This window comes from Sphingomonas sp. 179-A 2A2 NHS, from assembly GCF_045371305.1.
In the GTDB taxonomy this organism is placed as follows: Bacteria; Pseudomonadota; Alphaproteobacteria; order Sphingomonadales; family Sphingomonadaceae; genus Sphingomonas.
The window spans coordinates 54,400-110,491 of the sequence record NZ_JBIQDE010000005.1 but is presented as its reverse complement, the minus strand read 5'-3'; the positions used below and the strand labels follow the sequence as shown (position 1 = coordinate 110,491).

Below are 56,092 nucleotides of genomic sequence, written 5' to 3'. Positions count from 1 at the left end.
TCTGCGCGTCGACCTTCGGGACTATGCCGCGGAATGGAAATGGGACGGGATCCGCGTCCAGATCGTCCACGTCGCGGGGGAGACGCGGCTCTATAGCCGCACGGGCGACGATGTGACGCGCGCCTTCCCCGATGTCGCCGCCGCCTTTGCCGAGCCGGGGGTGGTGGACGGTGAATTGCTGGTGAAGGGCGAGGCGCAGGGCGGCGCGCTCGAGGAGGGCGGCGGCGCGGCGAGCTTCAACGCGCTGCAGCAGCGGCTGGGGCGCAAGGTGGTCTCGGCCAAGATGCTGGCGGAGGCGCCGGCGTTCGTCAGGCTCTACGACATCTTGTTCGATGGTGCGGAGGACCTGCGCGAGCTGCCGTGGCATGAACGGCGCGCGCGGCTGGAAGCGTTCGTCCCGCGGCTCGATCCCGAGCGGTTCGACATTTCCGCGCTGATCGAAGCCGCGGATTTCACCGAGCTGGAAGGCATCCGGGCCGGCGCGCGCGACGCGGCGATCGAGGGCGTGATGCTGAAGCGGCGCGATTCGCCGTACGTCACCGGGCGACGCGTTGGCCTGTGGTACAAATGGAAGCGCGACCCGCTGACCGCCGACTGCGTCATGATGTACGCCCAGCGCGGCAACGGGCGGCGATCGTCCTTCTACAGCGATTATACCTTCGGGTGCTGGACGGAAGGCGGCGAGCTGCTGCCGGTGGGCAAGGCCTATTCCGGGATCACCGACGAGGAGCTGAAGCAGCTCGACAAGTTCGTGCGCAACAACACGGTCAATCGCTTCGGCCCGGTGCGCGAAGTGGAGAAGACGCTGGTGCTGGAGGTGGCGTTCGATTCGATCCACGCCTCCAAGCGGCACAAGTCGGGCGTCGCGATGCGCTTTCCCCGCATCGCGCGGATCAGGACGGACAAGCCGGCGGCGGAGGCGGACACATTGGCGGCGTTGCAGCGGCTGGTGACGTGATGGGCGCCGCCAGCGCGCCGTCAGGCGAGGCCGACGCGCAGGTGCGCTTCGGGCAGTGGCGTGCCCAGGTCGCTACCTGCCCGCGATCCCGCGACGGGCGCGCCGGCGGCTGTCGGTAGTGCAAGGAGGCTCAGCGCATAGCCGATGACGGCGCTGCCGCCGTAGCCGACGAGGGGCGTCGGATAGTTGCCGAACGCGGACGCCACGATCGTCGCGAACCAGACGGCGCCGAACACCGCATAGGTCGGCCGTTTGGCGGGATCTTGGCGCCAGCCGATGATCGCCGGGATCAGGAGAAGCGCCAGCCCGCCCCACACGGCGATGCCGGCGGCGGGGTGAACGTCGAACGACGAATAGAGGATCTGATCGACATAGGGGACGGCCATCAGCGTATCGGCCTGCGCCAGCGTTGCCACGAAGCCGGCGACGCTCGCCGCCAGCGCGACGAGGACGTGGCGATCACGGCTGGTGATCGCAAGCGCGGCGAGGCTGAGCGCAAGGATGCCGGCCATGGCACGGTCGGGCTGGAGGGCGATGGCCGCAGCGGCAGCGACGATGCCGATCGTCGCCAGCGTCGTGCGGGCCCGCGAGAAGGCGACGAGCATCAGCGGCACCAGGATCGAGGTGGGCTGGATCGCCAGACCGCCCACGCTGACCCAGCGGGACGCGCCATCGACCCGGGCGCCGATCAGCGCCGTCGCCAGTAGCGCCGCCGCCATCGCCGCGATCACGGCCCCGGTCGCTGCCCGCCCCGCCGCCACGGCGCGCCCGAACAGCAGCAGCATCGTCAGGCCGATCACCAGCGCCCCGCCGTTGATGCCGAGGTACCGCGCCGGCGCAGCGGCGATGGCCATATAGGCAAGGCCGAGCAGGACGGCGCCGATCGCGCACGCAATGCCGACCGTGCGGGGGCGACGGATCATCTCGTACATGGTCATGCTGTTCGATCCTTTGCTGAACGCAGCGTCGCCGATGAGCGCGCCGAAGGGGTGAACAACATGCGCGGCGATGGCCCGCGGCATGAGCCCGCACAGGCTGTCGAGCGTGAACAGGAGCGCCCTGGTATCGTCCGGGATGCTGGCCGCCTCGTGACGGACGGCCCATCCCCAGGGCTGCAACGAAGGCGGCAGGGTGGCTTGCAGGGCGCGGCAAGCGAGATCGGTGAGGCGGCGGCGAATACTCAAGCTCATACCGTCGCCTCCCGCTGCTGCGGCGCCCGGCTTGCCGTGCCGCCGGGGGGATTGGCGCGGGCGATCTGCACGCCGCTCGCGGTCAGGCGGTAGACGTGGCGCGGCGGGCGCCCCCCTTCCGCCGGTTGCTGCCACTCCGCCTCGAGATATCCTTGCGATTCGAGGCGAATGAGCAGCGGATACAGCGTGCCGGACTTCACGCCGGCCTGGCGTGCGAGATCATAGCCGTGCGACCATTGGCCGCCGCGATCTAGGAGGACGGCGAGGACGTTCCGGGCATGAGGAGAGAGCGCACGCGTTCGAGACATTCACTATAACTCTACCTAGGTAGAGTTCCCGTCAAGCGGGAATCTGGATGCTGCTGCGCTCCTTCGTTGCGGTGTGTGAGTTGGAGCAGACGTTGGCGCTGGAAGTCGCGTGTGGTTCGGTCAAGCATCGAGGCGGCAGCGCTGCGCTGTGCTTTCGCGCGGAACAGGACGGACAGGCCAGCGGCGGAGGCGGGCAGGCATACGACTGCGCGGGAGGATGTATGGCGGGCATGAAAACGGGCGAGGTGAGGGGCGGGTGCCTGTGCGGGGCGGTTCGCCTGGCGGCGGCGGGTGCCCCCTATCGGGTCGGCCTGTGCCATTGCCTCGACTGCCGCAAGCACAGCGGCGCCCTGTTCTTCGCGGCGGCGATCTATCCCGAGGGTGCGGTGATCGTGACGGGCGAAACGCGTGCCATGGGCGGTCGGCACTTCTGCCCGCAATGCGGCTCCTCGATATTCTCGCGCTACGGCGACGAGATTGAGGTCAATCTGGGTGCGCTGGACGAGACCGACCAGTTCGTGCCGACCTACGAATGCAGGACGATCCGGCGTGAAGGCTGGATGCCGCCTTTCGGTCTCGACGCTCGTTATGAGCGCGATCGGACCGCGACGGGGCGGGAAGGCAATTAGGACGCGGTGGGATCAGCTTTCCGCCGAGGTCGAGCCCGGTGGCGCTGCAGCTATCTGACGCTCCATCCACCTCGCCTTCAGCGTCTCGCTGGTGTCGCGCGAGCCGTCGTGGCTCCAGCCGGGCGGGCGCCAGAGGTAGCCGAGCTTGGCGCCCCACGGCGCGGCGCGCAGATCGCGCGCGATGGCGATCCATTCGTGAAAGGCGGCCCAGAGAAGGTTGAAGCTGCCGAGCTGGTGGACGATGCCGTAGCGCGGGCGATCGTCGTCACGTTCGGGCTCGAAGGTGCGGAACAGGCGATCCCAGATGATGAACACCCCGGCATAGTTGCGATCGAGGTAGCGCGGGTTGGTGGCGTGGTGGACGCGGTGGTGCGAGGGCGTGTTCATCACCGCCTCGAACCAGCGCGGCATCCGCCCGATTACCTCGGTGTGAATCCAGAACTGGTAGATGAGGTTCAGGCCGGCGACGAAGAACACCATCGCGGGCGGAAAGCCGATCAGGAACAAGGGCAGGCGGAAGAGGAAGGCGAGGCTGAAGAAGCCGGTCCACGTCTGTCGCAGCGCGGTGGAGAGGTTATAATGCTGCGAGCTGTGGTGGATGACATGGCTTGCCCAGAACCAGCGGACGCGATGCGCGGAGCGGTGGAAGGCGTAATAGGCCAGATCGTCGATGACGAAGGCGACGACGAACCAATACCAGGCATAGCCAATATCGAAGAGGCGGAACTGGTGTAGCCAGTTGGCGAGCGCAAGGAGCCCGCCGGCGGACAGCACCCCGGCCACCGTGCTGCCGAGCCCGAGGCCAAGCGAGGTCAGCGTATCGCGCGGTTCGTAGCGCGTGCGATCCTTCACCCGCGCGACGATCATTTCCGCCAGCACGAGCATCACGAAGCCGGGCACCGCCAGGCTCACCGGATCGGGCAGCGCTGCCACCGTCACGCATCCTCTCTCTTGTTGAGAGGAGCTTACACCCGTGTCAGTTGCGGCGCCAGCCGGCGGACGTCGAGGTTGTCCACCCCGGCGACGAGCACTGTCCCGAAACGATCCTGCGTCGCGACCAGCATGCCATCGGCGGTTGCCCGCACGTCTCGCCAGGCGATCTCCCGCGCGGCGGTGCGCGCGCCATGCGCCTTCAGCACGACGACGCGCATGTTTTCGCCGAAGATCAGCGCGGCGCGGCGATCGGCACCCAGGGCCACCGAACGGGCGACGAAGCCGGGAAGCGCATCCTCGGCGGCGCGCATCGCTTCCTCCGGCCCTTCAAGCGCCGCATCCTTCCCGCCGAGCTTCAGCCGCGCGGCGATCCCGCCGAGCAGGAGCACCGCGGCCAGCGAGCCGGCAAAGACGAGCCAGTTCATGTGGCGACGATCAGTCGGCGGGCTTCACCGCATCCATCAACGGGCGAAGACCAGTGAGATCGTAGCCGGCGGCCCGCGCCTGCGTGACGAGTTCGTCCTGATCCGCGCCAAGCCCGGCCTGCGACAGCGCCCACAGGTTGCACGAGCGGGTGCCGGAGCGGCAATAGGCCAGCACCGGCCCGTTGGCGTTCGAAAGCGCGTCGATCATCGCCGTCACTTGCGGCATCGAGAAGCCGGCGTGGGTGACGGGGATCGCGGTATAAGCCAGGCCGTGATCCTCAGCCGCGGCGCGGATCGCGTCACCGCTCGGCTGACCGCCTTCCTCGCCATCTGGGCGGTTGTTGACGATCGCGACGAAGCCGGCCGCCTTGATCGCGGCGATATCCTCTGGGTCGATCTGCGGAGCGACCGAGATACGGTCATCGATGCGGCGGATGTCGAGCATGATGCGCAGATAGCGCAGGTTGGCGCGGGGGAGAACCGGTTCGTCGGTGTTGGCGCGGTTCTTTTTGGGCGCTCAGTTCTCCCGGATCACGCGCAGGAACGCGTCTCCATAAGCGTCGAGCTTGCGCTGGCCGACGCCGGTGAGCATGCCGAGCGAGGCGCGCGAGGCGGGGCGCATCCGGGCCATGTCGCGCAGCACCGAATCGTGGAAGATCACATAGGGCGGCACGCCGGCCTCCTGCGCCAGTTCGCGGCGGCGGGTGCGCAGCGCGTCGAACAGCGGATCGTTGACCGGATTGGGCGCGTGATCGCCGCGGCGGCGCCGTTCGCGCTTGGGCGGAATGACGAGCTTCAGATTATCCTCGCCCTTGATCAGCCCCCGCGCGGCGGGGCCGAATTCGAGGCCGCCGTGGGGATTGGTGCGCAACGCGTCACGCAGCAGCAGGGCGCGGCCGACCGGCTTCAGCAGCATGCGCTCCTCGCCATCGACGATGTTCCACACCGACAGCGCCTCATGCCCGTTCATCAGGCTGCGCTCGGACGACTTACCGGTCAGCACCTCCTCGATATAGGTGGAGCCGAAGCTTTGCCCGGTGCGGAAGACGGCGGAGAGATACTTGCGCGCCGTCTCGGTCGCGTCGATCGCCGCCGGGGGTGACAGGCAATTGTCGCAATTGCCGCATGTTTCCGGGGGCTCTTCGCCGAAATGGGCGAGCAGGATGCGGCGGCGGCAGCCGGCGGTCTCGACCAGCGCGCCCAGTGCATTGAGGCGCTGGCGCTCGCCGGGCTGGCGGTGCGGCTCCACTTCGCCGATGCGCTGGCGGGCGCGGGCGAAATCGTCGGCACCCCAGAAGAGATGCGCGATCGCCGGATCGCCGTCGCGCCCGGCGCGTCCGGTTTCCTGGTAATAGGCCTCGATCGACTTGGGCAGGCCGGCATGCGCGACGAAGCGGACGTCGGGCTTGTCGATCCCCATGCCGAACGCGACCGTGGCGCAGATCACCATATCCTCGCTGGCGACGAAATCGGCCTGGTTCTTCCGGCGCACCTCGGGATCGAGCCCGGCGTGATAGGCGCGCACGGGCCGGCCGGTGGCGGTGCGCAGCGCCTCGGCGAGCTTCTCGGTCCCGGCGCGCGAGGGAACGTAGACGATGCCGGCACCCGGCGTGTCGCGCACGATATCGGCGATCTGGCGCGTCGTATTGTCGCGCGGGGTGATCGAATAACGGATGTTGGGCCGGTCGAAACCGGCGACGATCATGCCGTCGTGCGGGATGCCGAGCTGATCGAGGATGTCGGCGCGGGTATGCTCGTCGGCGGTGGCGGTGAGCGCGAGCCGCGGCACGGCCGGGAAGCGATCGAGCAACGGGCGCAGCAGGCGGTAATCGGGACGGAAATCATGCCCCCATTCGCTGACGCAATGCGCCTCGTCGATCGCGAACAGCGCGACGCGGCCGCGGTCGAGCAGGTCGCGGAAGTCGGCGGTGGAGGCGCGTTCGGGCGCGACATACAACAGGTCCAGCGCGCCATCGAGGAAGCGGCCGCGCGTCTCCGCCTTGTTTTCGTCGACGCTGGTGAGCGTGGCGGCGCGGATGCCGACCGCCTCGGCCGCGCGCAGCTGATCGTGCATCAGCGCAATGAGCGGCGAGACGACGATGCAGGTGCCATCGAGCATGGTCGCGGGCAGCTGATAGGTCAGCGACTTGCCGGCGCCTGTCGGCATCACCGCCAGCGTCGACTGGCCGGCGAGCACACGATCGACGACGTGACGCTGGACGCCGCGGAAATCGGGGAAACCGAACAGCTTGTGGAGGACGGAAACGGGATCGGCGGCCATTGCGGGTGGCTCTAGGCGCCCGGTGCCGGCGTGTCACCCGCGCGACCGGTGCTTTCATCCCGCCGCGCGAGCCCCTAGGTTCCGGCGATGAACAAGGTACGCGACAACCGGGCCGAACAGGAATTCGAGCTCGACGTGGACGGCCATCGCGCGATCGCCGCCTATCAGCGCGAGGGCGAGCGGATCGTCTTCACCCACACCGTCGTCCCGCGCGAGATCGAGGGGCGGGGCGTTGCCTCGCGCCTGATCCGCGCCGCGCTGGACAGTGCGCGCGACCAGGGGCTGAAGGTGATCGCGCAATGCCAGTTCGTCGCGGCGTTCATCCGCAAGCATCCGGAGTATCGCGACCTGCTGGCGTGAAGCGCGCGCGGGCGGCGGCGGATCACTCCGCGATTTCGGCGTCCGTTTCCTCTTCCTCGCGGCGCTCGTTCGCCTGGCGCGCCCATAGCTCGGCATAGGTGCCGCCGGCGCGCAGCAGCTCGGCATGGGTGCCCTGTTCGACGACGCGGCCGGCCTCCAGCACGACGATCTTGTCGGCGTGGACGATGGTGGACAGGCGGTGGGCGATGACGATCGTCGTCCGGCCGCGCTCGATCGCGTGGAGCGTCGCCATGATGTCCGCCTCTGTCCGGCTGTCGAGCGCGGAGGTGGCTTCGTCGAGGATCAGGATCGGCGGGTTCTTGAGCAGGGTGCGCGCGATCGCGACGCGCTGCTTCTCGCCGCCCGACAGCTTCAGCCCGCGCTCGCCGACGCGGGTGGCATAGCCGTCTGGCTGGCTTTCGATGAAGCCCGCGATCGCCGCCCCGCGCGCGGCGGAGCGGATCTCGGCATCGTCGGCACCTTCGCGGCCGTAGGCGATGTTGTACCCGATCGTGTCGTTGAACAGCACCGTATCCTGCGGGACGATGCCGATCGCGCGGCGCAGGCTGGCCTGGGTGACCTCGGCGATATCCTGGCTATCGATGGTGATGCGGCCACCGGTGAGATCGTAGAAGCGGTACAGCAGCCGGGCGAGCGTGGACTTGCCAGCGCCGGACGGGCCGACGACCGCGACGGTGGCGCCGGCCGGGATGTCGAGCGTGATGCCCTTCAGGATATCGCGACCGGGATCATAGCCGAAGCGCACGTTCTCGAACTTCAGATGCCCGCGGGAGACGTTGAGCGGCTTGGCGCCCGGTGCGTCGACCACCTCCGACGGCGTGTCCACCAGGTCGAACATCGCGCCCATGTCGATCACGCCCTGGCGGATCGTGCGATAGACCATGCCGAGAAGGTCAAGCGGGCGGAACAGCTGCGACAGGAGCGTCGAGACGAGCACCACGTCACCGGCCGAGAAGCGGCCCTGCGCCCAGCCCCAGACGACGAACGCCATCCCGGCGCCCAGCATCAGGTTGGTGATCGCGGCCTGGCCGATGTTGAGCCAGGCGAGGCTGTTTTCCGAGCGCACCGCCGCCTTGGCATAGGCGCCCATGGCGGCATCGTAACGCTTGGCCTCGCGATCTTCGGCGCCGAAATATTTCACCGTCTCGAAGTTCAGCAGCGAATCCACCGCATGGGCGACCGCGCCGGTATCGAGGTTGTTCATTTGCTCGCGCAGGGCAGCCCGCCAGTCGGTCACCTTACGGGTGAACCAGATGTAGACGACCACCATCACCAATGTCGCGGCGACGAGCGGCCAGCCGAACTTCACCCAGAAGATGCCCAGCACCAGGGTAAGCTCGAGCACCGTCGGCGCGATGTTGAACAGGAGGAAATAGAGCATCGTATCGATGCTCTTGGTGCCGCGCTCCACCACCTTGGTGACCGCGCCGGTGCGGCGTTCGAGGTGGAAGCGCAGAGACAGATCGTGAAGGTGGCGGAACACCTGCGCGGCGAGGCGCCGGGTCGCTTCCTGCCCGACGCTTTCGAACACCGTGTTGCGAAGGTTGTCGAACAGGGTGGTGCCGAACCGGGCCGCGGCATAGCCAACCACCAGCAGGATGACGAGCATCGCCGGCGAGCGCGGCACGCCGGCCATGCCATCAACCGCGCCCTGCAGCGCGAACGGCGCGCCATAGACCTGCACCAGCTTCGAGGCGACGACGAGCGCCATCGCGCCCGCGACGCGCAGCTTCATGCCGGGCGCGTCGGACGGCCAGAGATAGGGAAGGAAGCGGCGCAGCGTCGGGCCGAGAGGGCGATCTGCGCTGCGGGTGGTCGGATCGGTGGGGGGCATTGCCGCGCTATGTCGGCGCGGCAGGGCTTTCGTGCAATGGTTTGGGAATCGTGGAAGGGGGTTGCGCGGGCCCCGCCGGTTGGGAGAGGGGCGCGCGCATGGTCGACAAGAGTTGGGGGCTGCCCCCCGCGCGTTCCCCCGGTGAAGCTCGCAAGCCGATTGAGCCGCTCGCCCGCGAGCCGCTGACGGCGCGGCTCAATGCCCGCGCATCGGCGCGCGCGGCACAGGCGGCGCAGCGCGAGGCGGAGCGGCTCGCGAAGAGGGAAGCGAACGTCGCGCTCGCGGCGCGCGATCCGCATGCCGCCGCCGCGCAGCGCCACCGCGGATCGGGCCGCAAGGACGTGGTGCGCGAGCAGCGCGACACCAGCGGCTATCGCATGGTGGCGGACGAGGCGCGCATCCGCATGCTGGCCTCGCGCGGCGCCTCCCCGCAGAGCCTCGCCGACGTCCTTGGCCTGCCGATCGAGACGATCCGGCAGGCGCTGGCGGACGCCGAGTAGGGGGCTCCTGCCGCTACTTTCCTCCCGTTCGTTTCGGGGCAGTCGAGAGACCGGGCTCAGCGTTTGGCGCTGGTCTCCCGACGCTGCCCGAAACGAAGGGCGGTGGCAGTCACTTCTTCGGCGCGAGGCCCGTCACGAACTCGGCGCCGTGGCGGATCTCCGCGGTGGAGCCCTCCAGCGCGTTGCCGATCGGCTCCGCGCGGCCGCCAAGGCAGGGGGCGAGGAAGTTCTCCGTCACCGCGTTGAACGCGATGTTGTTCACCGGCCGGGCAAAGCCATGGCCCTCGTCCGGGAAGACGACATAGGTGACGGGGATGTTCTTTGCCTTCATCGCGTCGACGATCTGGTCGCTTTCGCGCACGTTGACGCGCGGATCATTGGCGCCCTGGCCGATCAGCAGCGGCTTCCTGATCCTGTCCGCGGCGAACAGCGGCGAGCGTTCCTTGAGGATCGCCTGGCCTTCCGGCGTCGTCGGGTCACCCATGCGGCGGTACATCTGCTGCTTGCCCGCCTCCCAATAGGCCGGGATCGAGGCGAGCAGGGTGTTGAGGTTCGACGGGCCGACGATGTCGACGCCGCACGCGAAAGTGTCGGGCGTGAAGGCGAGGCCGGCGAGCGTCGCATAGCCGCCGTAGGAGCCGCCCATGATCGCGACCTTGTCCTTCGTCGTCACACCCTCGCGCACGGCCCAGTCGACCGCGTCGAGCAGGTCGTCGTGCATCTTCTTGCCCCATTCCATGTTCCCGGCGGCAAGGAACCTCTTGCCGAAGCCGGTGGAGGCGCGGAAGTTGACCGAGAGCACCGCATAGCCGCGGTTCGCGAGCCACTGGTGGTAGCTGTTATAGCCATAGCCGTCGCGGTCCCACGGCCCGCCGTGGACGAACAGCACCATCGGCACGGGCTTGTCCGCCTTGCCATCGCCGTTCGCGTCGACGCCCTTGGGCAGCGTCAGATACGACACGAGATCGAGCCCGTCGCGCGACTTGATCACCGTCGGGATCATCGGGACCAGCGGCGCGCCGACGAGCGCGGGGCGCGAGACGTAAAGCTGCTTCAGCGCCTTCGCCTTGCGGTCATAGACCCAGGTGGAGGCGGGGGCGGACACCGGATCGAAGGCGACGAGCCATTTGTCGTCCGCCTCGGTACGGCTGGTGACGGTGAATTCGCCTTTGTTCTGCGCCTTGAGGAAGGCGAGATCCGCCTTCACTGCATCGCCGACGGGCACATATTCGCTGCGCAGATAATCCTGGCGGTATGCCTCGATCACGCCGGTCTTGGGATTGAACAGGCCGTTGCTGATATCGACGCGCGGATCCTGCGCGATCAGCGTCATCTTGCCGCTGGAATCCTGTGCCATGAGCGCACCGGTGTCGCGATCGCGCGAATCTGCCCAGTAGAGCGTCTTGCCATCGGTGGTGAAGCCGAGCGCGCCGGTCGTCGCGCTGTCATCCAGGCCGTAGGAGACGATCGGTGTCGGCTCCACCTTGCCGTCCGTCACGCGGAACCAATCGTCACCGCCATCGGCGCGTGGGCGTGAGGCGAGACGCACGTTCAGCGCATCATCGGCGACAAAGCCGCCATAGCCATCGTTCTGCATCACCAGCGTCAGCTTGCCGGTCTTGAGATCGAGGCTGTGGACATCGTGCCAACGCGGATCGCGATTGTTGAGGCCGATCAGGATCCGGTCCTTGATCACGGTGCTGGCGCCGATCGGCATCACGCGCACCTTGTCGAACGGCGTGTAATCGCGCGCGTCGCCGCCGGTGACCGGAACACCATAGAGGCGGAAGTTCTCGTCACCGCCCTTGTCGTTGACGAACAGCACCTGGCTCGAATCCGGCGCCCAGAAGGTCTGGCGGATCGGGCGCGCCTTTTCCGCCGTCAGCGGCCTTGCGGCCGAGGGATTGTCGGCCGGGGCGACCCAGACGTTGAGCACGCCGTCGCGCGGGGCGATGAAGCTGATCCAACGGCCGTCGGGCGACAGCTGGCCCCCGGTCTTTTCCGGATTGCCGAACAGCTTCGACCGCTCGATCAGCGGCACCGCCGCGTCAGGCCGGGCTCCCCCGGGCGCCGCCGCAACGGCCGCCGCCGTCAATGCCATGCCGGTCGCGGCCAGCAGCAGTTTCGTCGCGAGGCGCATGCTCTTCCATCCCCCATCATTATGGTGCCGACTGTGTCACGCGAATAGCACACCGGCAAGAGCAAACGGAACAGTTTGAAGGCCTTGCGGGTTTAAGGGCGGAGTGGAGGCGATGATGCAACCGATCTTCTTCGTGCTGGCGATCATGGGCTGCGGCGACGACGCCACGGGCTGCGCCGAGGCCCGGATCGAGCCGGTGCGCTATGCCACCGTGCACCAGTGCCGCGCCGCCCTTCCGCAGGCGCTGGCGCGCAACACGGACCTCGCATTTCCCGTGATCAGTGCCGCCTGCCGATCGAACGGGCCGATCATCGCGAAGAACGACAAGGCTGCGCCGCAGGGCTGAGGGCGTGGGCGCTTAGCGCTGGCTGGGTGCGGCGGTCCAGCGGGTGAACTCGGTATTTTTTTGTGTGGCAACGTCGGGCGTGGCGCTCGTGTCGGCGCCCGACGGGGCCGATGTCGCGAACCCCAACGCGGACCTTGATTAACGCCGCACTCCCCGCTACGTCCCCGCTTCCGCCAGGCCTGGAGACGTGGGTGAGTGGCTGAAACCAACGCTTTGCTAAAGCGTCGTACGGGAAACTGTACCGAGGGTTCGAATCCCTCCGTCTCCGCCACCTTCCTGTCTGCCGCGCCGCTCGGTTGACGACCACGGTGACAGCCGCTGCATTCGATAGCTCAGTGGCGGTGATCTTCGTCGCGCTCCATCAACTTCGTTGAGCGCCTTCGGCGGGCCACCCCGAAAGGTGCGGCGAAGATTTGCATCAAGGTGCGATAAGGCGCTGACCGCCCTTTGATAGCTCGGCCACGTGCTCGCGTTCGCCCTTGGGCAGGAGCTGCCGCGCCGCCTGACGCAATCGGCATTTGCACTGCAACCTTCTGTTTCCATTGGTGTTCTTGGAAGGCTCGCGCGCCGCGGACTTGCGGTAACAGCACGGGCTCTCCCGAGAACCGCAGAACCTCGACGAGATCTGTTGTCGCGGCATGCTGCGCCGCTTCTTGCCGCGAGTTCGCATGCGCTTCCTGATCGCCGAAAGTGAGCCGCCCGCTGCGCGTGAGAAGCGCCGCGAGAGCGTCGGACGCAGTTCGGGTGAGACCTTCCTCGCTCGCCTGGGCCATCTCGTCCCCGGAGCCGTCTGTGATCGGGTGAAGCCGGCGGATCGCGGTACCTGCATCCCGTCACTGGGCGCCCTGGAAAGCTATGACGCGGTGTTCCTGACCGGCTCTCCGCTGCATCTGTATGAGGACACCCCCGAGACGCGGCGCGAGATCGAGTTCATGCGCGCGATTTTTCGCTCGGGCACGCCGTCGTTCGGATCCTGTGCCGGGTTGCAGGTCGCCGTCGTAGCGGCCGGCGGTACCGTCCGGTCGATGCGGGAGCGTCGCGAGGCAGGCTTTGCGCGCCGAATCGTGCGGCAGACCAGCGGCGAGGGCCACCCGCTCCTCGAAGGCCGGCCACGCGTGTTCGACGCGCCGGCGATCCACACCGACGAGGTGGAGGCGTTGCCGCCAGGCGGCTCCTTGCTCGCCTCCAATGCCGTGACACGCGTCCAGGCAGCGGAGATCCGGCACGACGGGGGCGTCTTCTGGGGCGTCCAATATCATCCGGAGATTTCGCTGCGCGAGGTTGCGGCCGCGCTGCGCCGGCAGGCGGACGACCTAATCGAACAAGGGCTCGCCCGCGCGACGAGCGATGTGGAGACACATGCGGCGCTGATCGAGGCGCTTTACGGGGAGCCCGAACGGCGCGATCTCGCGTGGCGGCTCGGCGTCGATGAACAGATCACCGATCCGACGAGGCGGATGACCGAACTGCGCAACTTTGTCACCAGCCTCGTGCTGCCGGTGCGATCGGCGCGCGGGCGTGGGTGAGCGTCACGGGTCGCTGCCGCCGCATGGCTTGCCGGTGCGTTACCATTGATCCTCCGAGGAGCCCGCTGCGATGGACGACGCTGCCCTGACCCACCCGTCCCCGGCACCGCCCGGCCTCAGTTCCGTGCTGGAGCGCAACATGCAGCGGATGCGGGAGCGGCGGGCGCAGGAGGAAGCCGAGGCCACGCTCTCCGAGCGCGTGTCGGACGCGATCACCAAATTTGCGGGAAGCATGACTTTCGTGATGATCCACGCAGTGGCCTATGGCACGTGGATCCTCATCAACCTGGGTGTCGTGCCGGGTCTCAGGCCGTTCGACCCCAGCTTCGTGATGCTTGCGATGGAAGCGAGCGTCGAGGCGATCTTCCTTTCGACGTTCGTGCTCATCAGCCAGAACCGGATGATGGGCGCTGCCGCCAGACAGTCGGAGCTCGACCTCCAAATCAACCTCCTCACCGAGCATGAGCTGACTAGGCTGGTGGCGCTGGTTGACGCCATGGCGCGGAAGATGGGGGTGGACGCCGTGCGCCCGAGTGAGCTCGACGAAATCAAGCAGGATGTGTCACCCGAGGCGGTGCTGGACGGGCTGGAACGACAGGAGGACGAAGCGTGAAGGTCCCCCTGGCTTGATGCCGGGCCTCCCGACCGCAGGCGAACCGATGACATCGCGATCGAGCGTCGAAATGCGCCGGCTTACGGCCTGCAGGTGCCTCGCCTCAACCTGATCACCGTGCTCGCATCAACGCCGTCCCGATCTCCGCCGACTTCGCATCTCGAAGCGCGCCGCACAGGCGGATGCTTTCCAGCGTGCGTTCGTAATCGAGGACGCCGGTGCCGGCTTCGCGGATCTTGCTGCCGACCGCTGCATCAATGCGCGCGGCGCGGTCGACGCCGCATTGCATCGTGAAGGACTGGGCGAGGCGGCCGGCGAAGATGCCGTTCGCGTTGCCGAGCAACGGCTCGATGTTGGCGATGATCCAGTCGCCGGTCATCGCGACGGTGCCCGATGCATGCGCGAGGCGAAGCAGCATCGTCGCACGCTCGAGCGAGCGCAGGCGCGGGTCAGTGAAGCCGAGCGCCCAGGTGGCGATTTCCGGCTGGCCGCTGTCGGCGACCGCGGCCAGTGCGGCGCTGCGCACCACGGGATCCTCGCTGGTGAGGCCGAGATCCATGATCTTCTTGGCGGCGGGGAGGCCCCCCTGCTGGACGATCGCGGCGAAGCCATCGGCGAGATAGGTCGGGTCTATCGCGGCCTTGTCGCCGGCGATGTAGCGCTGCGCCGCGGTGGAAAGCTTCGCCCGCACGGCCTTGTCCGCCGCCTCGCGCGCCAGCAGCGAGACGAGGTCCGCGCGCAGCTTCTGCCGGTCGGGATCGTCCTTGGCATAAGCGCCCGCCGTCGGATCGAAGCCGAGTGCTGCGAGACGCGGGGCAAAGGTGCGGTCGAGATAGGCGCGATAGGCGGGCACCGCGGCGGCGGGGATCACGCCGCGGCGGTTCAGCCCGGCAAGCCGCTGCGCGCCGTCGAGCGCGGCGTTGGAATCAGGATTGGCGGCAAGCGCGGCGGTGCCGGCGAGCAGGCGGGGCGCGTCCATCCGGCCGGCGCGGAACGCGGCCCACAGGCTGTCGCTGGCGGCGATCGCCTCTGCGCCAGTCATCGTCGGGAACGTCGCGATCAGGCGGTCCCAGTCGGCGGGCTCCAGATCGAAGCGGTAATAGCCGGTGCCGCCCGCATTGGGCATCAGCGCGGCGTTGCCGGCGGGCGCGTCGATCACCGCCGACGGCCCGTCGATCAACGTGCACTTCCGCGTCGCCGCGACGCTGTAGCAGAAGGGCACCGTCCAGCGCGTCGGCTGCGGCGCCTGGCCGATGAAGGTGTAGCGCGACTGGCTGGCGACGAGGCGATTGCCGTCGCGCTTCAGCGTGATCAGCGGCACGCCCTGCTGATCGACGAAGCTCTGCATCGCGGTCACGACGCGCGGGTCCTGCGCCGCGTCGGCCAGGCTCTTGAAGAAGTCAGCCGTCGCGGCATTGCCATAGGCGTGGCGCTTCAGGTGCAGGCGCACGCCGTCGCGGAACTTCTCGTCGCCGAGATAGCCGGCGATCATCGCGATGACATGGCCGCCCTTGCCGTAGGTGATGCTGTCGAAGGCGGAATCGATGTTCGCATTCTCGGTGATCGGCTCATGGATCGGGCGGCCAACCGTGAGCGAATCCGTGTTCATTGCGGAGAAGCCGTCCTCCAGCCCGCCGACGCCGATGTTGAGTTCCGGCCGCCATTCGCCGCCGATGCGAAAGCCCATCCAGTTGGCGAAGCTTTCGTTCAGCCACAGATCGTCCCACCAGACGGGGGAGACGAGATCGCCAAACCACTGGTGGGCAAGCTCATGCGCCACCACCATGCCGAACACCTTCTTCTGCGACACCGGCGCATCGGGCGCGAGCGCGATGATACCGTCGCCGTAGATGTCGGCGCCGGCATTCTCCATCGCGCCGGGCATGATCGGCGAGCCGATCTGGTCAAGCTTGGGGAAGGGGAAGGGGGTGCCGAAATAGCGTTCCAGCAGCGTCACGATGCGCGGCGTTTCAGCCTGCACATAGGCCGTCTTATCCTTCAGCGGCTGGGTCAGCGCGATGCCGAGCGGCAGCGGCTCGGCACGCTCCGGCGTCGGCGCGATCGCCTCGACCTGGTGCACGAACGGACCGGTGACCAGCGCGACGAGATAAGTGGGAAGCGGACGGGTGGCGGCGAACTGGTGCTTCTCCAGCGCGCCGGCGCGCGTCACGCCTTGCTCGGGCGCGTTGCTGATCGCCTTGAAGCCGGGATCGGTGGTAATCGAGATGGTGAAGGGCGTCTTGAATCCCGGCTCGTCGAAGCTGGGGAAAGCGGCGCGCGCGTCAATCGATTCAAACTGCGTCCAGCTATACCATTGGTCGCCGACCTTGACGCGGTAGAGGCCCGACGCGTTGTCGCCGAAATTGCCGGTCCAGTCGAACACCAGGGTGACGGCGCCGGCGGGCACCGGCTGCGCGAAATCGAGCTGCGCAGTGCCGGTCTTGTCCACCTGCGTGAAGGTCGCCGGGATCGTTCGCCCGCCGACCCGCGCCGATGCCTTCACCTTCAGGTCGCGGCCGTGGAGGTAGAGCCGGGTGGTCGGCGCCTTTACCGTCACGTCGATCTCGCCGTGTCCGGAGAAGCCGGGCTCCTTCGGCTGGATCGTGAAGTCGAGACGATAGGCTTTGGGGGTGGCGGCATCCGATAGCCGGCCTTTGGGTGCAGCCGGATCGGCGGTGGTCGTGGGGGCGGCGGTTGCCGGCGCGGCTGCGGTTTGCGCGCCTGCCGTGGAGGACAGCAAGGCCAGGGTGGTGGCAAGCAAAATGGCGCGCATGGAAGCTCCGAAAACCAGATCACGACGATCGGTACGGCGCGGAGCTTCCGCCAGCAAGCATCCGTAATGACTATTGCGGCCAGATTGTCGCCGCTTGCCGATTATCGATGGGCCCGCGGCCATGATGCGGCGCGCCGGCGACGGTCAGCGGCAGATCAGAAGCGCATATCCCAGCCCAACGTAAACGTGCGCCCGCGGCCGGCGAAGAAGGCGAGGTTGTCGTTCGGCAGCCGCGTGTCGCTGTTATAATCGATGTAGAAATTGTCGAAGATGTTGTGCGCGCTGAGCGTGAAGCCGCCGATCCCGGTCTGGTAACGGATCGATGCGTCCGTCACGTTATAGCCCGCGAAATTGTTGCGCGGGTCGGGGTTCGCCTTTCCGCGGAAGTTGCGTGAGAGGTAATATTGCGTCTGCACGCGTGCCATCACCGGGCCATTGGCGTAATCCACGGCGAGGTTGAGCCGGTCGGGCGAGATGTTGGTCCCGTCGAGATCGGTGTCGACCACCCCGTCGGGTGCGCGGCTGTCGCTGTCATATCGACCGAGGATATGGGCATAGCCGGTCGATAGGCGCAGGCCCTTCAGCGGCATGGCGACGCCCAGGTTTACCTCCAGGCCCTGGATCTCGACCCGCTGCCGCTGCACCTCGAAGATGCCGTTGCCGAGCGCGACGAGCACCTGGCCATTGTCGCTCGACGACCAGAAATAGGTCGCGCTGGCATCCAGCGGCCCGCGCTTCACCTCGACGCCGACTTCGCGGTTGTTGGAGATGACGGGATCAATCGCGCGGAAGCTGCTGAGATCAGTACCGGGCACGCTCACCGCGCGGGTGATGCGGCCGATGTCGGCCATGGTGAAGCCCTCGGCATAGCTTGCATACGCGCGGATGCCGCTGACCGGCTCCAGGATCACGCCGCCATTCCACAGCACCTGATCGAAGCCGGGTTCACCGCCCTTCACCGCCACGCCGCCGAACGTCGCCGGGTTGCGCCCGTCGTACGTGGTGGAAGCGAGCGTGTGGTAATCGTCGATGCGGACCTTCACATTCTCCCAGCGCGCGCCGCCGGCCAGGCGCATCTTGCCGTCAAACAGCTTGAGGTTCGCCTGCGCGAAGGGCGCAAGGCTGCGGAAATCCGCCGGGGGCACCCAGATGCGGTTGGTGGCGATCAGCCGCTGCTCTGTCTTGTCCCACAAGGCGTCGAAGCCAATCGTCGCGACCAGCGCCTCGAAGCCGGGGACGGCGCGTTCGTAGCTCGCGCGGGCGCCGATCTTGCGCGACCGGTTTTCGGACTGATCGAACAGCGTATTGAGCGGGGCGATCGCCGGATCCTGGAAGGTGGCGATCGGCGCCAGCTCGCCGCCGAACGTGTCGTACGTGCGGTTGAAGAACAGCTGCGCGGTGAGATTGCCGCCCGCGACATCAGTGTCGGTATAGGATAGCGACAGTGCCTCCGCGCGGTTCGCCGCCGGCTTGCCGGGCGCGTCGCCACGCACCGCACTGGTCGGGAGACCGGTGGCGCGGTTGCCCGGCAGCGCGACATAGTCGCCGTCGCCGTTCAGCTCGTAGCGGTTGGCGATAAGGTCGAGGCGTCCGGTGCTGCCCAGTTCGACGCCGAAGCGGCCGAAAAGATTGTAGGCGCGCGAATCCTGCGTTTCGCCCTGCGTCAGGTTGATCCCGATCCGCCGGTTCTCGGCATCGTAGAAGACGCCGCGCCGCTCATAGGAGGCGCCGACCGTCGCGTCGAAGATGCCGGACTTGTACTGGACGAGGCCCGCCGCCTTGCCGCCGAGCGAGTTGCCTTCGAACCCGTCCGCCGCCGTGCCCTGCAGCAGGACACGGCCTGTGATCCCCTCGGCCCGCGGGGCGCCGACCGTCACCTGGTTGACGATGCCGCCGGTGCCGCCGACGCCCTGCAGCGCGTTCGATCCGTAGATCAGCTCCACGCGGTCGATGAAGAAGCCGTCGATGGTGAAGCCGTCGCGGCTGCCGTCGCGCAGCGGCGTGGTCTGTGGGATGCCGTTGATCGCATAGAGCGGCGAGCGACCACGCAGTGTCTCGCCCGCGCCCGAAAGCTTGCCGCGCGTGGGGGAGAAGCTCGGCGTCAGGACCGCGACGGCATCGGTGATGCTGCCGGAAATGGCGATCTGCTGATCGAGCGTGGTCTTTTCGATGACGTCGATGGTCAGCGGCAGCGCGTTGGGCGGCAGGATCGTGCGAGCCGCGGTCACGACGATGTCCTCGTCGGCCACGGAGCCGTCCGGATTACCCTGTGCTTCGGCTGGCGCCTCGGGAGAAGCAGCCGTCTCGGCCAGCGTAGACTGCGGAATCGCGACCGCCATGACCGCGGCGCTGCTCCACCAGATGCTCCGCAAACCCGCCGTCATTGCCACGCTACATGCCCCCCGCATTGACCAGAATGGAGGCGGCGCCTAACGCGAGTGCTTCGCAATAACAAGCTTAATTGAGAACGATTCGCGAATGGGCCGTGCGCTGCTCTTCCAGGTCCATTGGTTCCTCGGCATCACCGCGGGGCTCGTGCTTGCCGTGATGGGTGTGACCGGCGCGACGATGAGCTTCGAGGCGGAGATCCTCGAGGCTGCCAATCGCGGCATCATCACGGTCTCGCCTTCATCCACGCCGCCGCTCACCGGGCCGCAGCTTATCGCCCGCATCGAAGCGCAGCGGCCCGATATCCGCATCTCGCGGCTGATCGTGGAGCGTGATCCGACGCGTGTCGCGGTGGTCCGTTACACCGAGGGCGGTTCGAAGAAGCGTGAGCGGAGCTACCTCGATCCCGCCACCGGGCAGATGCTGGGTGAACCACGCGGCGAGGCCTTCTTCGAAACGATCAGGTCGGTACACCGCTGGATGGCGCTGCCGGGTGACGGCAATGGCTTCGGCCGGCGGGTCACCGGCTTTGCCGCGCTGTCGCTGATCTTCTTCGCCCTGTCGGGGCTTTATCTGCGCTGGCCGCGCCGCCCGCTCGACTGGCGCAGCTGGTTCGTGCTCGATCTGCGCAAGACCGGGCGCAACCTCTATCGTGCGCTGCACACGGTGATCGGCAGCTGGCTGATCCTGTTCTACCTCATCAGCGCCGGCACGGGACTGTGGTGGTCCTACGGCTGGTATCGTGACGGTGCGCAGCGGCTGCTGGCGCCGGCGCGCGCCGAGGTCGCCCGTGCGATGCCGGTGAGCGACGAGCCCGCGGACCTGCGCGTCGCGTGGCGCGGGTTCGAGCGGGCGACCGGCGGGCGCAGCTATGAGCGGATCACTGCCAGCGTGCGCGATCACGCCGTCGAGTTTCGTGCCAAGCTGCCCGGCGCGCGGCACGATCGCGTCTCGGACGAACTGATGATCGATGGCACCACCGGCGCGGTCATCTCCCACGTCCCTTATGCGGATCGTCGCTGGGGCGAGGACCTGGTCACCAGCGTCTATGAACTGCATCGCGGCGCCTATTGGGGGATGCCGGGGCGGATCGCGATGACGCTGAGCAGCCTCACGATGCCGCTGTTCACCATCACCGGCTTCCTGCTCTACTTTGCGCGGCGACGGCGCAAGGCAGCGCTGAAGGCCATATCGGCGCAGGTGCCTGATGGTCCGCCGGCGGCAGGCGTGACGACGATCGTCGCATTTGCCTCGCATACCGGATCGGCCGAACGGATCGCGCGGCTGACGGCGCAGGCCCTGCCAGATTCGGCCGTCCTGCCGATCGCCGCGCTCGATACAGGCCGGATCGCCAGCGTCGGTCGGCTGCTGATCGTCGCCAGCACCTATGGCGAAGGCGAGCCGCCCGATGCGGCCCGAGGCTTCGCGCGGCAGCTGCAAGAGGCGCCCGGTGACTTCTCGCATCTCCATTACGCCGTGCTGGCGCTGGGCGACCGCGAGTATCCGGACTTCTGCGCCTTCGGCCACCAGGTCGACCAGTGGCTCCACGCTGGCGGGGCCGAGCGGTTGTTCGACGTGATCGAGGTGGACGACGAGGATGCGGGCGCGCTGCGCCAGTGGCAGCAGCAGCTCGCCGGCCTGGGCGCGCGAACCGACCAGCCGGATTGGGCGCCGGCGGAGCTTGGCGATTGGCGCCTGGCGGAGCGGCGGCTGCTCAACCCCGGCAGCAGCGGCGGCGCCGCGTTTCATGTCGCCTTGATCCCACCCGCGGGCGAGCCCGCCTGGGCCGCGGGCGATATCGTGGAAATTCTGCCGCAGCAGGATCCGCGGCGCGTGGATGCCTTCATCGCGCGCCACGGACTTAACGACACGCCGGCTCTGCGCGCGCAGCTGGCGACGCGAATCCTGCCGCTCGACGAGCCACTGCCGATCGATATCGACACGCTGAAGCCGCTCGCGCACCGCGAATATTCGATTGCCTCGGTCGCGCCGTCCGGCCGCGTCGAACTGATCGTGCGCGAGTGCCAGGCCGCGGACGGCTTTGCCGGCCTCGGCTCCGGCTGGCTCACCGCCGGCGCGCCGATCGGTGGTATCGTGAAGGCGCGGGTGCGAAGCAATGCGGCCTTCCACGCGCCGGAAGACCCGGCGACCCCGATGATCCTGATCGGCAACGGTACGGGCCTTGCCGGCCTGATGGCGCATCTTCGCCAGCGTGCCGGGACGCTAGGGGCTGGGCCAGCCTGGCTGTTCTTCGGCGAACGCCATCCGGATCATGACGACTTCCATGCTGTGGAACGGCAGCGGCTGCAGTGCGCGGGCGTCCTCGCCGCGAGCCACACCGCCTGGTCCCGCGGCGTGCCCAGGCGCTACGTCCAGGATGCGCTCGCAGACGCTGCGCCGATCGTGCGCGATGCCGTCGCGAACGGGGGCGCGATCTACGTGTGCGGCAGCATGGTGGGCATGGCCTCGGCGGTCCACCATGTGCTCGCGGAGATGCTGGGCGAGGATGTGCTGGAGGCGATGCTCGCCGAGGGCCGCTATCGCCGCGACATCTACTGATCGCTCCACGGGGCCCGCGCGCCATTTTCAGGCGTCAATTGTCCGCAAGACGACACAAAGCGCTTGTCCTTCGCCGCGGAAGCCCGAAGAAGGCCGCCGGGCTGGGGCGATGACGCAAGGGGGGGGAAGGGATGCGGTTGATGAGGCGTGTGGCGGCAATGGTCGCCATGGCGGCGGGCGCTGTCGTGACGGGCGGGGCGGCGCCAGCCGAGCCCGCGCCGCCGGCGACCACCGTCTATCGCCATGCAACCGTGCTCGATGGCACCGGCGCCGCGCCGCTGCGCGACATGGCGGTGATCGTCCGCGGCGACCGCATCCAGCGGGTCGCGCCCGACGCCCAGCTCGCGCGCGCTCTTCCTGCCGGCGCGACGATCGTCGACCTCAGCGGCCGCTACCTTCTTCCCGGGCTGATCGACAGCCATCAGCATGTCGCGACGCCGCCCAATCGCCGCCGGGCCGAGGCGCTGATGCGCCGCGATCTCTACAGCGGCATCACCGCGACGCGGATCATGGCGGACGATCTTCGCGCCGTCGCTGAACTGGCGCGCGCCGCGCAGGTCGCGGAAATCGCCTCGCCCGACCTCGTCTATGCCGCGTTGTTCGCTGGGCCGAGCTTCTTTGACGATCCGCGCGTGCTCGCCGTCAGCGCCGGGGTGAAGCCGGGCGAGGGCGCCTGGATGCAGGCGATCGATGACCGCACCGATCTGCCGCTCGCAGTAGCGCGGGCGCGCGGCACGGGGGCGAGCGCAATCAAGGTGTACGCGAACCTCCCCGCGCCGCTCATCGCCCGCATCACCGAAGAGGCGCACCGGCAGAAGATGCAGGTGTGGGCGCACGGCATGGTCTTCCCGACGCCCCCGGCCGATGTGATCGCCGCCGGGCCGGACGTCGTCTCGCACAGCTGCTACCTCGCCTATCAGGCGGTCGACCAGCGGCCGCAAAGCTATCAGCAGCGCGTGCCGATCGATCCGGCGCCGTTCCTCGCCGGTCGCAACCCGGTGATGGCGTCGCTGTTCGCGGACATGCGCCGGCGCGGCATGCTGCTCGATGCGACATTGCGGGTCTATCAGGAGGGCGAGGCGCGGGCGCGCGCCGGGGGGCCGCCGGCTTATTGTTCGCTCGATCTCGCCGCCGCACTGACCGCCCAGGCGCACCGCGCCGGGATCGAGATCGCCGCCGGCACCGATGGGGATACCGGCGCGGGCGCGCCGTACCCCGGCCTGTTCGACGAGCTTGAGCTGCTGGTGCGCAAGGCCGGCTTCACGCCGGCGCAGGCGATCCGCTCCGCAACGCTGGTCGGCGCCAAGTCGATGGGCCGCGAGGATGAGATGGGCACGATCGCGCCCGGCAAGCTCGCCAACCTCGTCGTTCTCGCGCGCGACCCGCTGGCCGACATCGCCAACATGCGTAGCGTGGTGATGACCGTGAAGCGCGGCCGCGCCTATCCGCGCGAGGACTTCCGCGACGTGACTGAAGAGGAGCTTGGCCGTGATTGATCGCCGCACCGTTCTTGCCGGGCTCGTCGCGGGCAGCGCCTCGGGCGCCGTCGCACAGACCCGGAAAGCGCCGGCGCGCGACATGCTGATCGTCAATGCGCTGGGCGGGTTCAGCGATCCCAATGCGCCGCGGGGGCAAGGCGCGGTGCCGGCGGAGGAGCGCGCGCTGCTGAGCGACCGGGTGGTCAATGATGCGCGCGCCTCCGGCATGGACGCGATCAACATCACGCTGGGCCATGTCTCCGGCGCCGGCGATCCGTTCGAGGCGACGGTTCGCGACATCGGCATCTGGGATCGCCGCATCCGTGCGCGCCCCGATGCGCTGGCCAAGATTCACACCGCGGCCGACATGCAGCGTGCCTATGCGGCGGGGCGGATCGGCGTCATCTACGGCTTCCAGAACACCACCATGCTCGGCGATGATGCGTCTCGCGCCGACACGTTCGCCGATCTTGGCGTGCGGGTGATTCAGCTGACGTACAATCCCGCCAATGCGGTTGGCAGTGGATCGATGGCCCCGGAGAACGGCGGTATCACGCCGTTCGGGCGCGAGGTGATCGCCCGGCTCAACGCCAATCGCGTGATGGTAGATCTGTCGCACAGCGGGGAGCGCACTTGCCTTGAGGCGGCGCGGCTGTCGGCACAGCCGATCTCGATCAACCACACCGGCTGCCGCGCGCTCACCGACATGCCGCGCAACAAGACCGATGAGGAGTTGCGGCTGGTCGCCTCGAAGGGCGGGTTCGTCGGCATCTATTTCATGCCGTTCCTTAACCCGTCGAGCGTTGCGAGCGCGGCCGACGTGGTCGCGCATATTGAACATGCGGTGAAGGTCTGCGGCGAGGATCATGTCGGCATCGGCACCGATGGCGGCACGACGGCGGTGGACGACATCGCCGCCTATCGCGCCGCGATCCGGCAGGAGATCGCCGAGCGCAAGGCCGCTGGCATCTCCGCGCGCGGCGAAAACCCGGATACCTTGCCGTTCGTCGAGGATCTGAGCGGGCCGACGCAATATCGCCGCCTGATTGCCCTCCTCGAACAGCGCGGCCACAAGGCGGCGCGGATCGAGAAGATCATGGGCGGCAACTTCCTGCGCTACGCCCGCGACGTGTGGGGCGCATGAGCCCGGAGCTCATCGCCTTCGTCAACCAGCTGCTGGTGCCCTGCGGGCTGGCGCTGATCATGTTCAGCATGGGGCTGACGCTGGCGCCGCGCGACTTTGCCGGCATCCTGCGCGGCGGGCGTGCGGTGGTTGCAGGCTTCGGCATCCATCTGCTGGTGCTGCCGCTGCTCGGCCTTGGAATCGGCCTTCTGTTCCGCCTGCCGCCGGAACTGGCGCTCGGCCTCTTCATCGTCTCGATCTGCCCGGCGGGCACCACGTCCAACGCGCTGACGTTCGTCGGGCGCGGCAATGTCGCGCTGGCCGTGGTGCTGACGGTGATGACCAGCATCGTCACCGTCTTCACCATTCCGCTCTTGCTGCGCTGGGCCGTGCCATGGTTCCTCGGCGGCAGCGAGGCGGCGGTGCCGCAGCTCGACGCGCTGGCGACTATGGCGCAGCTTGCGCGGATCACCTTGCTGCCGATCGCCGCCGGCATGATCGTCCGCCGCTTCGCGCCCGATGCCGCCGCTGGCATCGCTCGCCGGCTGCGGCCCACTGCGATGATCGTGCTGGTTGCGGTGATTGGCTTTTCGGTCGCGGTCAGCTTCGAGATGGTGATCGCAAACCTCGTCGCGGCGACGCCCGCGATCTACGCGCTGAATATCAGTGCCATGGCGTGCGGGCTGCTCGCCGGGCGCTTGCTGCGCCTCGACACGCGCGACCGGATGACGCTGGCAATCGAGACGGGCGTGCAGAATGCGACGCTGGCGCTGTTCCTGACGCTCACCGTCCTCGGCAGCCTGCCGATGGCGGTGACGCAGAACATCTACGGCGTGGTGATGCTGCTCAACGCGACATTGCTGATCCGCCTGTTCCGCCGGCGGATCGCCAGGGAGGCAGAGGCATGACGGTCCGCATGATCACCGCCGCGGAGGTGAGCGAACGGCTGACCTATGACGTCGCGATTGCGCTGGTGCGCGAAGCGATGGAGGCGCTGTCGGCCGGGCGGACGCGCCAGCTGCTGCGCGGCATCATTGATCTCGATGGCGAGAATGCGTTCGGCGTCATGCCGGGATCGCTCGACGGCGGCGCGTTCGGTGCCAAGCTCGTCAGCGTCTTCCCCGGCAATGTCGCGCGCGGCGGCCTGTCGCATCAGGGGCTGGTGATGATCTTCGATCCCGCCACCGGCGCGCCCCGCGCGGTGGTCGACGCGGGCGTGCTGACCGCGATCCGCACCGCCGCCGCGTCCGCTGGTGCGACCGAGGCGCTTGCCCGGCCGGACGCCAAACGGCTGGCGGTGTTCGGGACCGGTGAACAGGCCCGCCGCCATATCGAGGCGCTGCGCGCAGTCCGCAGTTTTAGCGAGGTGATCGTCTGGGGCCGTGATCGCGCGCGGGCCGAGCAGCTCGCGACGGAGATGGATACGCGGGCCGCTTCATCGCCGCGCGAGGCAGTCGCGGAGGCTGACATCATCTGCACCGTCACTGCCGCCAGCGAGCCGTTCCTGTTCGCTGCCGACGTTGCGCCGGGCACCCATATCAACGCCGTCGGATCGAGCCGCGCCGGCCCGGCGGAAATCGCCAACGATCTCGTCGTACGATCGCGTTTCTTTGCCGATCACCGAGCGGGAGTGCTGAGCCAGGGCGCCGAGTTCCTGAACGCCAAGGCGGCCGGGCTGGTCGGCGACGATCATGTGCTGGGCGAGATCGGCGAGGTCTTCGCCGGCACGCTCCCCGGCCGTGTCACGGCAACGGACGTGACGCTTTACAAGTCACTCGGCAGCATCGTGCAGGATCTCGCCTGCGCAGCCTGGCTTGCCGCCGACTGAGCAGCCGCTCGCGCTACGCGGGCTGCCCCTCGCTCTCGGCCCGGCTGAGGCTCAGCACATGCCGGATCTTCCGCGCCAGCGCTTCGCGCGTGTAGGGCTTTGACAATAGTTCCACGCCGGGATCGAGCCGGCCGTGGTGGACGATCGCGTTCTCGGTATAGCCTGAGGTGAAGAGCACGCCGATGTTCGGCAGCCGCTCCTTGGCTTTGCGCGCAAGCTCCGGGCTGCGCAGGGGGCCCGGCATCACCACGTCGGTGAACAGCAGGTCGATCGGGATGCCGCTTTCGATCACGTTCAGCCCGCCCTGCGCGTCGCGCGCCTTCAGCACGCGATAGCCGAGTTCGGACAACAGCGAGACGGCAGTTTCGCGCACGCCATCGTCGTCCTCCACCACCAGGATGGTCTCCGATCCACCCAGCACCGGCGCCGCGCTGATGTCGGTCAACACGTCCTCGTCCTGCAGTACACGCGGCAGGTAGAGCTTGATCGTCGTCCCTTCGCCGACTTCGCTGTAGATCTTCAGATGCCCGCCGCTCTGCTTCACCAGGCCATGGACCATCGACAGGCCCAGGCCCGTTCCCTTGCCTTCGGGCTTGGTGCTGAAGAACGGCTCGAACACCTGCTCGATCAGCTCCTTCGGGATGCCGGTGCCGGTGTCCGTCACCGCCACCACGACATATTGGCCCGGCGTCACCTCGGCATGCTGGCGGCAATATTCGTCGTCGAGGAAGGCATTGCTCGCCTCAATCGTCAGGCGGCCGCCATTTTCCATCGCATCGCGCGCGTTGATCGCAAGGTTCAGGATCGCATTCTCGATCTGGCTCGGATCGATCAGCGTGTTCCACAGCCCGCCCGAAACGATCGTCTCGATCTCCACGTCCTCGCCAAGCGCGCGGCGAAGCAGATCGTCCATCGTGCGCAACAGCCGGCCAAGATTGATGACCTTGGGTTCGAGCGGCTGGCGCCGGCCGAAGGCGAGCAGCTGCGAGGCGAGCTTCGCGCCGCGGGTGACGCCGGCCATGGCATTTTCCACCCGCCGCTCGGCACGCGCATTCCCGGCGACGTCGCGTGCCAGCAGCTGGAGATTGCCGCTGACCACCTGCAGCAGGTTGTTGAAATCATGCGCCACGCCGCCGGTCAGCTTGCCCAGCGCCTCCAGCTTCTGCGAATGGCGCAGCGCCCGCTCGGCGATCTCACGCTCGCGCGCCTCGTGGTGCAGCTGGTCCAGCGCCTCGCGCAGTTCCGCGGTGCGCTCGCTGACGCGCTGCTCCAGCGTCTGGTTCATCTGGTGCAGCTGATCCTCGGCGCGCTTCTGATGCGTGACGTCATAGCCATCGACGAAGATGCCGGAGACCTTGCCGGAGGTATCGAAGATCGGCTGGTACACCAGGTGGACGAACCGCTCCTCCGGCTCCGAGTCCGGGCTGCGCTGGATCATCACCGGCATGTTGCGCCCGACGAATGGCTTGCCTTCGGTCTTCACCTTGTCGAGCAGCTCGAAATAGCCCTGGCCGGTGATCTCCGGCAGCGCCTCGCGCAGCGGGCGGCCGATCAGGTCGCGATGGCCGACGAGCTGCATGTAGGCGTCGTTGACGAGTTCGAACCGGTGTTCCGGGCCGGCGAGGATGCACATGAAGCTTGGCGCCTGGCGGAACAGCTGGTGCACCCGGTCCCGCTCGCGGGTGCGCTGCTCCATGATCTCGGCGCGGACGAGCCCGGCGGCGATCTGCCCGGCGAGCAGTTCGAGGAAACTGAGGTATTGCTCTTCTGCTGGACGGAAGGGATTGAGCCCCACCACCAGCGCGCCGCGCGCGCGCCGCCCGCTCTGCCCGGCAAGCGGGATGATCGCCACCTTCGTCGGCGGCTTGCTCCAAGCGCCCTGCGGCAGCGTGCCGGGGGGCGCGTCCTCGACCAGGATCCGCCCGTCGCTCAGCAGGCGCTCGATCCGCCAAGGCTCAGGCGCCGCCAGCGGATCCTCGGGCGCGATCCCCGTAGCGGCCGCAAGATGCGGTGTCCGGTCGTCACCGAACAGATAGACCAGGCTGAACGGCAGGTCCTGAAGATTGCGCGACAGGCCGGTTTGCACCGCCTCCACCACTTCCGCCTTGTCCTGCGCGGTGGTGAGCGCAGAGGCGAGCTCGCGCAGCGAGGCGAGCCGCCGCTCGCTGATCACGCGATCGGTTTCCTCCGAAACCGCGCAGAACACGCCCTCGACCTTTCCACTGTCGCCGATCAGCGGGCTGTAGGAGAAGGTGTGGTACGTCTCTTCGGGATAACCGTTGCGCTCCAGCAGCAGCAGCAGCGCGCGATCCCAGGTCGCCTCGCCCTTCTCATAGACGGTGGCCAGGCGATCCTTGATGTCGTCCCAGATTTCCGCCCACAGGATCTGGGTGGGCGTCGCCAGCGATTTCGGATGCTTGATGCCAAGCGTCGGCTGATAGGCGTCGTTGTAGAAGAAATTGATATCCGGGCCCCAGCCCAGCCACATCTCGAACCGCGAGGTGAGCAGCAGGCGAAGCGCGACCTTGAGGGCATTGGGCCATGTTTCCGGGGTGCCGAGCGACGTCGCGCTCCAGTCATGTGCCCGCATCAAACGGGCCATCTCGCCATCGCCGACGAAGATATCGCTGTAGCGCTGTTGCTCGGAAACCTGGATCATCAACTGGGGTCGCTCCGGCTGCTGGGCCGGTCGAGTAGCCCGTAAATCCCGTTACGGCCAGTATCGCCGCGAAGAGCTGCGATTATTGTTACGACGTGCCCGCGCTTGCGGCCTGAACCTTTGGGCGATGCGCAAGCGACAGAATAGCCGCCGCCCGCGCTCTCGATGTGCTCAACCGATCCTGTCCGACCGGTCAGTCGGATCCGAACAGATCGCGGGTGAAGACCTTCTCGGCCACGTCCGCCAGCTCTTGCGTGTTGCGGTTGGCGATGATGACGTCGGCGGCCTGCTTGAACTCGGCGACATCGCGGATCACGCGCGATCCGAAGAATTCCTCCTCCTGCATCGCGGGCTCGTAGATCACGACGTTGATGCCCTTAGCCTTGATCCGCTTCATGATGCCCTGGATCGAGGACTGGCGAAAATTGTCCGATCCCGCCTTCATCACCAGCCGGAACACGCCCACCGTCCTAGGGCGACGGGCGATGATCTGGTCGGCGAGGAAGTCCTTGCGGGTGCGGTTGGCGTCGACGATCGCACGGATCAGGTTCTGCGGCACCTCGGAATAATTGGCGAGGAGCTGCTTGGTGTCCTTGGGCAGGCAATAGCCGCCATAGCCGAAGCTGGGATTGTTGTAGTGTGTGCCGATGCGCGGATCGAGGCCGACGCCGTCGATGATCTGGCGCGTGTCCATGCCGCCGGCGATGGCGTAGCTGTCGAGTTCGTTGAAGAAGGCGACGCGCATCGCGAGGTAGGTGTTGGCGAACAGCTTGATCGCCTCCGCCTCGCGGGCGTTGGTGAACAGGATGCTGACGTCCTTCTTCACCGCGCCCTCAAGCAGCAGATCGGCAAAGATGCGGGCGCGTTCGGACTGTTCGCCGACGATGATGCGCGACGGGTGAAGGTTGTCGTGCAGTGCCCGGCCTTCGCGCAGGAACTCCGGGCTGAAGATCACCTGGTCAGTGTTGAGCCGCTGGCGAACGTCGTCGACGAAGCCGACGGGGATGGTGGATTTCACGACGATCGTAGCATTGCGGTTGTGCGCGATCGCCGTAGAGATCACCGCCTCGACGGACGAAGTATCGAACTTGTTGGTCTCGACATCATAGTTCGTCGGCGTCGCCACGATTACGTAGTCCGCGCCGGCCAGCGCCTCGGCGGGATCGAGCGTCGCGGTGAGGTTCAGCGGCTTATCAGCGAGGAAGTGCTGCAGTTCGTCGTCCAGTATCGGCGACTTGCGGGCATTCAGCATCGCGACGCGCTCTGGCGTGATGTCGACCGCAACCACCTCATTGTGCTGCGCCAGCAGCACCGCGTTGGAGAGACCGACGTAGCCGAGCCCGAAAACCGCAACCTTCATCTCGTTCTCTCTCGCTTGTCCAACGATGCAACAAGGAACGAGACGACGGGATCGCACAAGGATGTGGGCCGCCTGCTCTCCCTCTGGAGGCGCCTATGCCGTGATGCGTAATCGAGCGTCAACGCCAGGCCATCCGAGTTTGCCAAATGCAACATCACCCCAGGCACGGGCCCGGGGTGACGAGAAATGCTGTTGAATGAGGCGAACGCGATCAGATGTGGATCGGCTTGCCCTGCACCGCCATCGCGGCTTCCTTGATCGCTTCCGAATGCGTCGGGTGCGCGTGGCAGGTGTAGGCGATGTCCTCGCTGGTCGCGCCGAACTCCATCGCCTGCGCCGCCTGCGCGATCATCGTGCCCGCGACGCTCGCGATGCACCACACGCCCAGCACGCGATCGGTCTTGGCGTCCGCGATCACCTTCACGAAGCCGTCGGGCTCGTGGTTGGTCTTGGCGCGGCTGTTCGCCATCATCGGGAACTTGCCGACCTTGATCTCGCCCTTTTCCTTGGCGGCTTCCTCGGTCAGCCCGACGCCCGCGATCTCCGGCCAGGTGTAGACCACCGACGGGATCACATCATGGTTCACGATGCCATGCTGACCGGCGATGTTCTCGGCAACGGCAATGCCCTCGTCCTCGGCCTTGTGCGCCAGCATCGGACCGGGAATGACGTCGCCGATCGCCCAGACACCGGAAACCGAGGTGCGAAAATCGTGGTCGGTTTCGATCTGGCCGCGGTTGTTCGGGGTGAGGCCGATCTTCTCCAGCCCCAGGCCGTCGGTGTTCGGCTTGCGGCCGATCGACACCAGCACGCAATCCGCCTCGATCGTCGATGTCTCGCCGCCCGCCGCCGGTTCGACGGTCAGCGTCGCCTTGTCACCGTTCACGGCAACACTGGTCACCTTGGTGCCCAGCTTGAACTCGATGCCCTGCTTCTTGAAGATCTTGTTGGCTTCCTTGCGCACGTCGCCGTCGAAGCCCGGCAGGATCTGGTCGAGGAACTCGACGCAGGTCACCTTCGCACCCAGACGCCGCCAGACCGAGCCAAGCTCCAGTCCGATCACGCCGCCGCCGATCACGACCATATGCTCCGGCACCTTGGGCAGTTCGAGCGCGCCGGTCGAATCGACCACCACCTTCTGGTCGATCGTCACGCCCGGCAGCGGGGTCACGCTGGAGCCGGTAGCGATGACGATGTTCTTCGCGGTCACCTTCTGCCCGTCGACGGTGACACTGTGCGCGTCCTCGAAGCTGGCGCGGCCCTTCAGCCACGTCACCTTGTTCTTCTTGAAGAGGTATTCGATGCCGCCGGTTAGGCTCTTCACCGACTCGCGGCGCTGGCCGTGCATCGCGTCGAGGTCCAGCTCCGGCGTCACCTTCACGCCCATCTTCGCCATCGCGCCATTGGCGGCCGCGTCGAAATACTCGCTCGCGTGAAGCATCGCCTTCGAAGGGATGCAGCCGACGTTGAGGCAGGTGCCGCCCAGCGTCTCGCGGCTTTCGGCGCACGCGGTCTTCAGGCCCAGCTGCGCCGCGCGGATCGCTGCGACGTAGCCACCCGGACCGGCACCGATCACGAGAACGTCAAAGTCGAATTCGTCAGCCATCAGGAGCACTCGCCTTGCGGATATGGAGATCGCCGTGCGACATAGACCCTGATGACGGGGGTGCAACCCCGCGGGACATGAGGAGAGCGGCGATGGACCTGAACTGGAGCCCGGAAGAGCAGGCGTTCGAGGCGGAAGTGCGGGAATTCCTCGCCACCAGCCTCACCCCGGAGCTGAAGCGGGCGGGCCAGCTTTCCACCAGCGTCTACGCCGATCACGAAGCAAGCATGAAGTGGCAGGAGATCCTCGTCGCCAAGGGCTGGGCCGCGCCGCACTGGGCGCCCGAGCACGGCGGCACCGACTGGACGGTGGCGCAGCATTACATCTGGAACCGCGAGCGCATCGCCGCTGGCGCCCCTGGCCTGTCGCCGATGGGCATCTCGATGGTCGCCTATGTCATCATGAAATACGGCACGCCGGAGCAGCAGCAATTCTTCCTGCCGCGCATCCTGTCGGGCGAGGTCTTCTTCTGCCAGGGCTATTCGGAGCCCAATTCGGGCAGCGACCTGGCCTCCCTGCAAACCAGCGCGGTCGAGGATGGCGACGACCTTATCGTCAACGGCCAGAAGGTGTGGACCACCCACGCGAACGAGGCGAACTGGATCTTCGCACTGGTGCGCACCTCGAAGGAAGGCCGGCCGCAACAGGGCATCACCTTCCTCCTCATCGACATGACGACGCCGGGCGTCGAGGTGCGCCCCTTCACCATGACGTCGGGTGAGCAGGTGCAGAACGCGGTATTCTTCACCGACGTACGCGTGCCCAAGGCAAACGTGATGGGCGAGATCGACCGCGGGTGGAGCGTGGCGAAATATCTCCTCGAATTCGAGCGCGGCGGCAACGCCTATGCGCCGGCATTGAAGGCGCGGGCGGACGCGATTGCACGCCACGCGGCGGAGACGACCGGCAGCGACGGCGCGCCGTTGATCGACGATCCGGTATTCGCCGCCAAGCTGGCGCGTGCCCGCGTGCGCGCCGACGTACTGGAGATCATGGAGCTTCGCCTGCTGTCCGCCGCCAATGACGACGGCAGCGTCGGCGCGCTCTCCTCGATGATGAAGATCATGGGTACCGAGCTTGCCGGCACGCTCACCGAACTGGCGATGGAAGCGGCCGGAGACCGCGGCCTCGTCTATCAGCCGCACGCCACCATGCCGGGCGGCGCGGTGCCGGGCCACACGCCGCCGGCGGATGGCTATGTCTCCGGCGAGACGTGGCATGCGCTCGCACCGCTGCGCTACATGAACGAGCGCGCCGGGCCGATCTACGCCGGCTCGAACGAGATCCAGCGCAACATCATCGCCAAGCAGGTGCTCGGTCTCTGATCAGCCCCTGATCAGCGCGCGCGTCACTTCGGCGCAGCTTCGTCGCGCGGCTATTGACTACACCCGTAAACAATGTGACTACTAGTGTAGTTGCAGGAGAGCGAGTCGTGGCCGAACGGATCAGCGATGCCGAACATGCCGTGATGGAGGTGCTGTGGGACGATAGCCCGCTCACCGCGCAGGAGGTGGCGGAACGGGTCGATCCCGATCGCGGCTGGAGCGCCAATACGGTCAAGACGCTGCTCGGCCGGCTGCTCGCCAAGAACGCCATCACCCATGAAGAGGACGGCCGTCGCTATCTCTACCGCCCGGCGGTCGAACGCAGCGATTATGTCGCAGGCGAATCGCGCCGCCTGATCGACCGGCTGTTCGGCGGCAAGCTCACCCCGCTCGTCGCGCATCTGGCGGAGCGGGACGAACTGTCGGCGCAGGACATTGCCGAGATCGAAAGCCTGCTGAAGGCGCTCAAGCAATGAGCGGCGCGGCGGTGAGCGCACCCGCTCTCAGCGCGCTCGTCCCCTGGGCGGTCGAGGCGCTCGTCGCCTCCGCCATCCTCATCGCGCTGGTCCTCCTGCTGCGTGGCCCCGTCCGCCGCAGCTTCGGGGCGCCGGTCGCCTATGCGCTCTGGGCGCTGCCGGCGCTCCGCCTCCTTCTTCCGCCCTTGCCGCAGGGGCTGCGCGAAAGCGTCGCCGCGCCGCTCGGCACGTCCTTCACCGAACCCTTTACCGCGCCTTTTTCGCAGGTCGGGCAGCAGGTCACGATCTTCATCGTCCCTGCCGCCACCGATGGCGCCGCCGCTTTCCCTAGCCTTACCCCAGGTATCACCCTCGCCCTGTTGTGGGGCCTGGGGGCGGCGGCGTTCCTCGGCTGGCATCTGACGAGCTATGCGCGCTTCCGCCGCCGGCTCCTGTCACGCGCGACGCTGGTCGGCGAGATCGGCAAGGTTCGGGTGGTGGAAAGCGCCGCCGCGGCCGGGCCGCTCGCCTTCGGGATCGCACGCCGCTACGTCGCCTTCCCGCGCGATTTCGCCGCCCGCTACGATGCGGACGAGCGGGAATTGGCGCTGGCGCACGAGCTTGGCCACCATGCCCGCGGCGATCTGGTCGCCAACTGGATCGCGCTTGGCGTGCTCGCGGTCCACTGGTTCAACCCGCTGGCCTGGTATGCTTTCCGCGCCTTTCGCGCCGATCAGGAAATGGCCAATGACGCGCGCGTCCTCGCCCGCCTCGGCGAAGGAGCGCGCCACGCTTATGCCTGTGCGATCGTGAAGGCGGCGCATGGCGGCGCGATCGCCGCCGCCTGCCACCTGCACACCGTCGATGATCTGAAGGGGCGGCTGCGCATGCTCGGCATGAGCCGCATCTCGCGCGGCCGCGCGCTCGCGGGGCTCGGCGCCATCGCGGTCAGCGGGGCAGGGGCGCTTGCCCTCACCGCATCTGGGACCCAGGCCGCCGAGCGGATGCGCGCGAGCGTCGAGACGGCCGCCAAGGTCGCCATCCCCGATGTCGTCCCGGCGATCGCCGCACCGGTGCAGGACGTCCGCGTCGTCATCGAGCGCGACGGCAAGCGCACCGAGATGAAGGGCGCCGCCGCCGAAGCCTGGATCGCCGCGAACCCCGGGCCGTTGCCCCCTGAGCCGCCCGACGCGCCGGCAGCGACCGCACCAGCGGCCCCGGCTGCGCCCGCCGCAGCTGCGATTGTCCCGCCCGAGCCGCCGCAGCCACCGGCCGCGCCATCAGTGCCTAACGTGCATGTTCGCACGATGACGCCCGCCAACATGCATGTCGCGGTCAACGTGCCCGAGGTGCGCTCGGCCCGCTGCCAGGGCGATGTCGAGCGTCCGGTGGTGGAGCACGATGTGGTCGACGGCAAGCGCCGCATCACCATCTGCACCGATCGGATCGAGCGGACCAGCGCGCGCGCCGAGGCACGGGCAATGGCAAGCGCGATGAACGCGGAGAAGATCAGGCGGCTGACGATGGTCTCCACCCGCAACGCCATGCTCGCCGCGCGCCATCGCGTCGCCGAAAACCACCGCATGCCGGCGGAGGCGCGCGAGCAGACCCTCGCCAGACTGGACGAGGAACTGGAGCGGCTTGGTGACGAGGCCGAGGAGAACTGATCGCTTGTGCTTGTCATCCGCGGCGTGAGCAGCCATCTGCTGCGCCATGGATGAGCCGCCCACCGGTATCCCGATCCAGCTCGAGCCGCTGGTCCTGCGCGTGCTGGCGCCCAATGCTTCGGCCTACACCTACACCGGCACGCAGACGCATATCGTCGGCACCGCGGATGTAGCGATCATCGATCCGGGCCCGGCGGACGAAGCGCATCACGAGGCGCTGCTGGCGGCCGTCGCCGGGCGACCGGTGGTGGCGATCGTCATCACCCACCATCACCGCGATCACAGCCCCGGCGCGCCGCGCCTGAAGGCAGATACCGGTGCGCCGATCGTCGGCGCCGCGCCCTTCGCGCTGGAAGACGATGGCCCCCGGTCGGATGCGTCCTTCGATCATGATTACGCCCCCGATCGCGTGCTGGCGGAAGGGGAGACGGTGTCCGGCACCGGCTGGACGCTGGAGGCGATCGCGACGCCCGGGCACACCTCCAACCACCTCGCCTTCGCCTTGCGCGAGACGCAGGCGCTGTTTTCCGGCGATCACGTCATGGGCTGGGCCACCAGCGTCGTATCGCCGCCCGATGGTGACATGACCGCGTACATGGCCAGCCTCGAAAAGCTGATGTCGCGCGATGACCGGGTCTATTATCCCGGCCATGGCGAAGCGATCGAGAAGCCGCAGCGGCTGGTGCGCGGCCTGCTCGGCCATCGCAAGCAGCGCGAAGGCCAGATCCTGCGGCTGTTGCGGGCCGGCACGGCCGAGATTCCGGCGATGGTCGAGAAGATGTACGTCGGGGTCGACAAGCGGCTCTATCCTGCTGCGGAACGGTCGGTGCTGGCGCACCTCATCGATCTCGATCGCCGCGGGCTGGTGCGGTCTGCGGATGGAGCGTGGCACGCTACGGATGCGGCCTGACGGGCGCGGGGTCGCGGTCGCCGCGATCGGGCTGGCGCTGGCCTTCGCGATCGTTGTGGCGACGCTCGCCGGCTATCGCTGGTGGAACGACCGGCATGTTGTGGCGACCGACGATTCCGGCCTCGCCGTCGCCCGTGTCGTCGCCGCGACCCTTCACACCAGCGCGGACCTTCGCGTCAGCCGGTTGACCGGCACCGTCCAGGCGACGGGCGCCACCAGCCGCTTGTGGGGCTGGCTCAATTCCTCGCGCGTCGTGAAAGCGCCTTTCTCGGTCGATTATTTCGTCGACGTTCGGCGGCTCGATGCAGGGGATTTCCGCTTCGATCCGGAGCGCCGCGTGCTCCTGGTCGAGGTGCCGGACGTGGTGCCCGGCGCGCCCAATATCGATCATTCGCAGGTCACGCTGGATCAGACGTCCGGCGTCTATGTCTCGCGCGATGCGATGACGGAGCTTCAGCGCAAGGTCGCGTTGACGGCCAGCAACGTCGTGGCGGAGAAGGCGCGCGACCCTGAGAATTTGCGCAAGGCGCGCGAGAACGGCCGCGTCGCGATCGAGCGCCTGTTCGGCGGCGCGCTTGCCGCTGCCCGTCTGCCGGTGCGTGTCGAGGTCGTCTATGCCGGTGAGCGTCGCGCGGATGATGGCGAGCGCTGGGACGTCAGCCGCAGTATCGAGGAAGTGCTGGCGAACGCGTCCTGATCATCGCCGCGAACAAGTAAAGTCGTGGCTCCGGAACGACAGAATGGCCAAGCCATTCACCGTGCGTGATATTTCGCGACTGTTGCTGGCAGGCCCGTGATCTTCTGCCTTCCTCCCGATCGTGCTAAATCGAAGTACTCGGGAAGGGGAGACTCGCGATGGCCAGCATCGCGCCGACACGTGCTGCACTTCGTGACGATCGGGGGTTCTTCTTTGCCCTCGCCGCCGCGATGGCGATCATCAATGTCCTCGGCTTCGGCACGCAATATGTCATGGGGCGGTCCAGCTTCGGCGCGCCGCCGCTCGTCCATCTTCATGCATTGGTGTTCATGGGCTGGATCGGCTTCTTCGTCTTCCAGACGTGGCTTGCCGCCAGCGGGCAGGTGAGGCGTCATCGCCGCCTCGGCTGGCTCGGTGCTGGCTGGGCCGCGCTGATGGTGGTGGTCGGCGTCTCCACCACGGTGGCGATGATGCGCGCCGGCCACGTGCCCTTTTTCTTCCTGCCGGCCTACTTCATCGTCATGAACACGCTCGCCGTCCTCACCTTCGCGGTGCTCCTGTGGTGGGCGGTCGCGTGGCGGCGGCGCACCGAATGGCATCGCCGGCTGGTGATCTGCGCGATGACGGCGATCATGGGTCCCGCTTTCGGGCGGCTGCTGCCCGCGCCCTTGATGATCCCCTTCACCGCCTGGGGCATGTTCGCGGCGATGATGCTCTTTCCGATTGTCGGCGCCTTCTATGACTGGCGACGGCGTGGGCGGGTGCATCCGGCGTGGCTGGCGGGCGCCTGGGTGCTGGTCGGCATGCAGGCGATGATGGACGTGATCGCCATCACCCCGGCGGGCGCGGCCATCTATCGCGCGGTGGTTGCCGGTTCGCCCGGCGCGGCTGTCGCGCCCTATGAATATCCGCCTTTCCCGCCGATGGCTTGATCGATCGCGCCTGCCGGGCCATCTGCACGGCATGGACCAGCCGCAGAACCTCAAGGGCGTCGACATCCGCGCCGAGATCGACCGCCTTCGCAAAGAGCGTAATGCGGTGATCCTCGCCCATTATTATCAGAAGCCGGAGATCCAGGATCTCGCCGATTTCGTCGGCGACAGCCTCGATCTGTCGCGCAAGGCGCAGGCGACCGACGCTGACGTCATCGCCTTCTGCGGCGTGCGCTTCATGGCCGAGACGGCAAAGATCCTCTCGCCCCAGAAGACGGTGATCCTGCCCGACATGGATGCCGGCTGCTCGCTTGAGGACAGCTGCCCGCCCGAGCAGTTCGCCGCCTTCCGCGCGCAGCACCCGGATGCGATCGCGCTCACCTACATCAACTGCTCCGCGGCGGTGAAGGCGCTCTCCGACGTGATCGTCACGTCGTCGTCGGCGGAAAAGATCCTGTCGCAGATCCCGAAGGACCAGAAGATCATTTTCGGCCCGGATCGCAACCTCGGCGGCTATCTCGCGCGCAAGACCGGCCGTGATCTCATCCTCTGGCCGGGCGTGTGCATCGTGCACGAGGCGTTCAGCGAAACCGAGCTCCTCAAGCTGAAGGCGCAGCATCCGGACGCGCCGATCGCGGCGCACCCGGAATGCCCGCCGGTGATCCTCGATCACGCCGATTACGTGGGTTCGACGAGCGGCATCCTTGCCTATGCGGGCGAGTTCTCGGGCGACACGCTGATCGTCGCGACCGAGCCGCACATCATCCACCAGATGGAAAAGGCGCTGCCGGGCAAGACCTTCATCGGTGCGCCGGGCGCCGACGGCAACTGCAACTGCAACATCTGCCCGTACATGGCGCTCAACACGATGGAGAAGCTCTACGTCGCGCTGCGCGATCTCGAGCCGCGGATCGAGATGGACGAGGATCTGCGCCTCAAGGCCAAGAAGAGCCTCGACGCGATGCTGGCGATGGCCAGCAATACCGTCGGGCAGGGCGATCTCGGCCCCGCGCGCGTGACGGGCGACTGATCGCCTGACCCCTCCCCCAACAGGGGAGGGGACTGACCGTAGCTCAGGCCGCGGCGCGCACCGCGTCGCAGATGCGGTCCACCACCGCTTCCACCTGCGCCGCATCATCGCCTTCCGCCATCACGCGGATCACCGGCTCGGTGCCGGACGGGCGGATGACCAGCCGGCCGCTGCCCGACAGTTCCTCCTCCGCCGCCGCGATCGTCTCGCGCACGCTGTCTGCCTCCAGCGGCTTGGCGCCGCGCGCATATTTCACGTTCTTCAACAGCTGCGGCAGCGGTTCGAAGCGGTGCAGCACCTCGCTCGCCGGCGCGCCGGTGCGCTGCACCTCGGCCAGGATCTGCAGCGCGGCGACCAGACCGTCGCCGGTGGTGCCATAATCCGACAGGATGATGTGCCCCGATTGCTCGCCCCCGACATTGTAGCCGCGCGCGCGCATCGCCTCGAGGACGTAGCGGTCGCCCACCGACGTGCGCACCAGCCCCAGCCCCTGCGCGGCGAGATGCCGCTCAAGCCCGAGGTTCGACATGACGGTCGCGACCAGCCCACCGCCGGCGAGCGCCCCGCGGCGCGCGAAACTGGTCGCGATCGTCGCCATCAGCTGGTCGCCGTCGACCACACGGCCGCGCTCGTCGACCACGATCAGCCGGTCCGCGTCCCCGTCCAGCGCGATGCCGATCGCCGCGCCGCTCGCCACGACCGTCTCGGACAGCGTCTGCGGCGCGGTTGATCCCACGTGATGGTTGATGTTCTTGCCGTTCGGCTCGACGCCGATCGCCACCACTTCCGCGCCGAGCTCCCACAGTGCCGACGGTGCGACCTGATACGCCGCGCCGTTGGCGCAATCGACCACCACCTTCATGCCATCCAGCCGGGCATCGGCCGGGAAGGTGGACTTGGCGAAGTGGATATAGCGCCCGCGCGCATCCTCCACGCGGCGCGCGCGGCCGATGTCGCCCGCGGCGGCAAGCGGGATGTCGCCGTCGATCAGCGCCTCGATGGCCGTCTCCGCTTCGTCGGACAGCTTGTAGCCGTCCGGCCCGAACAGCTTGATGCCATTGTCGGCAAATGGATTGTGGCTGGCGGAGATCATCACGCCGATGTCGGCGCGCATTGATTGCGTCAGCATCGCCACCGCAGGCGTCGGCATCGGGCCAAGCAGCACCACGTCCATGCCCACCGCGGTAAAGCCGGCCACCAGCGCATTTTCCAGCATGTAGCCCGACAGGCGCGTATCCTTGCCGATCACCACGCGGTGGCGATGATCGCCGCGCACGAAATAGGCGCCCGCCGCCATGCCGACCTTCATCGCCATTTCTGCCGTCATCGGGCTGATGTTCGTCAGGCCGCGGATGCCGTCGGTGCCGAAATACTTGCGTGCCACGCCGCTTCTCCGGTTGCTCGATACTTGTCGCGGCACTTGGGGTGACGCAGAACCGTTTGGCTCTTGCCGAACGGCGCACCGCGGAACAAGTCCGTGGCGACGAGGAGCGTGAAAGGCCTGATGTCTCAATCTACTCGTATTCTTCTGGCGCTGGTCGTGGGGCTGGTCGGCGGCATCATCCTTGCCGCCATTGCGCCCGCCGCGGTCGAGCCGACCGCCAGCGTCGCGCAGCCGATCGGCCAGGCATGGCTGAACGCGCTGCAGATGACGATCGTCCCGCTCGTCTTCTCGCTGCTGGTGACGGGTGTCGCGGCGACCGCGGAGGCGGCGCAGGCCGGCCGGCTCGCTGGCCGTGCGGTGCTGCTGTACGTCATGGTCATGTTCGGCTCGGCGCTGGCAGCGGGGCTGCTGACGCCCGTGTTCCTGGAGATCGCCCCGCTCCCCGCCGAGTCCGGCGCGGCGCTGCGCCAGGCGCTGACCGGCGTCGCGCCCAATCCGCCGGTGCCGCCGCTCGGCGAGTTCTTCGCCGGGATCGTGCCCAACAATGTCGTGCGCGCCGCGGCCGACAGCAATTTCCTCTCGATGATCATCTTCGCGCTGATCTTCGCCTTTGCGCTGATGCGCATCGATGCGGAGCTTCGCGCGCTTCTCGTGCACATGTTCACTGCCGTGCGCGATACGATGCTGGTGGTGATCGGCTGGATCCTGTGGATCGGCCCCGTGGGCGTTTTCGCGCTCGCGCTGGTCGTCGGCGCCCGCGCCGGCAGCGGCGCCTTCCACGCGCTCGTCCATTATATCCTGATCGTCTCGGCGGTCGGCGTGGTCGTGTCGCTGCTGGCGTACCCGACAGCGATGTTTGGCGGGCGGGTGTCGCTGGCCCGCTTCTCGCGCGCCGCCCTGCCGAGCCAGGCGGTCGCCGTCTCGACGCAATCTTCGCTGGCCAGCCTGCCGGCGATGCTGTCGAGCGCCCATTCGCTCGGCGTGCCGGTGGCGACGGCGGGCGTTACGCTGCCGCTCGCGGTCGCGCTGCTGCGCGCCACCGGCCCGGCGATGAACTTCGCGGTCGCCATCTATATCGCGCACTGGTTCGGCGTGCCGCTGACGTTCGGTACGATGGCGATCGGCACGCTGGTGGCTGCGTTGATGTCGCTCGGCGCGGTCAGCCTGCCGGGCACGGTCAGCTACATCAGCTCGGTCGCGCCGGTCTGCGCGGCGATTGGGGCGCCCACCGTGCCGCTGGGGCTGCTCGTCGCGGTCGAGACGATGCCCGACATTGTCCGCACGCTGGGCAACGTCATGTGGGACATTGCGACGACGGTGACGCTCGCGCGCGGTGAGCGGACGCCGACTGACGAGGCGGACATGATCCTGGAGGATTTGCCATGAAATACCGCACACTGGGTGATGGGCTGAAGGTTTCCGCGATCGGCATCGGCTGCATGCCGATGGCCAGCAAGGAAGGCGGCCGGCTCAACTATGGCGTGGCCAATGATGACGAAAGCATCGCCACCATTCACCGCGCGATCGATCTCGGCATTACCTTCTTCGACACGGCCGAGATCTATGGCCCGCTGTTCAACGAAGAACTGCTAGGCCGCGCGATCAGGGGCAAGCGCCACGGCCTCGTCATCGCCACCAAGTTCGGCTTCCTCGGCCCCAATGGAAACTATGGGATCAATTCGCAGCCTGCGAACATCCGCCGCGCCTGCGAAGGTTCGCTCCAGCGGCTCGGCATCGACACGATCGACCTCTATTACCAGCATCGCGTCGATCCGAACGTACCAATCGAGGACGTCGTCGGCACGCTGGCGGAGCTGAAGGCCGAAGGGAAGATCCGCCACATCGGCCTGTCCGAGGCTGGGGTCGGCACCATTCGCCGCGCCGCCGCGGTTCACCCGATCGCCGCGCTGCAGAGCGAATATTCGCTGTGGGAGCGGGACGTGGAGGAAGAAATCCTGCCCACCTGCCGCGAACTCGGCATCGGCTTCGTGCCCTACAGTCCGCTTGGCCGCGGCTTCCTCACCGGCTCGATCACCTCGCGCGACGAGCTGAAGGAGGGTGACTATCGCCTCAACGATCCGCGCTATGCTGAGGGCAATTTCGAGCGCAACATGGAAGCGGTGGCGGTGGTGAAGCGGATCGCCGACGCACACGGCGTCAGCGCCGCGCAGGTCGCGCTCGCCTGGCTGCTCGCGCAGGGCGAGGACGTGGTGCCGATCCCCGGATCGAAGCGCCGCGCGACGATGGAGGATTCGGCCAAGGCGCCCGAGGTGGTGCTGACCGTCGACGATCTCACCGCGCTCGACGCCGCCGCACCGCGCGGCGGCACCGCCGGCCCGCGGTATCACGAACCGATGCTGAAGATGGTGCGGATCTAAGGCCCCAGGCCGCCCCCTAATGATGCGTCACCCCGGCCCCTGGGTCGGGGTCCCGCTTCTTCCACTGGTCAGGAAAAGCAGCGCCCACCGCGCTCAAACACTCACCGCCGCTTCAACGCCCAGCGCAGCACGCCATTCATCCCCCGCGCACTCAGCCGAACCGCCGGGCGAGCGAGCGGGGAGGGCGCGCGCCCGTGCATCGTCGCGGCCCAGGCTGGCAGCAGATCCAGCCCCGCCGGCGCGATCACCGCCAGCGCCGAGCGCGTCAGTGGGTCCGGGCCGGAAGCCAGCAGCGCATTTGCCACGTCACGGGTGCGCACATCGCAGCGCAGCTCGCTGCGCACCTGTCGATAATAAGCTTCAACGTCACGCCGTGTTGCGGGCACGTCGGTGGCGCCCAGCCGGCGCGCGATGGTGGCGGTTTCCGACAGATAGCGGTCCTGGTCCTCGCCGGTCATCCCCGGCTCGCGATACCGCAGGAATGCGCGCAGGAAGCTGTCGACCTCGGCAACGTGAACCCAGGTCAGCAATTCCGGATCGTTCGCATCGTACGGCGTGCCATCCGGCAGCGTTCCGTGGACATGATCGTGGATCGACCGCACCTTGGCGATCGTGCGCTCGGCGGATTGCGTGCTGCCGAACGTGGTGACGGAAATGAACTGCGCGGTGCGGCGAAGCCGGCCGAACCGATCGCGTCGAAAGTCGCTGTGGTCCCACACGCCGGCCAGCGCGCGTGGATGAAGCATCTGTAGCAGCAGCGCGGAAACGCCGCCGATCATCATGGCCGAAAAGTCGGCATGGACTCGCCATGCGACGGAGCTCGGGCCGAAGAGGCCGTCATCGCCTGGGGGACGAGACAGGTCGACTTCGCCCGAGCCGACAAGCGCTCGGATCTTGCCGCCGAGCGCGGCTCGCAGATCGGGCACCAGTTCGGCCACCCGACCCGCTCGGTCTTTATTCGTCGCCGGCCGCTGCCGCCGCCGGCTTGCGCCCGCGCTTTGCACCGGTCTCGGCCGCTTCGGCGCCCTTGCGGGTCATGCCGGGCTTGCGGCCCAGGCCGATCTTCTTGGCCATCGCGCGGCGCGCTTCCGAATAGGTCTCGGCGACCATCGGATAATCCGGCTTCAGGCCGTAGCGCTGACGGTATTCGGCCGGGGTCAGGCCGTGGCCGGCAAGATGGCGGCGCAGCGTCTTGTAAGGCTTGCCGTCGATCATCGAAATGATGTGATCCTTAGAGGCAAGCGACTTGCGGACGGAAACCGCCGGCGAATATTCGCTGGCCGGCTCTTCGGACGTCACAGCCTGACCGGTGGTCGAAAGCTGGCTGACGGCCTCATGCATCTTCTGCAGGAAACCCGGCACCTCATCGCTGGACGCGCGGGTGTTAGGATTGGAAAGCCACGCGATCGTCAGTTCGGTGGCCAGCTCGACCGCATTTGTGTCAACGGTATCTTCGTTCATGCGAGGCTCCTTACGTTTTTGTCGCCATAGCAAGACAATTCCGCTGGTCAACCGCTTGGCCGGGATTCGTCAAAATTTTGTTCAGAAAGGAGTATCATGTTCTAAAATCTGAACCCGGTTTTATTTGGGGAGGGCTCAGAACAACTACTCGTTCATCTGGCGTTAACTGGTTTAGCACTGTTTAACGGTTTTCGCCTGACAACGGTGCCACAGCGCGAAAATCGCGCCGTAAGACTCCGTTTGGCGGCGCATTTCACGGCAGCGGTGCAGGTCCGTTCCTTGGCCCATGCACAGTATCTCGCCAGCGCCACCGAAGCCCGATAACGGGGACGGATGAGCGAGGCTGCACCCGACAGGACGATCTCGATCGGGGTAGCCTTTGCGGTCGCCGCGGGCGGAATCGGGCTGTTTTCCATCATGGATGCGGTGATGAAGGGACTGGTGCTCGCGCTCGGCGTCTACAACACCTTGCTGTGGCGCTCGTTCGGCAATGTCGCGCTCGGCGCGGCCGCCTGGCGCGTCGTGGGCTACCGCCGGCCCAGTCGCCGCGCGCTCACGCTCCACGTCACGCGCGGCGCCGTTACTTGCGCCATGGCACTTCTGTTCTTCTGGGGGCTGGCCCGTGTGCCGATGGCACAGGCAATTGCCTTGTCCTATATTGCGCCGCTGCTGGCGCTGATCCTTGCCGCCTGGTGGCTGAAGGAGCGGATTTCGCGCCGTACGATCATCGCCTCGATCGCGGCAAGCCTCGGTATCGCCACCATTTTTGTCGGCCAGGCACGTGCCGCGCTCGGCCCCGAAGCGTTCGAGGGAGCGATCGCGGTGCTCGCCTCGGCCGTGCTCTATGCGATCAATCTCATCCTCACGCGGATGCAGTCGCTGGCCGCCCGCCCGGCCGAAACGGCGTGCCTGCAATCACTGGTGATCCTCGTCCTGCTCGCCTGCGCCGCGCCGTGGCTGGCGGTCGTCCCGCCGCTCTCCGGGCTCGCGCCGCTTGCACTGGCCGCGCTGCTCAGCTTCGTGTCGATGATGATGCTCTCCTTCGCCTATACGCATGGCGAGGCGGGGTATCTGGCGATGACCGAGTACACCTCCTTCGTTTATGCCGCGGTGCTCGGTTTCCTGATCTTCGGGGAACGCGTGTCGCCCTTCACCCTCGTTGGCGCGGTCGTGATCGTCGCTGCCTGCGTCTATGCCGCGCGCCGCCGCGACATCGCTGCGCAAAGCCTGGAGCAAACCGCATGACCGTCACCATCCGCCCCGCGACACCCGATGACGCGGCGACCATGCTGCGCTTCATCCGCGAGCTTGCGGCCTACGAGCGGGAGCCGGACGCGGTGGAGACGACCGAGCCGATGCTGCGCGATGCGCTGTTCGGCGCTTCCCCGGCGGCCGAGGCGCTGATTGCGGAGCGCGACGGGGAGAGTATCGGCTTTGCCCTCTTCTTCCACACCTTCTCCACCTGGACGGGCCGGCGCGGCCTGTGGCTGGAGGATCTGTACGTGACGCCCGAGGCGCGCGGGTCGGGCGCCGGCGCGGCGCTGCTAAGGGCACTTGCGGGGCTGGCGCTGGACCGCGGTTGCCCGCGGCTGGAATGGACGGTGCTCGACTGGAACACGCCTGCGCTCGAATTCTATCGCGCCAAGGGCGCCGTCCCGCAGGACGAATGGACGACGCAGCGCGTCACCGGCGCCGCGCTGCAGGCGCTCGCCGGCCGCTGACCGCTTGCCCCGCAAGGGGTGATCCGAAGGTATTCCTGTCCTACAGGCCCCGCTCCGTGGCACAGCCGCGTTGTGCGGCAGGGAAGATCATCGGTGTTGGAGAAAAACGTGCGATCGCCTCAACTTCCTCAACATTCGCGGGCGGGCGAGCGCTGATGGCCTGGGTGTGGCTGGTCATCGGCGGCCTGTTCGAGGTCGGCTTCACCACCTGCCTTCGCCACGTCGAGGGGTTCCGCAACCTCGGCTGGACGGCCGGCTTCCTCGGCTCGGTGACGGCGTCGATGGCGCTGCTGGAATATGCCTCGCGCTCGATCTCGATGGGCACCGCTTACGCGGTGTGGGGCGGCATCGGCGCGCTGGGGACGGTGCTGGTGGGCATCGCCTTCTATGGCGAGCCGGCGACGCCGGTGCGCATCGCGCTGATCTTCGGCGTCGTGCTGTGCATCGCGGGGCTGAAGCTCACCGCGCATTGAGGTAAAGGCATTGAGGCAAGGGCCGCCCCTCCCGCACGGGGGAGGGGCGTTCCGTTCAGGTTCCGCTCTCAGCCGCGACCCGGCACGTCATGGTCGTGCGGCTCTTCGCCTTGCGCCTTGGCTTCGTTGTAGCGCTCGATCGCCTCGACCGTGATCTGCCGCGCCTCGTCAGCGCCGCCCCACTTGCCGATGCGGACCCACTTCTTCTTCTCCAGGTCCTTATAGTGGGTGAAGAAATGCTCGATCTGCTGGAAGACGATCTCAGGCAGATCGTCCTTCTCGCCGACGTTCGAGTAATAAGGGAAGGTCTGGTCGACCGGCACGCAAACGAGCTTCTCGTCGCCGCCCGCCTCGTCCTCGAGGTTCAGCACCGCGATCGGCCGCGCGCGCACGACGCAGCCCGGGATGAACGGCGAGCGCGACACGACCAGCGCGTCGAGCGGATCCCCGTCGGGCGACAGCGTGTGCGGCACGAAGCCGTAGTTTGCCGGATAGCGCATCGGCGTGTGCAGGATGCGATCGACGAACAGCGCACCGCTGGCCTTGTCGAACTCATACTTCACCGGCTCGCCACCGGTCGGCACTTCGATGATGACGTTCAGGCTGTGCGGCGGGTTGTCCCCCGTCGGCACCATATCGATGCGCATGTTATTCCTCTTTCACTTTAGCGATGATGATGCGCCGCAAGCTCACCTGGGCGACAGCAGGCGATCCAGTCCGGCTTCTCCCGAGCCAATCTTTTCGAGCCGCGGGTAGCGCAGCCCGCCGTGCCAGTCGAGCGCGACTTGCCGATAATGGTCGCCCTTACGCACCCACAACTGGATCGGTTGCGGGTTATCCTTTGCCGCGGCGATCGCAGACTTCATCCGCTCGTCCGAATAGCCAAGGCCATTCACCGACACGATCGTCGTGCCGATCGTCAACCCTGCGTCGAAGGCCGGCGATCCCCAGGTGACGGACGTAACCTCGTTGTTCGCGCCAACGACGAAGCCGCCGGAATAGGTGAGGTCGGTCACCTTGCGCGTCTTCTCGCCATGCCGGAACGACGGCGGTGCCTCGGCGGTATAGACCAGCCGATAGCCGTTGCCTTCGAAGCCGTTGAGCGGTGCACCCTTGCCATGCTCGGTCAGCCGCTCGGTCAGCAGTGTGCGCCAGTCATACGGCTGGATTTTGTTCAGCGTCGCGACGACATCGTCGAACGTATAGGTCAGCACGCCCCAGTCGCCGTCGCGCACGCCGAAGAAGGCCTTGGCGAAATCGTCGATCGACTTCTTGCCGGCCGAAAGCTCGCGCAGCTTGGCGTCCACTTCCAGCCAGACGAGCAGGCCCTCGTTGTAATAATCCTCGCTCCGCTGCCAGCTCGTCCAACCCTTGGGCTTGCGTGCCGAGATGATCGGATCGTTGGTGGTGTCGATGAGGTCGCGCCACTGCCGCGCCGGCTGGCCGTCATAAAGCGCGGCGATCGCGGCCAGCTGGTCCAGCGTGTCCTGCTTCGAAACGAGGCCCGATCGCGCCTGGAGCACATAGCCCCAGAATTGCGTCTGCCCTTCATACACCCACAGCAGCGAATTGCGCACCGGCGTGCGGAAATCGGGCGTCCAGGAATCCGCCCCGCGGCGGAACTTGCCGTTCCAGCTGTGGGTGAATTCGTGCGGCAGCAGGTTGCGCCGCCCCGGCCCCTCGTTCCAGCGGGTGAAGTAGCCCGGCGTCACGCCGTTCTCGCTCGACCGGTGATGTTCGAGGCCGATCCCGCCCAGGCTGTCGCTGATCGACAGGAGGAACGTGTACTTGTCGTAATGCTGGCTGCCGAACGCCTTTACGGCCTGTTCCACCAGCCGCTTGTGCGCATCGATCTGCGCCGGCGTCGCGGCCAGTTCGGCCGGCGTATCGGCATATACGGCCAGCGACACGCGCGGCGTCAACGCGAAGGTCTTGCCGTAACGCCCCGCCAGGATCGGCGAATCGACCAGCACCTCGTAATTGGTGCGATCGTAGGAATAGGTCGATCCGTTCACCTTGGCGGGAACGGCGCCCGATGCGGTCCACCCGGCAGGGTATTTCACCGTCATCTTCACCGGGATCTGCCGGGTGAACCAGCCGGCCGGATAAAGGCTGACGGAGTTCGGCTGCAGGCTCAGCATCTCCTGCGTCATTGCCACGCGGCCCTGGTCGGGCTTCGTCGCGGAGATGAACTCGAAGCGCGCCTCGATCGATTTGGCGCCCTGCGGCACGTCGATGTGAAAGGCGAACACGTCGACCGGGTCGCGAGTCCACGGTAGCTTCTTGCCGTCAGCGGTGATGACGAGGCCGGACAATTTCTCGATCTCGCCGCGCGGACCGTGCTTGCCAGGCAGCCACGCCGGGTACAGCAGCACCATCGGCCCGGCCTTCGCCACGGGGATGGTCTCGGTCACGCGGAAGATGCCGCGCGTCACGTCGGTCGCATCCACGTCCAGCACGATCGTGCCGGGATAGGGCTGGTCCACCGGATCGGGGATGCTGGTGGTGAACGGGGCCGGCTTCGGTGCGGAATTGCCAGCGGGATTCTGTGCCGAAACGACGGCAGCGGAAGCGAGCAGGACGCTCGCGATAACAGGACGGATCATGGAAAGCCTCGCTAGCGTCCAACGCCGCGAAGCTCAATTGCCCAGCATGTTGATCGTGAAGGCGACGACGCCAAGGTTGAAGACGAAGGCGGCGAGCCCGTGCCCGATCGCCACGCGCCGCATCGAGCGGGACTGGATCGCCACGTCCGCCGTCTGGAACGTCATGCCCAGCGTGAAGGCGAAATAGATGAAGTCCCAATAGTCCGGCGCATCCCCGGTAGGAAAGTCCAGCCCCTCGGCGTCCTTGCCCTGATCCTGGGTGTAGAACAGATGGGCGTAGTGCAGCGCATAAGCGGTGTTCGAGAACAGCCACGTCGCCGCCAGCGTCGCGATGATCAGCGCCTTGTCGCTGCCGGCGTGCTCGCCGCCGAGTTCACTCGCCACCGCGGCCAGGATCACTGCCGTCACCAGCGCGGTCAGCACCAGCAACGCTGATCGATTGGCGTCATTCTCCTCCGCCGTTCGCCGCATGTCGGCGGTCTTGTCATCGAGCAGCGGCCACAGCGAGAGAAGGAACAGCGCGCTCGCCGTGTCGAAACCGATCATCAGCGCGCGGCCGGCCGGGGCACCCGCCAGCGCGGCAACGGTGACGGCAACGATCATCAGGACGGCAAACGCCACGAAGCGCGGAGGAGCGATGGTCTTGCCGACCTGCCACTGGCTGCGCGCCCTTGCCATGTTTCAGGTGCTAGCGCGCCGCGCAAGCCGCGCCTAGATGCGGCCGTGATGGCCCGTATCCAGACTCCCAACCGCGTCCGCGGCACGCAGGACATTTTCGGCAGCGAACAGCGTCGCTTCGCCCATGTGCTCGATACCTTCGATCGCGTGCGCAAGCTCTATTGCTTCCAGCGTGTCGAGATCCCGATGTTCGAGGCGACGGAAGTCTTCGCCCGCTCGATCGGCGAGACGACCGACGTCGTGTCGAAGGAAATGTACACCTTCCCCGATCGCGGCGGCGATTCGCTGACGCTGCGACCGGAGTTCACCGCCGGGATTGCCCGCGCTTATCTGACCGAAGGGTGGCAGCAGTTCGCGCCGCTGAAGGTCGCGACCTCGGGCGCGGTATTCCGCTACGAGCGTCCGCAGAAGGGGCGCTATCGCCAGTTCCACCAGATCGACGCCGAAATCCTCGGCGCGCCCGAGCCGGCGGCTGACGTCGAGCTGCTGACGCTCGCGGATCAGCTGCTCCATGAACTCGGCATCGCCGACGGCGTGACGCTTCAGCTCAATACCTTGGGCGATGCGGAAACCCGCGACGCCTGGCGTGCCGCGCTGGTGGCGCATTTCGAGGCGCATCGCGGCGACCTGTCGGAGGACAGCCTTACGCGGCTCGAGAAGAATCCGATGCGCATCCTCGATTCCAAGGATCCGCGCGATCGCCCGATCGCCGACGCCGCGCCGGGGATCGACGATTTCCTGACCGAAGAGGCCCGCGCCTTCTTCGATGCGGTGACCGCCGGGCTCGATGCGGCGGGCGTGAAGTGGACCCGCAACGACCGCCTCGTCCGCGGCCTCGATTACTATCGCCACACCGCGTTCGAGTTCGTCACCGATCGTCTCGGCGCGCAGGGCACGGTGCTGGCCGGCGGGCGCTACGATGGCCTCATCGAAAGCCTTGGTGGCCAGCCGACCGCAGGCGTTGGCTGGGCAGCTGGCGTCGAGCGGCTGGCAATGCTGCTGGAGGAGCCGGAATTCGCTGGCCCGGTCAACGTGATCGCTGAGAGCGCGGGGCTTGAGCTTCTGGCGACCGCTGCGGTCGCGGCGCTGCGCCGCGGCGGCGTTGCGGCCGAAGCAACGATCGAGGGTAGCCCGCGCAAGCGCTTCGACAAGGCGCTGAAGCGCAAGCCGTCGCAGACGATGAGCCTGTCGCTGCGGGATGGCGCGCTTCAGGCGTCGCAGCGCGGCTATGGCGCCGGGCAGGACGAGATCGATCAGGTGCGCGCCATCGTCGATCCGGTGATCGCGACGCATCAATGACCGCCATCTCGCTTGACCGCATCCGACAGATCGAGGCGCGGCGTGACGAGCTCGCCGCGCTGATGGCGACCGGCGACTTGCCGGGCGATCGCTTCGTTGCGGTTTCCAAGGAATATGCCGAGCTGGAGCCCGTCGCGCAGGCGGCGGCGGAGGTGCGGCGTCTGCGGCAGGAGGCGGAAAGCCTCGCGCACATGACCGGCGACGGCGATGCCGAGCTTCGGGCGATGGCCGAGGACGAGCTGCGCGAGAACAAGGTCGCGCTGGAGGCGGCGGACCGCAAGCTCGCGCTGGCGCTGCTGCCGCGCGATGCGGCGGATGAACGCTCGGCGATGCTCGAAGTGCGCGCCGGCACTGGCGGTGACGAGGCCGCGCTGTTCGCCGGGGACCTCTTCCGCATGTACCAGCGCTATGCGGAGCGTCAGGGGTGGCGGGTCGAGCTGATCTCCGCCTCGGAAAGCGACGCCGGCGGCTACAAGGAAGTGGTCGCCTCGGTCACCGGCACCGGCGTGTTCGCGAAGCTGAAGTTCGAAAGCGGCGTCCACCGCGTGCAGCGCGTGCCCGTCACCGAAAGCGGGGGGCGGATCCACACCTCCGCCGCCACCGTCGCGGTGCTGCCGGAGGCGGAGGATGTCGACGTGCAGATCGACGACAAGGATCTGCGCATCGACATCTATCGCTCGTCCGGCCCCGGCGGCCAGTCGGTCAACACCACCGATTCCGCGGTGCGCATCGTCCACATCCCCACGGGGCTGACGGTTATCCAGCAGGACGAGAAGTCGCAGCACAAGAACAAGGCGAAGGCGCTGAAGGTGCTGCGCACGCGCCTCTACGAGATGGAGCGCGAGCGGCTTCATGCGGAGCGTGCCGGCGCGCGCAAGTCGATGGTGGGCAGCGGTGACCGCTCCGAACGCATCCGCACTTACAACTTCCCGCAGGGCCGCGTGACCGATCATCGCATCAACCTGACGCTGCACCGCCTGCCCGAGATCCTTGCCGGCGACATGGACGAGCTGATCGGCGCGCTGATCGCGGAGGATGAGGCGGAGCGGCTGGCCACGCTCGATGGCTAACGCTCGGGCCGCGCTCAACGCCGCGGCGGCGCGCTTCGCTTTCTCAGAAACGCCCCGGCTCGATGCCGAACTGCTGCTCGCCTGTGCGCTCGGCATCACGCGCGAACGCCTGCTGCTGACGCTTGCCGATCAGCCTGTGCCGCCCACCTTCGCAGCGCTGGTCGAGCGGCGGGCGGCGCACGAGCCCGTCGCCTATATCACCGGCACGCGCGCCTTCTGGACGATCGATCTCGACGTGGCGCCCGGCGTCCTCATCCCGCGTGCCGACAGCGAGACGCTGATCGAGGCTGCGGTCAATCATTTCGCGGGCACGGCAGGGCCGCGGCGCGTGCTCGATCTCGGCACCGGCTCGGGCGCGCTGCTGCTCGCCGCGCTCGATCAATGGCCGGATGCGACCGGCGTCGGGATCGACGCGTCGCCGCGCGCGCTGGAGATCGCCTCGCGCAATGTCGCCCGCATCGCGCCTGGCCGCGCCGTCATCGTTGCCGGCGGTTGGGAAGGGACGGGGGAAGCGTTCGATCTCGTGCTGTGCAACCCGCCCTATATCGAGGACGGCGCGGCGCTGCCGCCGGAAGTCTCCCGCTATGAACCCTCCAGCGCGCTTTATGCCGGCGCCGACGGCCTCGACGATTACCGCCGCCTCGCCCCGCTGCTAGGTGCGCAGATCGCGCCGGGCGGGGTCGCCTGTATCGAGATCGGCGCGACACAGGCGGCGGCGGTCAGCGCGTTGTTTGCCGCGGCGGGATTGGCTGTACATTCGCGACCGGATCTTGCCGGTCGTGACCGTTGCTTGACCATTGCCGCTTGAAACGCGCCATTTGAGTACAATATTTCCCTTTGAGAAACCGTGTTCACCCGCTATGGCGAAGGCAGGGGCACGCAAAATCAACATAATCCGTTGAATTTGGGCGATTTGCCCACCCTTCGTCATCAGCCGCTGCAGTCCGGCGGCCGGGACAGGCCTTGGAGGAGAAGCGCCGCGCGCGCTCTTCGCCCGGGGCGGGGAATGTTGCACCGATTATCCCGGGAGCATGGCCGGTTTAGGTTTGAGGACGAGGACAGTAATTTGATCAACAACCGTCAGAACGGCCGCCGTCGTGGTCGTGGTGGGCAGCAGCGGCCTCAGGGCGGAGGCGGCCAGGGTTCGCGTGATAGTGGCAATCGGATCGACAGCCGCGCACGGGGCAACGCCAGCCAATTGTACGAAAAGTACAAGAACATGGCATCGGATGCGCAGCGCCAAGGCGATCGCGTCACGACCGAGTATTACCTGCAATTCGCCGATCATTATTTCCGCGTGATGGCGGATCAGCGTGGCCGCTACGAAGAGCAGCAGCCCCGCCGGCAGCAGCCTGATTTCGACAGCGACGACGAGTTCGGTGACGAGGGCGAGCCGATCCGCGCCGAGGAGCAGAGCCGTGGCGGTGACGAGCGCGGTGAGCGCGACGGCAACCGCCAGGGCGACAATGGCCGCCAGCAGGAGGGCTACCGGCAGCGTGACGACCGCCGGCCGCGCGCCGACGACAACCGTCAGCGCGATGACAATCGCCAGCGTGACGAGCAGGGCGGGCGCCAGCGCTACGGCAATGGACGTCCGGCAGAACCCCGCGTGGCCGAGACCGCGATTGCCAGCGAGCAGCGGGACGGCCGGACCGGTGCCGCTGAGAGCGACGCTACTCAGGCCCAGCCGTTTGCCCCGACCATGGCGCAGGAAGGCGAGCCGGCGCGCGGCGAGATGATGAACGAGGCGGCTGCCGCACCCAAGCGCCGTGGGCGCCCGCGTAAGGTGGCGCCGGAAGCAGGCGAGCAACTCGGGCTTGATTCCAGCGTCCTCCCGCCGTCGATTGGTGTGAGCGACGCGGGTGAACAGGGGGCGGCACCCAAGCCGCGTCGTCGCCGTACGCCGGCGCCGGTGGAAGTGGCATCGAGCTGATCCGTCCGCTTCTTACAGCCTGAACCGCATAACGGCCGGCGTTCCCAGGTGGAGCGCCGGCCGTTCTCATGAAATGCCGCCTCAAGGCAGCAGCAATGATGCGTCGCCGTAGGAATAAAAGCGGTAACGCTGGGCAATCGCATGCGCATAGGCCGCCTGCATCCGGTCGAGCCCCATCAGCGCCGATACCAGCATGAACAGGGTTGATCGCGGCAAGTGGAAGTTGGTCAGAAGGCCGTCGATGCCGCGGAAGCGGTAGCCGGGGGTGATGAAGATGGAGGTATCGCCTTCAAACGGCTGGACGACGCCGTCCTCGTTCGTCGCGCTCTCGATCAGGCGAAGCGATGTGGTGCCGACGGCGACGATCCGCCCGCCGGCCGCGCGCACTGCGTTGAGACGTTCGGCTGTCACGGCGTCGATGCGGCCCCATTCAGCATGCATGGCATGATCCGCGGTGTCGTTTGCCTTGACCGGAAGGAAGGTGCCGGCGCCGACGTGAAGCGTCAGCGTAGCGTGGCCGATGCCCGCCTGATCAAGCGCAGCCATTAGCGCGGGCGTGAAGTGAAGTGCTGCGGTCGGCGCGGCGACGGCGCCGGCTTCTCGCGCGAACATCGTCTGGTAATCGTCGGCGTCGCGTTCATCGGTGGGGCGCTTCGCAGCGATATACGGCGGCAGCGGCATGCGTCCGGCGCGTTCCAGCAGCAGTTCGACCGGTTCCTCCCCCGCGAATTCGAGGGCGAAGCTGCCATCGGCCGCGCGATCCCCCGCCACCGCGCTGACACCATTGTCGAAATCGATCTCGTCACCGTCACGGAGCCGCTTCGCGTTGCGGACGAACGCGCGCCAACGGCGAGGCCCCTCGCGCTTGTGTAACGTCGCGCCGACCCGCGCGTTGCCGCGCGTGCCCTCCAGCTGGGCGGGGATCACGCGCGTATCGTTGAAAACCAGCAGATCGCCGGCGCGCAGCTGTGACGGCAGATCGGTCATGACGCGGTCAATCGTGGCCGAGCCGTCGAGCACCAAGAGGCGCGCCGCATCACGCGGCTGGGCAGGGCGAAGGGCGATCCGGTCGGTCGGGAGGTCGAAGTCGAACAAATCGACGTTCATCGCGGTGGCAGGCTCATATTGTGGCAGGGCGCCTGCCGTTAGCAGCATGCCGCCGTTTCCGCGAGGTTCAACCCGCTAGCTAAGCTCCATCCATGTCGGGGCGTGGTCGCTGGTCTTTTCCCAGCTGCGCACATGGCGATCGACGCCGGCGGCCTTCAGGCGCGGTGCAATCGCGGGGCTGAGCAGCAAGTGATCGATGCGCAGGCCTGCGTCGCGCGCGAACGCATTCCGGAAGTAATCCCAGAAGGTGTAGATGCGCTCGGCCGGGTGGAGATGGCGCACTGCGTCCGTCCACCCCTGCGCCAGCAACTTCGCGTATCGCGACCGGACGTCCGGCACGAACAGCGCGTCCTGCGTCCAGCGCTCCGGCTTGTACACGTCCAACTCGGTCGGCATCACGTTGAAATCGCCGGCGAGCACGACCGATGCGCCGGAGCCCAGCAACTCCTTTGCATGATCGACCAGGCGATCGAACCATTCGAGTTTATAGTCGAACTTTGGCCCTGGCCGCGGGTTTCCGTTGGGCATGTAGAGCCCGGCGATGATGATGCCGTTGACTGCCGCCTCGATATAGCGGCTCTGGGTCGGGTCGGGATCCTCCGGCAGGCCCCGGCGCGTTTCGTGGATCGACCCCACGCGCGAGAGGATGGCGACTCCATTCCAGCTTTTCTGGCCGTGCCACAGCGCTTGATAGCCCGCGGCGTTGATCGCTGCGGCGGGGAAACGCTCGTCGGGCGCCTTCAGCTCCTGAAGGACGACGATGTCCGGAGCCGCCTCCTCCAGCCACCGCAGCAGGACGGGTAGGCGACCGTTGACGCCGTTTACGTTGTAGGTCGCGATCTTCACGTGGGCTGCCGCGATCAGCCGACCTTGGTCAATTCTTCGGCAGCGGCATCCAGCTTCGCGCGATCATTGCCGACCTCGTCGATCAGCTTGCGGGCGACTTCCTGCGACAGCCCATGCTTGCCGGCAAAATAGGCCAGTTCATAGCCTTCGCCAGCGGCCACGGTTCGCCGGTCAGCGGCGCCCCGCTTGCTCTTGTCATCGGACATCGTTCTTCTCCTTTTGCCAGAATGAATCCACATGGCGGCCGTGAGTTCCTGCCGTGTAGGGGCCGTGCCGCCGCAA

The 56,092-nt window shown here is 67.3% G+C and carries 50 protein-coding genes and 1 tRNA gene (1 of these 51 cut by a window edge); 29 read left to right on the top strand and 22 right to left on the bottom strand.

The features are described 5' to 3' along the window. Positions 1 to 958, top strand: the 3' portion of a protein-coding gene (locus ACH0AE_RS12460; protein WP_406875773.1) for a cisplatin damage response ATP-dependent DNA ligase. The gene continues 635 nt to the left of window position 1, outside the view; only the last 958 of its 1,593 coding nucleotides appear in the window; the start codon falls outside the window, past its left edge; it ends in the stop codon at positions 956 to 958. 20 nt (positions 959 to 978) lie between these two features. Here ACH0AE_RS12460 and ACH0AE_RS12455 read toward each other — a convergent pair whose 3' ends face one another. Together ACH0AE_RS12455 and ACH0AE_RS12450 are read right to left on the bottom strand one after the other, a co-directional pair. Next, on the bottom strand, positions 979 to 2,148 hold the full coding sequence (locus ACH0AE_RS12455) for a hypothetical protein (protein ID WP_294444870.1): 1,170 nt from the start codon (positions 2,146 to 2,148) through the stop codon (positions 979 to 981). Next, complete coding sequence (locus ACH0AE_RS12450) at positions 2,145 to 2,456, bottom strand: PadR family transcriptional regulator (protein WP_294444868.1); 312 nt, start codon at positions 2,454 to 2,456, stop codon at positions 2,145 to 2,147. The genes ACH0AE_RS12455 and ACH0AE_RS12450 overlap by 4 nt, the downstream gene beginning before the upstream one ends. 47 nt (positions 2,457 to 2,503) lie before the next feature. On the opposite strand from ACH0AE_RS12450, the gene ACH0AE_RS12445 reads away from it, so the two are divergent. Continuing rightward, complete coding sequence (locus tag ACH0AE_RS12445; RefSeq protein WP_294444867.1) at positions 2,504 to 3,085, top strand: GFA family protein; 582 nt, start codon at positions 2,504 to 2,506, stop codon at positions 3,083 to 3,085. 12 nt (positions 3,086 to 3,097) lie between these two features. On the opposite strand, the gene ACH0AE_RS12440 is transcribed toward ACH0AE_RS12445, so the two are convergent. The 4 genes from ACH0AE_RS12440 to recQ form a co-directional block, all read right to left on the bottom strand. After that, positions 3,098 to 3,970 carry a sterol desaturase family protein gene (locus ACH0AE_RS12440; RefSeq protein ID WP_294444872.1) on the bottom strand — a complete coding sequence of 291 codons (873 nt, stop codon included), beginning with the start codon at positions 3,968 to 3,970 and terminating at the stop codon, positions 3,098 to 3,100. Positions 3,971 to 4,050: 80 nt separating this feature from the next. After that, entirely contained in the window at positions 4,051 to 4,443 is a 393-nt protein-coding gene (locus tag ACH0AE_RS12435) for a hypothetical protein (RefSeq protein WP_294444865.1), read from the bottom strand. 10 nt (positions 4,444 to 4,453) lie between these two features. Continuing rightward, the gene (locus ACH0AE_RS12430) at positions 4,454 to 4,888 is read right to left on the bottom strand and encodes a TIGR01244 family sulfur transferase (protein WP_294444864.1); all 435 of its coding nucleotides are present in this window, start codon (positions 4,886 to 4,888) and stop codon (positions 4,454 to 4,456) included. Positions 4,889 to 4,960: 72 nt separating this feature from the next. Then, positions 4,961 to 6,724, bottom strand: a complete 1,764-nt coding sequence (gene recQ, locus ACH0AE_RS12425; RefSeq protein WP_294444863.1) for a DNA helicase RecQ — start codon at positions 6,722 to 6,724, stop codon at positions 4,961 to 4,963. 87 nt (positions 6,725 to 6,811) lie between these two features. Here recQ and ACH0AE_RS12420 point away from each other — a divergent pair, with 87 nt between their 5' ends. Further along, on the top strand, positions 6,812 to 7,084 hold the full coding sequence (locus ACH0AE_RS12420; protein ID WP_294444862.1) for a GNAT family N-acetyltransferase: 273 nt from the start codon (positions 6,812 to 6,814) through the stop codon (positions 7,082 to 7,084). A 22-nt stretch (positions 7,085 to 7,106) separates the two neighbouring features. Here ACH0AE_RS12420 and ACH0AE_RS12415 read toward each other — a convergent pair whose 3' ends face one another. After that, on the bottom strand, positions 7,107 to 8,939 hold the full coding sequence (locus ACH0AE_RS12415; protein WP_294444861.1) for an ABC transporter ATP-binding protein/permease: 1,833 nt from the start codon (positions 8,937 to 8,939) through the stop codon (positions 7,107 to 7,109). 98 nt (positions 8,940 to 9,037) lie between these two features. Between ACH0AE_RS12415 and ACH0AE_RS12410 the strand changes: the two genes are divergently transcribed. Continuing rightward, entirely contained in the window at positions 9,038 to 9,439 is a 402-nt protein-coding gene (locus tag ACH0AE_RS12410; RefSeq protein ID WP_294444860.1) for a hypothetical protein, read from the top strand. A 109-nt stretch (positions 9,440 to 9,548) separates the two neighbouring features. On the opposite strand, the gene ACH0AE_RS12405 is transcribed toward ACH0AE_RS12410, so the two are convergent. Next, positions 9,549 to 11,579: a S9 family peptidase gene (locus ACH0AE_RS12405; RefSeq protein ID WP_294444858.1), complete on the bottom strand. Its 2,031-nt coding sequence runs from the start codon at positions 11,577 to 11,579 to the stop codon at positions 9,549 to 9,551. A gap of 115 nt (positions 11,580 to 11,694) precedes the next feature. On the opposite strand from ACH0AE_RS12405, the gene ACH0AE_RS12400 reads away from it, so the two are divergent. The 4 genes from ACH0AE_RS12400 (at position 11,695) to ACH0AE_RS12385 (ending at position 14,064) form a co-directional block, all read left to right on the top strand. Continuing rightward, positions 11,695 to 11,925: a hypothetical protein gene (locus ACH0AE_RS12400; protein ID WP_294444871.1), complete on the top strand. Its 231-nt coding sequence runs from the start codon at positions 11,695 to 11,697 to the stop codon at positions 11,923 to 11,925. A 181-nt stretch (positions 11,926 to 12,106) separates the two neighbouring features. Then, positions 12,107 to 12,196, top strand: a tRNA-Ser gene (locus tag ACH0AE_RS12395). A 397-nt stretch (positions 12,197 to 12,593) separates the two neighbouring features. Next, the gene (locus tag ACH0AE_RS12390; protein ID WP_294444969.1) at positions 12,594 to 13,451 is read left to right on the top strand and encodes a type 1 glutamine amidotransferase; all 858 of its coding nucleotides are present in this window, start codon (positions 12,594 to 12,596) and stop codon (positions 13,449 to 13,451) included. A 70-nt stretch (positions 13,452 to 13,521) separates the two neighbouring features. Further along, entirely contained in the window at positions 13,522 to 14,064 is a 543-nt protein-coding gene (locus tag ACH0AE_RS12385; RefSeq protein ID WP_294444968.1) for a DUF1003 domain-containing protein, read from the top strand. Between the two features lie 112 nt (positions 14,065 to 14,176). On the opposite strand, the gene ACH0AE_RS12380 is transcribed toward ACH0AE_RS12385, so the two are convergent. Continuing rightward, entirely contained in the window at positions 14,177 to 16,837 is a 2,661-nt protein-coding gene (locus ACH0AE_RS12380) for a M1 family metallopeptidase (protein ID WP_294444967.1), read from the bottom strand. 155 nt (positions 16,838 to 16,992) lie between these two features. After that, positions 16,993 to 19,176 (bottom strand): TonB-dependent receptor, encoded by a 2,184-nt coding sequence (locus ACH0AE_RS12375; protein ID WP_406875772.1) that lies wholly within the window; start codon positions 19,174 to 19,176, stop codon positions 16,993 to 16,995. Between the two features lie 139 nt (positions 19,177 to 19,315). On the opposite strand from ACH0AE_RS12375, the gene ACH0AE_RS12370 reads away from it, so the two are divergent. The 5 genes from ACH0AE_RS12370 to ACH0AE_RS12350 all read left to right on the top strand — a co-directional run bounded on the left by ACH0AE_RS12370 (position 19,316) and on the right by ACH0AE_RS12350 (position 26,213). Next, positions 19,316 to 21,784 carry a PepSY domain-containing protein gene (locus ACH0AE_RS12370; protein ID WP_406875771.1) on the top strand — a complete coding sequence of 823 codons (2,469 nt, stop codon included), beginning with the start codon at positions 19,316 to 19,318 and terminating at the stop codon, positions 21,782 to 21,784. 140 nt (positions 21,785 to 21,924) lie between these two features. Next, complete coding sequence (locus tag ACH0AE_RS12365; protein ID WP_406875770.1) at positions 21,925 to 23,280, top strand: amidohydrolase family protein; 1,356 nt, start codon at positions 21,925 to 21,927, stop codon at positions 23,278 to 23,280. Then, on the top strand, positions 23,273 to 24,406 hold the full coding sequence (locus tag ACH0AE_RS12360; protein WP_294444927.1) for a dipeptidase: 1,134 nt from the start codon (positions 23,273 to 23,275) through the stop codon (positions 24,404 to 24,406). Before ACH0AE_RS12365 ends, ACH0AE_RS12360 begins: the two co-directional genes overlap by 8 nt. Continuing rightward, on the top strand, positions 24,403 to 25,293 hold the full coding sequence (locus ACH0AE_RS12355) for a bile acid:sodium symporter family protein (RefSeq protein ID WP_294444928.1): 891 nt from the start codon (positions 24,403 to 24,405) through the stop codon (positions 25,291 to 25,293). The genes ACH0AE_RS12360 and ACH0AE_RS12355 overlap by 4 nt, the downstream gene beginning before the upstream one ends. After that, positions 25,290 to 26,213 (top strand): ornithine cyclodeaminase family protein, encoded by a 924-nt coding sequence (locus ACH0AE_RS12350; RefSeq protein WP_294444929.1) that lies wholly within the window; start codon positions 25,290 to 25,292, stop codon positions 26,211 to 26,213. Before ACH0AE_RS12355 ends, ACH0AE_RS12350 begins: the two co-directional genes overlap by 4 nt. Before the next feature lie 13 nt (positions 26,214 to 26,226). On the opposite strand, the gene ACH0AE_RS12345 is transcribed toward ACH0AE_RS12350, so the two are convergent. The 3 genes from ACH0AE_RS12345 to lpdA form a co-directional block, all read right to left on the bottom strand. Beyond that, positions 26,227 to 28,872, bottom strand: a complete 2,646-nt coding sequence (locus ACH0AE_RS12345) for an ATP-binding protein (RefSeq protein WP_406875769.1) — start codon at positions 28,870 to 28,872, stop codon at positions 26,227 to 26,229. A gap of 193 nt (positions 28,873 to 29,065) precedes the next feature. After that, entirely contained in the window at positions 29,066 to 30,232 is a 1,167-nt protein-coding gene (locus ACH0AE_RS12340; protein ID WP_294444931.1) for a nucleotide sugar dehydrogenase, read from the bottom strand. 211 nt (positions 30,233 to 30,443) lie between these two features. Beyond that, on the bottom strand, positions 30,444 to 31,838 hold the full coding sequence (gene lpdA / locus ACH0AE_RS12335) for a dihydrolipoyl dehydrogenase (RefSeq protein ID WP_406875768.1): 1,395 nt from the start codon (positions 31,836 to 31,838) through the stop codon (positions 30,444 to 30,446). 92 nt (positions 31,839 to 31,930) lie between these two features. On the opposite strand from lpdA, the gene ACH0AE_RS12330 reads away from it, so the two are divergent. The 7 genes from ACH0AE_RS12330 (at position 31,931) to nadA (ending at position 38,854) form a co-directional block, all read left to right on the top strand. After that, the gene (locus ACH0AE_RS12330; RefSeq protein WP_294444709.1) at positions 31,931 to 33,163 is read left to right on the top strand and encodes an acyl-CoA dehydrogenase family protein; all 1,233 of its coding nucleotides are present in this window, start codon (positions 31,931 to 31,933) and stop codon (positions 33,161 to 33,163) included. Positions 33,164 to 33,270: 107 nt separating this feature from the next. Further along, complete coding sequence (locus tag ACH0AE_RS12325; RefSeq protein WP_294444710.1) at positions 33,271 to 33,639, top strand: BlaI/MecI/CopY family transcriptional regulator; 369 nt, start codon at positions 33,271 to 33,273, stop codon at positions 33,637 to 33,639. An 11-nt stretch (positions 33,640 to 33,650) separates the two neighbouring features. Beyond that, positions 33,651 to 35,285: a M56 family metallopeptidase gene (locus ACH0AE_RS12320; protein WP_406875767.1), complete on the top strand. Its 1,635-nt coding sequence runs from the start codon at positions 33,651 to 33,653 to the stop codon at positions 35,283 to 35,285. Between the two features lie 46 nt (positions 35,286 to 35,331). Further along, positions 35,332 to 36,195 (top strand): MBL fold metallo-hydrolase, encoded by an 864-nt coding sequence (locus ACH0AE_RS12315; RefSeq protein ID WP_294444713.1) that lies wholly within the window; start codon positions 35,332 to 35,334, stop codon positions 36,193 to 36,195. Next, complete coding sequence (locus ACH0AE_RS12310) at positions 36,185 to 36,892, top strand: hypothetical protein (protein WP_294444714.1); 708 nt, start codon at positions 36,185 to 36,187, stop codon at positions 36,890 to 36,892. Before ACH0AE_RS12315 ends, ACH0AE_RS12310 begins: the two co-directional genes overlap by 11 nt. A 158-nt stretch (positions 36,893 to 37,050) precedes the next feature. Then, the gene (locus tag ACH0AE_RS12305) at positions 37,051 to 37,824 is read left to right on the top strand and encodes a hypothetical protein (RefSeq protein WP_294444715.1); all 774 of its coding nucleotides are present in this window, start codon (positions 37,051 to 37,053) and stop codon (positions 37,822 to 37,824) included. A 31-nt stretch (positions 37,825 to 37,855) separates the two neighbouring features. Then, positions 37,856 to 38,854, top strand: a complete 999-nt coding sequence (nadA, locus tag ACH0AE_RS12300; protein ID WP_294444725.1) for a quinolinate synthase NadA — start codon at positions 37,856 to 37,858, stop codon at positions 38,852 to 38,854. Positions 38,855 to 38,897: 43 nt separating this feature from the next. Here nadA and glmM read toward each other — a convergent pair whose 3' ends face one another. Then, a complete protein-coding gene (gene glmM / locus ACH0AE_RS12295; RefSeq protein ID WP_294444716.1) occupies positions 38,898 to 40,238 on the bottom strand; it encodes a phosphoglucosamine mutase in 1,341 nt (446 codons plus the stop codon). Between the two features lie 120 nt (positions 40,239 to 40,358). Between glmM and ACH0AE_RS12290 the strand changes: the two genes are divergently transcribed. Then, positions 40,359 to 41,624, top strand: a complete 1,266-nt coding sequence (locus ACH0AE_RS12290) for a dicarboxylate/amino acid:cation symporter (RefSeq protein WP_294444717.1) — start codon at positions 40,359 to 40,361, stop codon at positions 41,622 to 41,624. Further along, positions 41,621 to 42,616 (top strand): aldo/keto reductase, encoded by a 996-nt coding sequence (locus ACH0AE_RS12285; RefSeq protein WP_294444718.1) that lies wholly within the window; start codon positions 41,621 to 41,623, stop codon positions 42,614 to 42,616. The genes ACH0AE_RS12290 and ACH0AE_RS12285 overlap by 4 nt, the downstream gene beginning before the upstream one ends. 101 nt (positions 42,617 to 42,717) lie before the next feature. On the opposite strand, the gene ACH0AE_RS12280 is transcribed toward ACH0AE_RS12285, so the two are convergent. Both ACH0AE_RS12280 and ACH0AE_RS12275 read right to left on the bottom strand, forming a co-directional pair. Further along, positions 42,718 to 43,554: an oxygenase MpaB family protein gene (locus ACH0AE_RS12280; RefSeq protein WP_294444719.1), complete on the bottom strand. Its 837-nt coding sequence runs from the start codon at positions 43,552 to 43,554 to the stop codon at positions 42,718 to 42,720. A gap of 16 nt (positions 43,555 to 43,570) precedes the next feature. After that, complete coding sequence (locus tag ACH0AE_RS12275) at positions 43,571 to 44,077, bottom strand: MucR family transcriptional regulator (RefSeq protein WP_294444720.1); 507 nt, start codon at positions 44,075 to 44,077, stop codon at positions 43,571 to 43,573. A gap of 333 nt (positions 44,078 to 44,410) precedes the next feature. Here ACH0AE_RS12275 and ACH0AE_RS12270 point away from each other — a divergent pair, with 333 nt between their 5' ends. The 3 genes from ACH0AE_RS12270 to ACH0AE_RS12260 all read left to right on the top strand — a co-directional run bounded on the left by ACH0AE_RS12270 (position 44,411) and on the right by ACH0AE_RS12260 (position 46,271). After that, entirely contained in the window at positions 44,411 to 45,322 is a 912-nt protein-coding gene (locus tag ACH0AE_RS12270; RefSeq protein ID WP_294444721.1) for a DMT family transporter, read from the top strand. Next, entirely contained in the window at positions 45,319 to 45,798 is a 480-nt protein-coding gene (locus tag ACH0AE_RS12265; RefSeq protein ID WP_294444722.1) for a GNAT family N-acetyltransferase, read from the top strand. The genes ACH0AE_RS12270 and ACH0AE_RS12265 overlap by 4 nt, the downstream gene beginning before the upstream one ends. Positions 45,799 to 45,953: 155 nt before the next feature. Next, positions 45,954 to 46,271, top strand: a complete 318-nt coding sequence (locus ACH0AE_RS12260; RefSeq protein ID WP_294444724.1) for a multidrug efflux SMR transporter — start codon at positions 45,954 to 45,956, stop codon at positions 46,269 to 46,271. 68 nt (positions 46,272 to 46,339) lie between these two features. Here ACH0AE_RS12260 and ppa read toward each other — a convergent pair whose 3' ends face one another. Genes ppa through ACH0AE_RS12245 form a run of 3 tightly spaced genes read right to left on the bottom strand, consistent with a single transcriptional unit; the run spans position 46,340 to position 49,555 of the window. Beyond that, complete coding sequence (ppa, locus tag ACH0AE_RS12255; protein ID WP_406875766.1) at positions 46,340 to 46,918, bottom strand: inorganic diphosphatase; 579 nt, start codon at positions 46,916 to 46,918, stop codon at positions 46,340 to 46,342. Positions 46,919 to 46,960: 42 nt separating this feature from the next. Continuing rightward, positions 46,961 to 48,877 (bottom strand): M61 family metallopeptidase, encoded by a 1,917-nt coding sequence (locus tag ACH0AE_RS12250; RefSeq protein WP_406875765.1) that lies wholly within the window; start codon positions 48,875 to 48,877, stop codon positions 46,961 to 46,963. Positions 48,878 to 48,910: 33 nt separating this feature from the next. Beyond that, complete coding sequence (locus ACH0AE_RS12245) at positions 48,911 to 49,555, bottom strand: DUF1345 domain-containing protein (RefSeq protein ID WP_294442784.1); 645 nt, start codon at positions 49,553 to 49,555, stop codon at positions 48,911 to 48,913. 48 nt (positions 49,556 to 49,603) lie between these two features. Here ACH0AE_RS12245 and hisS point away from each other — a divergent pair, with 48 nt between their 5' ends. The 4 genes from hisS (at position 49,604) to ACH0AE_RS12225 (ending at position 53,857) form a co-directional block, all read left to right on the top strand. Then, a complete protein-coding gene (gene hisS, locus ACH0AE_RS12240; RefSeq protein WP_294442785.1) occupies positions 49,604 to 50,854 on the top strand; it encodes a histidine--tRNA ligase in 1,251 nt (416 codons plus the stop codon). After that, the gene (gene prfA / locus ACH0AE_RS12235; protein ID WP_294442786.1) at positions 50,851 to 51,924 is read left to right on the top strand and encodes a peptide chain release factor 1; all 1,074 of its coding nucleotides are present in this window, start codon (positions 50,851 to 50,853) and stop codon (positions 51,922 to 51,924) included. The genes hisS and prfA overlap by 4 nt, the downstream gene beginning before the upstream one ends. Continuing rightward, positions 51,917 to 52,732, top strand: coding sequence for a peptide chain release factor N(5)-glutamine methyltransferase (gene prmC / locus ACH0AE_RS12230; protein WP_294442787.1), 816 nt, complete (start codon positions 51,917 to 51,919; stop codon positions 52,730 to 52,732). The genes prfA and prmC overlap by 8 nt, the downstream gene beginning before the upstream one ends. 258 nt (positions 52,733 to 52,990) lie before the next feature. Then, positions 52,991 to 53,857: a DUF4167 domain-containing protein gene (locus ACH0AE_RS12225; protein ID WP_294442788.1), complete on the top strand. Its 867-nt coding sequence runs from the start codon at positions 52,991 to 52,993 to the stop codon at positions 53,855 to 53,857. Positions 53,858 to 53,938: 81 nt separating this feature from the next. Here ACH0AE_RS12225 and queA read toward each other — a convergent pair whose 3' ends face one another. The 3 genes from queA to ACH0AE_RS12210 all read right to left on the bottom strand — a co-directional run bounded on the left by queA (position 53,939) and on the right by ACH0AE_RS12210 (position 56,016). Further along, positions 53,939 to 54,964 carry a tRNA preQ1(34) S-adenosylmethionine ribosyltransferase-isomerase QueA gene (gene queA / locus ACH0AE_RS12220; protein WP_294442853.1) on the bottom strand — a complete coding sequence of 342 codons (1,026 nt, stop codon included), beginning with the start codon at positions 54,962 to 54,964 and terminating at the stop codon, positions 53,939 to 53,941. A gap of 75 nt (positions 54,965 to 55,039) precedes the next feature. Continuing rightward, a complete protein-coding gene (xth, locus tag ACH0AE_RS12215; protein ID WP_294442789.1) occupies positions 55,040 to 55,810 on the bottom strand; it encodes an exodeoxyribonuclease III in 771 nt (256 codons plus the stop codon). A 14-nt stretch (positions 55,811 to 55,824) separates the two neighbouring features. Further along, positions 55,825 to 56,016: a DUF3606 domain-containing protein gene (locus ACH0AE_RS12210; RefSeq protein WP_294442790.1), complete on the bottom strand. Its 192-nt coding sequence runs from the start codon at positions 56,014 to 56,016 to the stop codon at positions 55,825 to 55,827. Positions 56,017 to 56,092 lie beyond the last annotated feature (76 nt).

Coding starts and splice junctions, on each gene's coding strand:
- ACH0AE_RS12455 (WP_294444870.1), bottom strand. CDS start 2,148: ATGAGCTTGAGTATTCGCCGCCGCCTCACCGATCTCGCTTGCCGCGCC.
- ACH0AE_RS12450 (WP_294444868.1), bottom strand. CDS start 2,456: ATGTCTCGAACGCGTGCGCTCTCTCCTCATGCCCGGAACGTCCTCGCC.
- ACH0AE_RS12445 (WP_294444867.1), top strand. CDS start 2,504: ATGCTGCTGCGCTCCTTCGTTGCGGTGTGTGAGTTGGAGCAGACGTTG.
- ACH0AE_RS12440 (WP_294444872.1), bottom strand. CDS start 3,970: ATGCTCGTGCTGGCGGAAATGATCGTCGCGCGGGTGAAGGATCGCACG.
- ACH0AE_RS12435 (WP_294444865.1), bottom strand. CDS start 4,443: ATGAACTGGCTCGTCTTTGCCGGCTCGCTGGCCGCGGTGCTCCTGCTC.
- ACH0AE_RS12430 (WP_294444864.1), bottom strand. CDS start 4,888: ATGCTCGACATCCGCCGCATCGATGACCGTATCTCGGTCGCTCCGCAG.
- recQ (WP_294444863.1), bottom strand. CDS start 6,724: ATGGCCGCCGATCCCGTTTCCGTCCTCCACAAGCTGTTCGGTTTCCCC.
- ACH0AE_RS12420 (WP_294444862.1), top strand. CDS start 6,812: ATGAACAAGGTACGCGACAACCGGGCCGAACAGGAATTCGAGCTCGAC.
- ACH0AE_RS12415 (WP_294444861.1), bottom strand. CDS start 8,939: ATGCCCCCCACCGATCCGACCACCCGCAGCGCAGATCGCCCTCTCGGC.
- ACH0AE_RS12410 (WP_294444860.1), top strand. CDS start 9,038: ATGGTCGACAAGAGTTGGGGGCTGCCCCCCGCGCGTTCCCCCGGTGAA.
- ACH0AE_RS12405 (WP_294444858.1), bottom strand. CDS start 11,579: ATGCGCCTCGCGACGAAACTGCTGCTGGCCGCGACCGGCATGGCATTG.
- ACH0AE_RS12400 (WP_294444871.1), top strand. CDS start 11,695: ATGCAACCGATCTTCTTCGTGCTGGCGATCATGGGCTGCGGCGACGAC.
- ACH0AE_RS12390 (WP_294444969.1), top strand. CDS start 12,594: ATGCGCTTCCTGATCGCCGAAAGTGAGCCGCCCGCTGCGCGTGAGAAG.
- ACH0AE_RS12385 (WP_294444968.1), top strand. CDS start 13,522: ATGGACGACGCTGCCCTGACCCACCCGTCCCCGGCACCGCCCGGCCTC.
- ACH0AE_RS12380 (WP_294444967.1), bottom strand. CDS start 16,837: ATGCGCGCCATTTTGCTTGCCACCACCCTGGCCTTGCTGTCCTCCACG.
- ACH0AE_RS12375 (WP_406875772.1), bottom strand. CDS start 19,176: ATGGCGGTCGCGATTCCGCAGTCTACGCTGGCCGAGACGGCTGCTTCT.
- ACH0AE_RS12370 (WP_406875771.1), top strand. CDS start 19,316: ATGGGCCGTGCGCTGCTCTTCCAGGTCCATTGGTTCCTCGGCATCACC.
- ACH0AE_RS12365 (WP_406875770.1), top strand. CDS start 21,925: ATGAGGCGTGTGGCGGCAATGGTCGCCATGGCGGCGGGCGCTGTCGTG.
- ACH0AE_RS12355 (WP_294444928.1), top strand. CDS start 24,403: ATGAGCCCGGAGCTCATCGCCTTCGTCAACCAGCTGCTGGTGCCCTGC.
- ACH0AE_RS12350 (WP_294444929.1), top strand. CDS start 25,290: ATGACGGTCCGCATGATCACCGCCGCGGAGGTGAGCGAACGGCTGACC.
- ACH0AE_RS12345 (WP_406875769.1), bottom strand. CDS start 28,872: ATGATCCAGGTTTCCGAGCAACAGCGCTACAGCGATATCTTCGTCGGC.
- ACH0AE_RS12340 (WP_294444931.1), bottom strand. CDS start 30,232: ATGAAGGTTGCGGTTTTCGGGCTCGGCTACGTCGGTCTCTCCAACGCG.
- lpdA (WP_406875768.1), bottom strand. CDS start 31,838: ATGGCTGACGAATTCGACTTTGACGTTCTCGTGATCGGTGCCGGTCCG.
- ACH0AE_RS12330 (WP_294444709.1), top strand. CDS start 31,931: ATGGACCTGAACTGGAGCCCGGAAGAGCAGGCGTTCGAGGCGGAAGTG.
- ACH0AE_RS12315 (WP_294444713.1), top strand. CDS start 35,332: ATGGATGAGCCGCCCACCGGTATCCCGATCCAGCTCGAGCCGCTGGTC.
- ACH0AE_RS12310 (WP_294444714.1), top strand. CDS start 36,185: ATGCGGCCTGACGGGCGCGGGGTCGCGGTCGCCGCGATCGGGCTGGCG.
- ACH0AE_RS12305 (WP_294444715.1), top strand. CDS start 37,051: ATGGCCAGCATCGCGCCGACACGTGCTGCACTTCGTGACGATCGGGGG.
- nadA (WP_294444725.1), top strand. CDS start 37,856: ATGGACCAGCCGCAGAACCTCAAGGGCGTCGACATCCGCGCCGAGATC.
- ACH0AE_RS12290 (WP_294444717.1), top strand. CDS start 40,359: ATGTCTCAATCTACTCGTATTCTTCTGGCGCTGGTCGTGGGGCTGGTC.
- ACH0AE_RS12285 (WP_294444718.1), top strand. CDS start 41,621: ATGAAATACCGCACACTGGGTGATGGGCTGAAGGTTTCCGCGATCGGC.
- ACH0AE_RS12275 (WP_294444720.1), bottom strand. CDS start 44,077: ATGAACGAAGATACCGTTGACACAAATGCGGTCGAGCTGGCCACCGAA.
- ACH0AE_RS12270 (WP_294444721.1), top strand. CDS start 44,411: ATGAGCGAGGCTGCACCCGACAGGACGATCTCGATCGGGGTAGCCTTT.
- ACH0AE_RS12265 (WP_294444722.1), top strand. CDS start 45,319: ATGACCGTCACCATCCGCCCCGCGACACCCGATGACGCGGCGACCATG.
- ACH0AE_RS12260 (WP_294444724.1), top strand. CDS start 45,954: ATGGCCTGGGTGTGGCTGGTCATCGGCGGCCTGTTCGAGGTCGGCTTC.
- ppa (WP_406875766.1), bottom strand. CDS start 46,918: ATGCGCATCGATATGGTGCCGACGGGGGACAACCCGCCGCACAGCCTG.
- ACH0AE_RS12250 (WP_406875765.1), bottom strand. CDS start 48,877: ATGATCCGTCCTGTTATCGCGAGCGTCCTGCTCGCTTCCGCTGCCGTC.
- ACH0AE_RS12245 (WP_294442784.1), bottom strand. CDS start 49,555: ATGGCAAGGGCGCGCAGCCAGTGGCAGGTCGGCAAGACCATCGCTCCT.
- hisS (WP_294442785.1), top strand. CDS start 49,604: ATGGCCCGTATCCAGACTCCCAACCGCGTCCGCGGCACGCAGGACATT.
- prfA (WP_294442786.1), top strand. CDS start 50,851: ATGACCGCCATCTCGCTTGACCGCATCCGACAGATCGAGGCGCGGCGT.
- prmC (WP_294442787.1), top strand. CDS start 51,917: ATGGCTAACGCTCGGGCCGCGCTCAACGCCGCGGCGGCGCGCTTCGCT.
- queA (WP_294442853.1), bottom strand. CDS start 54,964: ATGAACGTCGATTTGTTCGACTTCGACCTCCCGACCGACCGGATCGCC.
- ACH0AE_RS12210 (WP_294442790.1), bottom strand. CDS start 56,016: ATGTCCGATGACAAGAGCAAGCGGGGCGCCGCTGACCGGCGAACCGTG.